Raw genomic sequence first — 57460 nt, 5'->3', positions numbered from 1 at the left:
GCCGGCCGATCCGGTCGCTCAGCATCCCGATGAACGGCAGACAGGCCGACATCACGAGCAGCACCGGCACGGTCGCCACGGCCGCGCCGAGGTTCGAGATCCCGACCTCGGTCTCGAGGTAGGTCGGCATGTAGCTCGTGAGGGCGTAGCCGGCGGTGTTCGTCGCCGCGACGATCGCGATGCCGATGAGCACCTCGCGCCAGTGGTGACGGAGGATGCCGCCGATCCCGTGGCGTGCGAGGGGGTCGTCGCGGTCCGGCTCGTTCTCGGTCTCGGCGGCGTTCTCGTAGGCGGGGGTCTCGGGGATCTTGAGGCGGAACCAGATGGCGACGATGCCGAGGGGGATCGCGACGAGGAACGGGATCCGCCACCCGAAGTCGGTCATCGCGGTCTCGCCCCACACCGACTCGGTGATGACGGTGGTGAGGGCGACGACCGAGGCGCCGGCGGCGAAGCCGACATAGGAGCCAAGGTCGAGCCACGACGACCAGAAGCCGCGTCGCTTGTCGGGGGAGAACTCCGCGACGTACGTGGTGGCGCCGGCGTACTCGCCGCCGGTGGAGAACCCCTGCACCATCTTGAGCAGGTACAGCGGCACGATCGCCCAGAGTCCGATCTGCGCGCTCGTGGGCAGGACGCCGATCAGGGCGGTCGCGACGGCCATCATCGCCATCGTGAAGAAGAGGACCTTCTGCCGACCGATGCGATCGCCGAGCGGGCCGAGGACGAGGCCGCCGATGGGGCGCACGAGGAACGAGATCGCGAACCCGAGGAGGGTGACGAGCAGGTTCCACGGCTCGGGCAGATCGTCCGCGAAGACGACGGAGATCGTGACGGCGAGGTAGCCGTATATGCCGAAGTCGAACCACTCCATGAAGTTGCCGACGACCGTGCCGCTGATCGCGGTGCGGACGCGCTTGGTGTCGACGACCACCACATCGTCCACGTCGAGGCGTGGCGGGGGCGCCGGGCGGGTGATCGGATCGGAGGACGGGGGTATCGGCTGACGGGATGACCTGGCCATCTCTCCACGGTACGCGCGTGGTCCGCGGCCCGCATCCGTGCGGCTGTCCCTTGACAAAACCCGTCCGTCGAGCGGGGGCCGCACCCCTCCGCGGCCGGTCTATCGTGGCGACATGAGCGAGCTCTCCGCCCCCACCGGCCGCGAATCCGCCCTCGTCGCCCAGCCCCGCGCCGACGGCACCGCGCCGCGTGCGCTGGTCCTCGGATCGACCGGATACCTCGGCGGACGCCTCGTCCCGCGACTCCTGTCGGCGGGGTACCGGGTGCGGGTGCTCGTCCGCACGCCCGCCCGGGTGAGGGCGTTCGTGTGGGGGAGCGAGGTCGAGGTCGTCGAGGGCGCCGCCGAGGACGCCGACGCCGTCGCCCGCGCCGTCGACGACGTCGACGTGCTCTACTACCTCGTCCACTCGATGGGCGGCGGCGGCGACTTCGAGACGAAGGACCTGCGGGCGGCGGAGACCGTGGCGGATGCGGCGGCCGAGGCATCCGTCGCTCGCATCGTCTACCTCGGGGGTCTGCACCCGGCCGGGGTGGAGCTGAGCCCGCACCTGCGCTCGCGCGTCGAGGTGGGCGAGGTGCTGCTGCACAGCGGCGTGCCCACCCTCGTCCTGCAGGCCGGTGTCGTCATCGGGTCGGGGTCCGCCTCGTTCGAGATGGTGCGTCACCTCACCGACGTGCTGCCGTACATGCCGGCGCCGAAGTGGGTGCGCAACCGCATCCAGCCGATCGCGGTGCGCGACGTGCTGCACTACCTGCTCGCGGCGGCGCGGGTCGACTCGGACGTCAACCGCGCCGTCGACATCGGCGGGCCGGACGTGCTCCGCTACGGCCAGATGATGAACGGGTACGCCGTCGAGGCGGGACTGCGCCAGCGCGCGATCGCCGCGCTGCCGGTGCTCACCCCCGGTCTCGCGTCGCACTGGGTGAACCTCGTGACCCCCGTTCCGCGCGCGATCGCCCGGCCGCTCATCGCGTCGCTGCAGAACGAGTGCATCATGGACGACCACGCCGTCGACGAGCTGCTGCCGCGGCCCGAGGGCGGCCTCACCCCCTACCGCGAGGCGGTGCGGCTGGCGCTGCGCAAGGTCGAGGCCGACGCCGTCGAGACGAGCTGGCAGGACGCCGAGGTCTCGTCGGTGCCGAGCGACCCGCTGCCGAGCGACCCCGAGTGGGCCGGCCGGCTCGTGTTCACCGACGAGCAGAGCGCGACGACGTCGGCGAGCCCCGACCAGCTCTGGCGCGTCATCGTCGGGATCGGCGGCGAGAACGGCTGGTACTCGTCGCCGTTCCTGTGGGCCGTCCGCGGCTGGATGGACCGACTCGTGGGCGGTGTGGGCCTGCAGCGCGGGCGCCGCAGCCGCGGCAAGGTCGCGGCGGGCGACGCGATCGACTTCTGGCGCGTCGAGGCCGTCGAGGAAGGGCGACTGCTGCGCCTGCGTGCGGAGATGAAGGTGCCGGGCCTCGCGTGGCTCGAACTGCGCGCGAGCCCCGAGGGGTCGGGCTCACGGTACGACCAGCGCGCCGTCTTCTTCCCGAAGGGGCTCGCCGGACGGCTCTACTGGTTCGCCGTGCTGCCCTTCCACGGCTTCATCTTCCAGGGCATGGCGAACCGCATCGCGGCCGCCGCCGAGCGCGAGGCGCCCGTCGCCTGAGGTCTCAGGCCGTGAGGCGGCCGTTCGCGACGCGGACGGTCCGGTCGACGAGGGATGCCGGGACCTCGGCGTGCGAGATGAGCACGACCGCGTGCGACCCGTCGACCGCGCCGAGCAGGTCGGTCAGCAGCGCATCGGCGGCGGACGGGTCGACGCCGGCGGTCGGTTCGTCGAGGACCAGCACGGGGAAGCCGCGCAGCAGGGCGCGCGCGAGCGAGATGCGCTGGGCCTGACCGCCCGAGACGAGCGCGCCGCGCTCGCCGACCCGCGCGTCGAGTCCGCCGCGCGCGCGGAGCCAGTCGCCGAGGCCCACGCGCTCGAGGACGCGCACGAGCTCGTCGTCGGTCGCGGTGTCGCGGGCGAAGAGCAGGTTCTGGCGGATGTCCTCGTCGAAGAGCATCGGATGCTGCTCGCACAGTCCCACGGTCTGTCGCAGGTCGTCGGGGGCGATCGCCTCGACGGGGCGCCCGCCGATCGTGTACTCGCCGGAGACGGCGAGGAAGCGCACGAGGGCGGCGGCGAGGGTCGACTTGCCCGCGCCGCTCGGACCGACGACGTGGATCCGCTCGCCGGGGCGGACGTCGAGGTCCACGTCGGTCAGCGCGGGGCGGTCGGCGCCCGGCCAGCGGACCGTGACGCCGCGCAGGCGGAGGCCGTCACCGAGCGGCGATGCCTGCCCCGTCGGCGCGCCTGCGGGTGGGATCTCGGCCGGCACCGCGGCGGGGACGACGCCCGCGACACGCGTCGCGGCCGCGCGGACCTGCCGCCACGCGGACGCCGCGAGCGGCACGGCCGTGTAGACCTCGAACACCGCCATCGGCACGAGCACGACCACGGCGAGGGACGGGCCCGAGAGCGCACCCTCGGACGCGGCCGGGGCGGCGGCGACGAGCGCCAGGACGGTCGCGGCGCCGGCGGCGAGCGACACGAGGGCCGCCGTCCCCGCCTGCGCCGCGGTGCGCTGGAGGAGGGCGCGCCGCAACGCCGCGTCCGCGGCGCGGACGTCGGCACGCGAGTCGTGCTCCGCGCCGTAGGCGACGAGGACGTCGAGGCGCGAGAGGTGGTCGAGGATCGCACCGCGGAGTCGTGCGCGCAGGGGGGCGATCGAGCGCTCGGCGCGGGCGCCCGCCGTCCAGCCCCACGCGGTCGCCGCGACCCCCGCGCCGACGAGGCACGCCGCGAGGGTGAGGGCGGCGGGCCACCACACGACGGCGACGAGCACGACGGCGCCGACGGCGACGGCGGCCGACGACACGAGCGGCAGGACGACGCGCAGCGGCAGGTTCTGCAGTTCGTCGACGTCGTCGACGAGAGCGGTCGCCGCATCGCCGCGGCCGGCCGTGGCGAGCCCCGCGGGCGCGTGGGGGAGAAGGCGGCGCACGAGGTCGGTCCGCGTGCGGGCCAGTTGGCGCAGCACCGCGTCGTGGCCCGCGAGGCGCTCCGTGTAGCGGAACACGGCGCGGGAGAGGGCGAACGCCCGGACCCCCACGACAGCGGTCGTGATGTAGAGGACGAGCGGCTGCTCGGCGGCGCGCACGATCAGCCAGGCGCTCACGGCGAGCAGGGCCACCGCCGAGGCCTCCGAGAGGAAGCCCGAGGCCAGGGCGGGCCAGAGGCGGCGGACAGGCGGCACGGCGCCGCGCAGCACGTCACGGGTCGTCGTCACACCGACACCCCCGCACCGGTCAGCCGCACGACGCGATCCGCGATCGCGCGGGCGCTCGTGCGGTGCGAGACGAGCAGGAGGAGGGCCCCGGCATCCGCGATCGATCGCAGCGACCGCCAGAGGTGCGCCTCCGCGGCGGCGTCGAGCGCGGCCGACGGTTCGTCGAGGGCGAGGACGGGTGCGTGCCCGCGCAGGTGGCGGGCGACCGCGCGGGCGACGGCGATCCGTTGGGCCTGCCCACCCGAGAGTCCGGCGCCCTGGACACCCAGGACCTGCTCCGGATCGACGTCGGTGAGCCCCACGAGCGCCAGTGCCTCGGCGACCGTCGCGGCGGGCAGGTCGGCATCCCCCAGCGAGACGTTCGACGCGACCGTCCCCGCCGCGAGCCCGGGCCGCTGCCCCGCCCACGCGAGCCACGCCGACGGCGGGAGGGTGCGGACGTCGCGGCCGTCGAGCTCGATCCGGCCCGTCGCGGGCGCGAAGCCCAGGAGGGCGTGCAGCAGGCTGGACTTGCCCGCGCCGCTCGGCCCCTCGATGAGGACGATCTCGCCCGACCGCGCCTCGAGGTCCACCGGCGGCAGGTCGCGCACCCGGACGTCCGTCAGCCGCAGCACGTGCGCGCCCCGGCCCACTGCCGCCGCCGCAGGTGCCGACGGTGTCGCCGCGGCGGCCTCGTCGAGGACGGCGAACACGTCGCGGGTCGCCGCGACGCCCTCGCTCGACGCGTGGAACTGCACCCCGACCTGGCGGATCGGCAGGAACGCCTCGGGCGCGAGCAGGAGGACGAAGAGCCCGACCGTCAGGCTGAGCGACCCGTCGAGCAGCCGGAACCCGATCGTCACGGCGACGATGGCGACCGAGATCGACGCGAGGAACTCGAGGGCGAACCCCGACAGGAACGACACCCGCAGCACGGTCATCGTCTCGCGCCGATAGTCGTCGGTGACCCGCTCGATCGAGTCCGCGGCGCGATGCTGCCGCCCGAAGACGGTGAGGGTGGACAGTCCCTGCACCGTCTCGGCGAAGCGGGTGGCGAGGTGGGTGAGCGTGTCCCACTGGCGGCGCTGGACGCTGCGGGTCGCGAGTCCGATCAGCACCATGAAGATCGGGATGAGCGGCAGGGTGAGCAGGATGGTGAGGCCCGAGACCGCGTCCGCGGTCCCCATCACCGCGAGCAGGATCGGCGTCGCGACCACGGTCTGCACGAGCTGGGGCAGATAGCGGCCGACGTAGGGTTCGAGCGCGTCGAGTCCGCGCCCGGCGACGAGGGCGAGCTGCGCCGTGCTGCGGGTCGCGGTCCACCCCGGCCCGAGCCGGGCGATCGCGTCGAGCACGGCCGCCCGCAGCTGCGACTCGACACGGGCCGACGCGCGGGCGGCCACCCGCTCGCGCGCGAACGAGAGCACCGAGCGGAGGAGGACGACGGCGGCCAGGGCGAGGAGGGTTCCCCCGATCTCGCGTCCCGCGATCGCGTCGACGACCGCTCGCGTCGTCAGGAAGGCGAAGCCGACGACCACCGCCGTCTGCGCCAGCGCGAGCAGTCCGATGAGCAGGAGGAAGGATCGGGATGCCGTCGCGTACCGCCACAGCCGGGGGTCCACCGGCGGCTGCCGCCGTTCGAGCTCGGGGGCCATGGGTCGATCCTCCTCCGCCGTCTCAGTGGGCGGGCGCGGCATCCGCCTTCTCGATCTGCGCACGCGAGATGCGCTTGCGGAAGACCCAGTACGTCCAGGCCTGGTAGGCCAGGATGCCCGGCAGGAAGATGACCGCCGCCCACGTCATGACCCCGAGCGTGTAGTCGGTGCTGGACGCGTTCTCGATCGTGAGGGAGAACGCCGGGTCGGTCGAGGACGGCATGACGAAGGGGAACAGCGCGAACCACAGGGTGAGGACGGCCGTGACGATCGTGACGGCGCCCAGCGCGAAGGCCCACCCGTCGCGCTCCCGCAGGTTGGCCACGGCGGAGCCGATCAGGGCGAGCGCGGCGGCGACGCCGCATCCGATCACCGCCGCCAGTGCGGGGGCGTCGCGGTCCATCGCGATCGCCGTGGTCCAGACGACCGTCCCGGCCGCGAAGAGGATCGTCGGGATCGCTACGCGACGGGCCACGGCGTGAGCGTCCTCCTTCACCCGGCCGTCGGCCTTCAGCCCCACGAAGTACAGACCGTGCAGGAAGAAAAGCAGCAGGGTGGTGACGCCGACCCACAGTCCGTAGGGGTTCAGGAGGGTGAGGAGCGACCCGGTGAACTCCTTGTCGGCGTCGATCGGCACCCCCTGGACGATGTTGCCGAACGCGACCCCCCAGAGCAGAGCCGGGACGACCGAGCCGATGACGATCATCCGGTCGAAGCCGCGCTTCCACGCGAGCCCCTCGCGCTGGTGGCGGTACTCGAACGAGACGCCGCGGAGGATGAGGGCGAGCAGGATCAGCAGCAGCGGCAGGTAGAACCCGCTGAACAGGGTCGCGTACCACTCCGGGAACGCGGCGAACAGGCAGGCGCCCGCGACGATGACCCATGTCTCGTTGAGGTCCCACACCGGCCCGATGGTGTTGATGACCTGGCGCCGCGACACCTCGTCGCGGCCGAGGAACGGCAGGCTCATCCCGACGCCGAAGTCGAAGCCGTCGAGCACGAAGTAGCCGACGAAGAACACACCGACGACGAAGAACCAGAGGTAGGCGAGATCCATGGCGTGCTCCTAGTAGACCGTCGAGGGGGTCTGGTCGACCGGCAGGTCGCGTGGGTCGGGGTCGTCGGGCCCGGGCAGGGGGTCGGGACCCTTCTGTGCGGCCTTCAGGATGAGGCGGAACTCGACGACGGCGAGCGAGGCGTAGATCGCGGTGAACGCGACGAGGGAGATGAGCACCGTCCAGCCGGGGACACTGGGCGAGACGCCGTCCTCGGTGAGCATGAGGCTGAACACGATCCAGGGCTGGCGGCCCATCTCGGTGAACACCCAGCCGACGAGGCTGCCGAGCAGGGGGAGCGGGGCGGACCAGATCGCGATGCGCCACATCCAGTCGGCGACGGGACGGGTCGCCTTCTTCCGCGTGACCCAGAGGCCGGCGACCGAGATGAGGGTGGCGAGACCGCCGAAGCCGATCATCCAGCGGAAAGACCAGTAGGTGACCCAGATCTCGGGACGGTAGTCGACGCCGGCGCCGAAGCGCTGCGTGTAGAGGTCCTGCAGATCGTTCAGTCCTTCGACGCAGCCGTCGAGCGTCTGGGTGGACAGGAAGGAGAGCAGGTAGGGAACGCGCAGCGACCAGATCTCCTCCGAGCCGTCGGGTGTGCCGATCGAGAAGATGGAGAAGGATGCGTCGGCGCCGCACGCGTTCTCGTACAGGGCTTCGGCGGCCGCCATCTTCATCGGCTGCGTCTGCACCATGACGAGCCCGAGCTGGTCGCCGCTGATGGCGGTGCCGGCGAAGGAGATGATCATGAACCACATGCCGTAGCGGAGGGCCGGACGCATCGTCTCGACGTGCTGCCCGCGGCGCAGGTGCCAGGCGGCGACGGCGATGATGACCGCCGCGGCGAACATGAACGCCGAGAAGATCGTGTGCGGGAAGGCAGCGAGGGCGACCGGGTTGGTCAGCAGCGCGAAGAAGTCCGTGAGCTCGGCGCGGCCGGTGTCGGGGTTCAGCGTGTAGCCGACCGGGTTCTGCATGAACGCGTTGGCCGTCAGGATGAAGTACGCCGACAGGATCGACCCGAACGCCGTCGCCCAGATGGTGAGCAGGTGGATGCGGCGGGGCAGCTTGTCCCAGCCGAAGATCCACAGGCCGATGAAGGTCGCCTCGAAGAAGAACGCCATGAGGCCCTCGAAGGCGAGCGGGGCGCCGAACACGTCGCCGACGAAGCGGGAGTATGCGGACCAGTTCATGCCGAACTGGAACTCCTGCACGATGCCGGTGACGACGCCCATCGCGAAGTTGATGAGGAAGATCTTGCCGAACAGGCGGGTCAGGTGCAGCCACCTCACGTCGCCGGTGCGGTGCCAGATCGTCTGGAAGATCGCCACCGTGAGCGCCATGCCGAGCGTCAACGGCACGAACAGATAGTGGTAGAGCGTCGTCAGTCCGAACTGCAGGCGAGCCAGGATGAGCGGGTCCAGAAAGTCCACGGGCTTGGTCCTTCCACAGGTATGCTCCGACGCTACGACAGCCGGCTGATCGCGGCATCCGATCGGGCCGTGCAAAATACCCGGATGCCGCCGCGCCGGACGCCCCCCATGGTGGGAGCGGTCTCCGCCGCCTACGGTGGGGCTCATGACTCGCGGTGATTCGTCCCGGGTTCCCGCGATGGTGCGGCGGACCACAGCCTTCACCGCGGCGTGGCTGGCGGCGGTCCTCGTCCTGACCGCGGGGCCCGCCTCAGCCGGCACGACGCCCTCGCCGACCGTCTCGCCGACGCCGGCCGTGTCACCGTCGCCGACCGTCTCGCCGACCCCGACGGCGACTCGCACGCCGACGCCGACGGCTACCCCGACTCCGACACCGACGGCGACATCGAAGCCCACGCCGACGCCGACGTCCACGCCCACGGCTACTCCGACTCCGACGCCCACCCCGACACCCACGCCGACCCCGACACCCGCTCCGACGCCGGACGCCGGGGCGCGCCTGGCGGCCCCGCCCGCCCCGCGGATGCCGTCGACGGGTCGCCTCAGCGCCGCAACCGCCGCCGACCAGACCATCGCCGTGAGCCGCGCCCTCTTCCCGAACGGAAGCGCCGAGGTCGTGATCGCCGCCGCCAAACGCCACGACGCGCAGATCGCGGCGGGGCTCGCGGGCGCCCGCCGGGCGCCGATGCTGTACGTCGCACCAGACTCGATCCCCGCTGCGGTCAAGACCGAACTCGCCCGGCTGAAGCCGACGCGCATCCTCGTCGTCGGCTCGACGGCGTCGGTGAACAGTACGGTCGCGCGGGTGCTCGGTCAGACGGCCCCCGTCGAGCGGATCTCCGGCGCCGACACCTACGCGCTCTCGCGCGCGGTCCTGCGCTTCCTGGGCCCCGTCGACCGCGTGTACGTCGCCGACGGGCGCACGATGGACACCGCTCCGATCGCCGCGGCGGCCGCCGCCGCGACGGGAGGCGGCTTCATGGCCGTCGACGGTCGCGGCACGGCCTCCGACGCCACGATGGCGGCGCTGAAGGACGTCGGTGCGAAGGAGGTGGTCATGATGAACATCGCCTCGATGATGGGGAAGGGGTTCGTCGACCGCATCCGCTCCGCCGGGATCAGCGTGCGTCGCATGGCGGGCGGCACCAGCGAGGCCGTGGCGATCTCCACGGCCGCCGACTACCCGAGCACGACCACCCGCGGTGTCGTGGTCTCCGGCGTCGCGATCCCCAACCACGAGACCGGCACGGCGGCCGCGGTCGCCGGCGCCCTCCGCCAGCCCTTCCTCTACTCACGCACCGAGTGCGTGTCGGATGCCACGGCCGCCCTCCTCGACACGCGAAAGGACACCGTCCTCGCCGTCGGTCCGACCAGCCGGTTGCAGGCGGCCGTGCTGACGGGCGACGGCTGCACCGTCGTCCGCACCGCGGCGGCGAACACGCTGCGCGACAAGATCACGGCCACCATGAAGCGGCATCCCTCCTCGTCGTACGCCGTCACCGTGCGGCAGATCGGCGGTCTCGAGGTGCTGACGGGCAAGACGGGCGCCACGCGACGCGAACCCGCCAGCATGATGAAGCTCTTCGTCGCCTGGGCGGCGCTCACGCGGGTGGAGAAGAAGCAGGCGTCGCTGTCGACGAAGCTGTCGTCGGGTCTCACCGTCAAGGAATGCCTGCGCGAGCTCATCTGGATGTCCGACAACTACTGCCACACCGACCTCGTGCACTGGATCGGCGTCTCGAACCTCAACAAGCAGATCGCCGCCGCCGGCTACTCGCAGACCTCCTACGGGCGCGTGCTGAAGGGACAGGACGTCCTCTACGCCGGCAACCGCACCACCTCGAACGATCTGAGCCTGCTCGTGGCACGCCTCGAGAAGGGGCAGATCCTCAACAAGACGCACACGACGCTGCTGCGGGATCTCATGCACACGCAGTTGTTCCGCTCCCGCATTCCCAACGGCATCCCGGCCTCCGCCTACCAGGCCTCCAAGCCGGGCTCGCTCTGGGTCAAGGGCGGTCTGCTTCAGGCCGACACCGCGATCATCCGCGGGCCGAAGGCGACCTTCGTGCTCACCGTGATCGGCGACGCCGGGTCGTCCAAGGCCGGCATCCGCGACATCGCGCGCACCGTCTACACGCACTTCAACGGCTCGTTCGGGGCGGCGGCGAAGCACTCCGACCTGCACGTGCGGACCACGAAGAACGCGACGTGGCGGAAGTCCGCAGGCGGCGCGGTCGGCGGGACGATCCCGAAGGGCACGCCGCTGCAGGTCTCGGATTCGAAGCGTCACTGGTACAAGCTCCACTACCGGGGCGGATACGCCTGGGTCTGGTACTCGTCCCTGCGCACCAACCTCGCCTACTGAGGCCGTTCGACGCTCAGGCGTCCGGCCGTCGCCGCAGCAGGTGGATGACGCATTCCTGCGGATCGCACGACGAGCGCATGCCGTCGACCGCCAAGGGTCCGCCCGCCTCGCTGAGGGCGCCCTGCATGAGCCCGAGGTGCACGTCGCAGAGCGTCTCGCGGTTGTCCGCCTGATCGGCCGCGTGCGCGCAGGGCGTCAGGTCGATCGTGAGGGCGTCCTCGTCGATCTCGGGGTCGAAGCCGCCGTCGAGGAGCTGCTCGACGAGCGCGTCGAGCTGATGCTGCTCCTCGCCCGTCAGCGACCCGGCCGTCTCGGGCATGACCCGGCGCATGAGGTCGCCGCGCTCGGCAGCGGCCTGCACCTTGCGGCGGTGCTCCGGACTCGAGACGCTCACGCCGTCGACGGCGCGGTAGAACACCCGCGGCCGGCCGCGCGTCGTGCGCTTCTCCACCTCGGTCGCGACGAATCCGCGCTCGATGAGCCGCTGCAGATGCTCCCGGACCGTGTTCGGATGCAGCTTCGTCGCCGCGACGAGCTCGCCGACGGTCTGCTGCGGGGTCGTCTGCAGCAGGTGGAGGATCTCCACGCGCGATGACGTGGAGATCGCGTTGTAGGCGGTCGGGCGCCGGGCCGTCATGACTTCATTATCGGGGGATGACGGATGCCGCGGGGCGGCCCTGGCCTATGATTCCGCCCGTAATCTGAGACCATGCGGCATCCCACCCCCGACCCCGTCGGACCGGGCCAGGAGAGCGTCTGGGACTACCCCCGGCCTCCCCGCGTCGAACCGGTCACCGGCACCGTCACGATCACCCTCGGCGGCGAACGCATCGTCTCGACGAGCCGCGCCTTGCGCGTGCTCGAGACGAGCCACCCGCCCGTCTACTATCTACCGATCGACGACTTCGTCCCCGGTGCGCTGACGCCCGGTCAGGGGTCGTCGTTCTGCGAGTTCAAGGGCGCTGCGCGCTACCTCGACGTCCACGGTGGCGGCGTGCCCCGCCCTGCGGCGGCGTGGAACTACCCGCATCCCGAACCGGGCTTTGAGGAGCTGGCGGACCGGGTGGCGGTGTACGCGCAGCAGATGGACGAGTGCACCGTCGCCGGTGAGGTCGTGACCCCGCAGCCGGGTCGCTTCTACGGCGGGTGGGTCACCTCTCAGGTCGTGGGACCGTTCAAGGGCGTGCCGGGCTCGATGGGCTGGTGACCGGCGCCGACCGTCAGAGGCCGAGCGCCGCCTGCACGTCGGGGGAGTCGCTCTCGCGCGGTTCGGTGCGCACCAGGTCGGCGACCGAGCCGAGGATCTCGTCGGGGCGGAACGGGTAGCGCTCTATCTCGGCGGTGTCGCTGATGCCGGTGAGCACGAGCACGGTGTGCAGGCCCGCTTCGATCCCGGCGACGACGTCCGTGTCCATGCGGTCGCCGATCATGCCGGTGTTCTCGGAGTGCGCGCCGATGCGGTTGAGTGCCGAGCGGAACATCATCGGGTTGGGCTTGCCGACGACGTAGGGCTCTTTGCCGGTGGCCTTCGTGATGAGCGCCGAGATGGCGCCCGTCGCCGGCAGGACGCCCTCGGTCGAGGGGCCGGTCGCGTCGGGGTTGGTGGCGATGAAACGGGAGCCGGCGCCGATGAAGCGGATCGCCTTGGTGATCGCCTCGAACGAGTAGTTGCGGGTCTCGCCGACGACGACGTAGTCGGGGCGGGTCTCGGTCATGATGAAGCCCGCCTCGTGGAGGGCCGTCGTGAGACCGGCCTCACCGATCACGAACGCGGTGCCGCCCGGCATCTGCGAGGCGAGGAAGTCCGCGGTCGCCAGGGCCGAGGTCCAGATCGACTCCTCCGGCACGACGAGTCCCGACGCGCGCAGCCGGGCGCTGAGGTCGCGCGGCGTGAAGATCGAGTTGTTCGTGAGCACGAGGAACGGGGTGCCCTCGTCGCGCCACTGCTCGAGCAGCTCCGCAGCGCCGGGGATCGGTGTGTTCTCGTGCACGAGCACGCCGTCCATGTCGGTCAGCCAGCACTCGATGTCCGCGCGGGTCCGCATGGGTCCACCCTATGCCCGCGTGCGCCGCTCGCCCGGCGCACCCGAGCGCTACGCCGTGGCGATCTCGTGCGTCGGCGTCCACCCCAGCGACGGGGCGACGTAGCGGGCGAAGGACTCGACGAGCCGCAGGTTGAATGCCACCCCGAGCTGGCTCGGGATCGTGAGCATGAGCGTGTCGGCCTCGCGGACCGCGGCGTCGTGCTGAAGCTGCTCGACGAGCTCGTCGGGGGTGCCGGCATACGTCTTCCCGAAGGTGGACCGCATGCCGTCGATGATCCCGATCTGGTCACCGTCGGAGCGGCCGCCGAAGTACATGGCGTCCTCCGCGGTCGTGATGGGGAAGATGCTGCGGCTCACCGAGACGCGCGGGGTCCCCGCGTGACCGGCCTCGCGCCACGCCGCGCGGAACGCGTCGATCTGCTCGGCCTGCAGGATGTCGAAGGGGCGACCGTCGGCCGAGGTCAACAGCGTCGACGACATGAGGTTGACCCCCATGCGTCCCGCCCATTCGGCCGAGTCGCGGTTGCCGGCGCCCCACCAGATGCGCGAGCGCAGCCCGGGGGAGTGCGGTTCGATGCGCTGCAGCCCGTGGCCGCCGCCGAACGGGCTGTGCGGGTCGCTCTCGGCGAGCCCTTCGCCCTCGACGGCGCGCAGGAACAGCTCGAAGTGCTCGCGGGCGATGTCGGCGCCGCGCGGGTCGGTCGACCCGGTGTAGCCGAAGGTCTCGTAGCCGCGGATGACGCTCTCGGGTGACCCGCGGCTCACGCCGAGCGCGAGCCGTCCGTCGCTGATGAGGTCGACCGCGGCCGCCTCCTCCGCGAGGTAGAGCGGGTTCTCGTAGCGCATGTCGATGACGCCCGTGCCGACCTCGATGCGCGAGGTGCGCGCCGCGATCGCGGCGAGCAGCGGCATGGGGGAGGCCTGCTGGCGGGCGAAGTGGTGCACGCGGAAGTAGGCGCCGTTCACCCCGAGCTCGTCCATGCCCTGTGCGAGGTCGATCGCCTGCAGCATCGAGTCGCCGGCGGTGAGTTCGCGACCCCCGCCGAGGGGACCGTAATGGCCGAAGGACAGCGTTCCGAAGCGTTGCATACCGGGCACAACGACGCGGCCGCGGTATCCATTCCGATGAATATGGATGCCGCGGCCGCGGGAGCGTGCGAGGGATCAGCTCGCGGGCGCCACGGCGCGCAGCGCGTCCGTCCAGGGCATCACGGGGCGCCCGATGAGGTCGGTCAGGTCGGACGAGGCGACGTCGAGGGCGCCGCGGGCGATGCCGCCGTCGAGGGCGACGACGAACCCGACGGTGCCCTCGTCGAGCCCGAACGACGCCAGCCGCGCCGCCAGCTCGTCGGGGGTCGCCGGCGCGTAGACGACCTCGCGCCCGAGCACCTCGCCCATGGCGGCGGCGATGTCGGCGTAGGTGGCGCGGGGTCCCGCGAGCTCGTACGTGCGGCCGAGGTGCCCGTCCTCGAGAAGGACGACCGCGGCGGCGTCGGCGTAGTCCGCTCGCGCGGCGGCGGCCACGGCGGCGTCGCCGACGGCGGCCGACAAGACGCCCGTCTGCGCCGCGCCGGCCAGGTCGCCGGCGTAGTTCTCCATGTACCAGTTGTTGCGCAGGATCACGGCGGGGATGCCGCTGGCCGCGATCGCCTCCTCGGTCGCCTTGTGGTCGGGGGCGAGGACGAGGTCGACGGTGTCGGCGTGCGAGACGCTCGTGTAGACGAGCTTCGCGACACCGGCGCGGGCGGCGGCGTCGATGACGGTCAGGTGGCCGGCGAGGCGCCCGCCCGGCTCCGAGCCCGAGATGAGCAGCACGCTGTCGACACCCTCGAGGGCGGCGTCGACCGACTCGGGCACGGTGTAGTCGAGCGGCACGACGCGCACGCCTCTGTCGGCGAGGTCGGCGGCCTTCGCGACGGTGCGGGCTCCGGCGACGATGCTTTCCGGGGCGGCGCCGCGGGCGAGCAGTGCGTCGACGACGAGGTGTCCGAGCTGGCCGCCGGCGGCGGTGACGAGGATGGTCATGGCGAATCCTTTCGATGATCGCGCGATGCGCGCGACAGCCGGGACAACCCCCACCGGCCCCCCATGCATTCCGATCGGAGGGTACCCACTTTCAGGTAAGCTGCTGACGTGTCGGTGAGTTTCGAGCGGATGCGGCAGGAGTCGCCGGGGATCTTCAGCGAGGCGTGCCCGTCGCGTGTCGTCCTCGACCACGTCATGAGCAAGTGGGGCGTCCTCGTCCTCCTCGCGCTCACCGACGGCACACGCCGGTGGGGCGAGCTGCGTCGCAGCGTCGACGGGATCAGCGAGAAGATGCTGGCTACGACGCTGCGCACCCTCGCCGCCGACGGGATCGTGGCGCGCACGTCCTACCCCGAGGTCCCGCCCCGCGTCGAGTACTCCCTGACCCCGCGCGGCGTCGAGCTGATGGAGCGGATGACGCCCCTCATGACGTGGATCCAGGCGAACGCCGACGAGCTCGTCGCGCGCTGAGCCCCGGCATCCGCGGCCGTGTCAGGATCGAGATCATGACTGTTCTCGGTACCAGCGATCTGACCGTGTTCCCCCTGTCGCTCGGCGGCAACGTCTTCGGCTGGACGGCCGACCGCGACACGTCCTTCGCCGTCCTCGACGCCTTCACCGGCGCCGGCGGCGACTTCATCGACACGGCGGACGTCTACAGCGCGTGGGTCCCCGGCAACTCGGGCGGCGAGAGCGAGCGCATCATCGGCGAGTGGATGGCCTCGCGGCGGCCCGAAGGCGTCGTCGTGGCGACCAAGGTCTCGAAGCACCCCGAGTTCCCCGGCCTGTCGGCGGACAACGTGCGCGCGGCCGCCGAGGCGTCGCTCGCCCGGCTGGGCGTCGACACCATCGACGTGTACTACGCGCACGCCGAAGACCCCGACACCCCGCTCGAGGAGACCGTCGCCGCTTTCGGCGCCCTGGTCGCCGACGGTCTCGTCCGCTACCCGGCCGTGTCGAACTTCTCCGTCGAGCGCACCCGCGAGTGGGTTCGCCTGGCGCGCGAGCAGGGGGTCGCCGAACCCATCGCGACCCAGCCCGCCTACAACCTCGTCGACCGCGCCGTCGAGCGCGACGTCGTCCCGACGGCGGCCGAGCTCGGCCTGACCGTCGTGCCGTACTACGCCCTCGCGAGCGGATTCCTCACCGGCAAGTACCGCTCCGCCGACACCTCGGGGCAGTCCTCGCCCCGTGCGGGATCGGCGGCGAAGTACGCGACGCCCGACGGGCTCGCCGTGCTCTCCGCGCTCGACGACGTCGCGGCCGCCCACGGCGTCTCGGTCGCCTCCGCCGCCCTCGGGTGGCTGCGCGCGAAGGGTGCCGTCCCGATCGCCTCGGCCTCGCGCGTCGACCAGGTCGAGGGCCTCATCGCCGGCGCGACGCTTGAGCTGGCCCCCGACGAGGTCGCCGCGCTCGACGAGGCCTCGGCACCGTTCGTCGGCTGACCGACCCGGGACGGATGCCGCCGGTCGCCTAGCCTGGACCGGTGGCATCCGTCCTGAACATCTCCGCCTACCTCTTCACGCCGATCGACGACCCCGCGTCGCTGCGCTCCGAGCTGCAGGAGCGGGTCGACGCGCGCTCGCTGCGCGGCACGATCCTGGTCGCCGAGGAGGGCATCAACCTCTTCCTCGCGGGACCGGCGGAGGACGTCCGCGGGTTCGTCGACGAGCTGCGGGCCGAGGAACGGTTCGCCGCGCTCACGACGAAGGAGAGCTGGTCGGCCGAGCAGCCGTTCCGCAAGATGCTCGTCAAGCACAAGCGCGAGATCATCCGGATGGACCGTCCCGCGATCCGACCGGCGGCCGGACGCGCCCCGGCGGTCGACCCCGTGACGCTCCGACGATGGCTCGAAACCGGCCGCGACGACGACGGCCGTGAGGTCGTCCTGCTCGACACGCGCAACGCCTTCGAGGTCGACCACGGGACGTTCGCCGGTGCGCTGGACTGGCGCCTGGAGAAGTTCACCGAGTTCCCGGATGCCGCGGCCGCGCACCGCGACGAGCTCGTCGACAAGACCGTCGTGAGCTTCTGCACCGGCGGTATCCGCTGCGAGAAGGCGGCCCTCGTCCTGCGGGAGGACGGCATCGACGCGCGTCAGCTCGACGGCGGCATCCTCGGGTATTTCGAGCACGTCGGCGGCGACGGGTTCGACGGCGACTGCTTCGTCTTCGACGAGCGGCGCACCGTCGACGCGCGCCTGCAGCCCACCGGCTGAGCAGCGTCCGAGGCGGGCGTTAGCCTCGACCCATGCACCGGCTCACGAGGGACGAGGCCCGCCGCATCGCGGTGCGCGCGCAGCTGCTCGACGCAGACCGGCCCGGCGACGTCGTCGAGGTCGCCGAGCAGATCGCCGCGATCAAGATCGACCCGACGGCCGTCATCGCGCCAAGTGAGCAGTCGATCTGCTGGTCGCGCATCGGCTGGGCCTACGAGCCGGGGCAGCTGTCGAAGGCGGTCGAGGGGGACCGGCTGCTGTTCGAGTATGACGGGCACTTCCGCCCGGCATCCCTCCTCCCGGCTCTCCGCGCCGTCATGCCGGGGCGCCGCCTCGGCGGTTCGACACGCCAGTACCTCGAGTCCAACGCCGCCTTCCGCGCCGAGATCCTGCGACGCCTCGAGCGGGAGGGGCCGCTGCCGGCCTCGGAGATCCCCGACACGAGCGTGGTCCAGGCGAAGAACGAGAGCGGCTGGTACGGCGCGAACCAGGTGCCGCGCATGCTCGAGCTTCTGTCGTACCTCGGCGACGTCGCCATCAGCGGGCGGATCGGCCGCCAGCGCGTGTGGGACCTGCCCGACCGTGTCTACGGTGCACGGGATGCCGAGATGGACCCGGCCGACGCCGAGGACGTTCTGGCGGCACGGCGGCTGCAGGCGTTCGGCATCGCGCGCGAGAAGTCGTCGTGGTCGGGTGTCGGCACGGCGGGTGAGCCGGCCGAGGTCGAGGGCAGCGCGTGGCGCTGGCGGGTCGACCCCGAGGCGCTCGCCGCCCGGGGCGATGATCCGGGCGGGCGGGCGGCGATCCTCAACCCGTACGACCGCATGCTGTTCGACCGCCCGCGCCTGACCGAGCTGTTCGAGTTCACCTACGTCCTGGAGCAGTTCAAACCGAAGCATCAGCGGGTCTACGGCTACTTCGCGCATCCGATCCTCGCCGGCGACCGCTTCGTGGGTCTGCTCGACGCGGCGCTCGACAAGAAGAAGGAGAACCTCGTGGTCTCCGCCGTGCACGAGCTCGTCCCCCTGGACGATGACGAGCGCGAGATGGCGCACGCCGAGGTCCGGGACCTCGGCGAGTGGCTCGGGGTCCCGGTCCGCGGATTCGACTGAGTCCGGCGGCGCTCAGCGCGCCAGGCGCAGCGTGACCAGCTGGAACGGCGACAGCTCGAGGCGGACCGCGTCGCCGGCGGCATCCCGCAGCGCCGTCGCCGCGATCGGGCGTTCGAGCAGGTCCGTCTGCACAACGCCGGTCGCCCGGAAGCCCGGGACGAGGTGCGCGGTCCGGCTCGAGCCGAGCGCCTCGTAGAGCCGCACGATGACGTCGCCCGACCCGTCGTCGGCGAGCTTGACGGCCTCGACGACGACGCCCGGGTCGTCGAGCTCGAGGAGCGGGTCGACCTCGCGCGCGCCCTGCAGGTGGACGGCCGGGAGGTTCAGTCGCAGCCCTTCCGCGACGGCCGCCGCGACGGTGGCGCCCGGGAGCACGGACAGGCGGAAGGTGTGTGCGCCCTGGTCGGCTTCGGGGTCCGGGAACAGGGGCGCCCGCACGAGGGTGACCCGTGCGACCGTCCGCGCGCCCCCGTCCGAGCCGGGCGCGCGCTGCACGTCGTGGCCGTACATCGCGTCGTTGGCGATCGCCACGCCGTCCTCGCCCTCGGCCACGCGGATCCAGCGGTGCGCGACGGTCTCGAACCGGGCGGCATCCCACGTCGTGTTCATGTGGACAGGCCGCGACACGTGGCCGAACTGGATCTCGGACTCCGCGCGCTCGGCCCGCACCCGCAGCGGGAAGGCGATCTTCAGCATCTTCTGCCGCTCGCGCCAGTCGAGCCGCAGCGCCACCTCGAGCGCGCCGGACGCGGGGTCGACGCGGTAGCGCTGCTCGGCCGACGACGATCCGAACCGGCGTCGGACCACGAGGTCGGCCCCGTCGACCGTGATTTCGTCGGCCGCCTCGAGGACGGTCCCGAGCGCGCCGTCCTCGACGTCGATGTTCCACGCGTCCCAGTCCCGCGGGGTGTCGCGGAACAGGTGCAGCGCGCCACCGGGGTGCGCGGGGTCGATGAGCTCGCGGCCCGTGGCGAGGTCGACGGCGCCCACGACGAGTCCTCGCGCGTCGATCGCCCAGTCGAACCGGGGATGCCGGAACCGCCAGCCGTCGCCGTCCGTTTCGGGCAAGACGACGGGAGCGGATGCCGCGGCCCCGACGGCGAGCGCCGGTGCGCCGCCGAGCGCCACCGGCGCGGCGTTGGCCGCGAGCGCCCGCTCGCCCTCGCCCACGAGCGAGCGCAGGGCGGTGTCGATGATCTCCCGCAGCTCGTCCGCGACGCGGGCGTACGTCGCCTCGGCCTCCTGGTGGACCCACGCGATCGAGGTGCCGGGCAGGATGTCGTGGAACTGGTGCAGCAGGACCGTCTGCCACAGAGCGCGCAGCCGCTCGGCGGGGTAGGTTGCGCCGGTGCGGACCGTGTCGAGCGTCGCCCAGAGCTCGGCCGCCCGCAGCAGGTGCTCGCTCTCGCGGTTGCCGCGCTTCGTGCGCGCCTGCGCGCTGTAGGTGCCCCGGTGGTACTCGAGGTAGAGCTCCCCGGACCACACCGGCGGCGCCGCGTACTCCGCCTCGGCGTCGGCGAAGAACTGCGCCGGCGAGCCCAGGCGCACCTTGGGGGACCCCTCGAGGTCGGCGGTGCGGCGCGCGGCGGCGATCATCTCGCGGGTGGGTCCGCCGCCGCCGTCGCCCCAGCCGAACGGCACGAGCGAGTGCGTCGCGTGCGCCTTCTCGGCGAACTGACGCTCGGCGCGGGCGAGCTCTGCCGCCGACAGGTCGGAGTTGTACGTGTCGACGGGAGGGAAGTGGGTGAACACGCGGGTGCCGTCGATGCCCTCCCACAGGAACGTGTGGTGCGGCATCCGGTTCGTCTCGTTCCACGAGATCTTCTGCGTGAGGAACCAGCGCGAGCCCGCCGCGGCGATGATCTGGGGGAGCGCGGCCGAGTACCCGAACGAGTCCGGCAGCCAGACCTCGAGCGGCTCGACGCCGAACTCCTCGAGGAAGAACCGCTTGCCCTCGACGAGCTGGCGGGCGAGGGCCTCCGATCCCGGCATGTTCGTGTCGGATTCAACCCACATGCCGCCCACGGGCGCGAACCGGCCCTCGGCGACGGCCCGCCGCATCCGCTCGAACAGCTCGGGGTAGTGCTGCTTCATCCACGCGTACTGCTGCGCCGACGACGCCGCGAAGACGAAGTCGTCCTCGGTACGCATGAGGTCGAGCACGTTCGAGAACGTCCGCGCGACCTTGCGCACGGTCTCGCGGACCGGCCACAGCCAAGCCGAGTCGATGTGGGCGTGCCCCACGGCGGTCAGCTGATGCGAGGTGGCGGATGCCGGGGCGTCGAGGGCGTCGCGCAGTTCGGCGCGCCCCGCGGCGACCGTACCGGCGACGTCGTCGGGGTCCACCGCGTCGACCGCGCGGCCGAGCGCCGCCAGGACGCGGGCGTGACGGGTGCGGTCGGGGTCGAGCTGCTCGACGAGTCCGCGCAGGGTCCAGATGTCCTGCTGCAGCTCCCACACCGTCTGATCGAGCAGCCCCAGCTCCAGGCGCCGCAGTCGGTAGATGGGCTCCGCGCCCGCGGTCCGCTTGTCGCCGAGCGGGGTCGCGGCGAAGGTGAACGTCCCGGCGACGCTGGGATTGCCCGCCGCCTCGATCCAGAGGTCGATCTCGTCGCCCTCGACGGGGACGGCGGTGTTGCGCGGCTCGATCGCCTTCACGATCGACCCATCGGGGCGGAACACGAGCGCCTCGGCCTGGAACCCCGGACCGGAGCCGTCGAAGCCGAGGTCGACGACGATCTCGGGACGGGTGCCCGGCACGTCTCGCCAGGAGTCGGGCACGCGGCCGGTGACGTGGAACCACACCGTGCCCCACGGCTTGCCCCACTCGGTGCCGACGGCGAACGGCGCGTACTCCTGCCGGATCGCCTCGGCGAAGGGCACGGGCTCGTCGGGGACCTCCCACGCCGCGATCGTCACGGGGGCGGTCTCGCGGTGCAGGGCGGGGGGCAGCCGGTCGCGCACGAGCCGGTCGATGCGCTGCAGGGCCAGGTGGTCGTTGCGGTGCATGCGGGTTCCTTCGAGATCGGTGCGGCGCGGGAGCCGGGACGGGTCAGCCCTTCACGGCGCCCGAGAGGGCGAACGAGCCCCCGAGGCCGCGGGTGACGAGGAGGTAGAGCCCGAGGACGGGGAGCGAGTAGAGCAGGGAGTAGGCGGCCAGGCGTCCGTAGGCGACGGTGCCGTACTGCCCGAAGAAGGCGTAGATCGATACCGCGGCGGGCTGCCAGTCGGGCGTCAGCAGGAGGACGAACGGCACGAAGAAGTTGCCCCAGGCCTGCAGGAAGACGAAGACGAAGACGACGCTCAGGGCGGGGCGCATGAGCGGCACGACGATCGTCCACAGCGCGCGCATCGCGCTCGCCCCGTCGACCCAGGCGGCCTCTTCGAGGCTCACCGGTACCGAGTCCATGAAGTTCTTCGTCATCCACAGCGCCATCGGAAGGGCGCTCGCGGCGAGGAACAGCGCCACCGCCCACGGCTGGTTGATCAGCCGGACCTGCACGAACAGGCTGTAGACGGGCACCATGATCGCGGTGATCGGCAGGCAGCTCGCGAAGAGCACGGAGTAGAGGAACGGTGCGTGGAACCGCGACCGGTACCGCGAGAGCGGGTAGGCGGCGAGGACGGATGCCACGACCGTCACCGCGGCCGCACCCGTCGAGAGCAGCAGGCTGTTCACGAGCGGGCGGAGCGTCAGCTCGGGGGTGAGGACGTCGGCGAAGTTGTCGAGGGTCGGGTCGGTCGGCCACGCCACGCGATAGGTCGCCGCCGAGTCGATCGAGGCGAGGACGACCCACGCGAGCGGCGCGGCGAACACGATCCCGATGATCACGAGCACGAGGTTCGCCCAGAACCGCGTCGCGCCGCGTCGCGGTGAGGCGACGCTGGGCGCACGGGGGGTGCGCCGGGTCGCGGTGGCGACGGTCGCGGTGGCGGTGGTCACGCGACACCCCCTCGGCGCCGCAGCGACACGACGTACGCGATCGAGAAGACGGCGCCCAGGGCGAGCATGACGATCGCGATCGCGTTGCCGTACCCGATGTCGCCGAACGAGAAGGCCTCGCTGTAGGCGAGCACGGGGAGGGTGCGCGACAGGTCGCCCGGGCCGCCCTTGGTCATGACCCAGATGAGGGTGAACACCGACAGGGTCTGCAGCGTCGTGAGCAGCAGGTTCGTGAAAATCGTCCCCGAGATCATCGGCAGCGTGATGTAGCGCAGCCGCTGCCATGTACCGGCGCCGTCGATCATCGCCGACTCGGTGACCTCGGGCGGCACGTCGTCGAGCGCGGCGCGGTAGATCATCATCGAGAACGCGGTGCCCCGCCAGGTGTTCGCGAGGATGACCGCCAGCAGCGGCAGGGCGTAGAGCCAGTTGGGTCCCTCGATCCCGACGAGCGACAGCGCGCCGTTGAGCGTCCCGTCCGCGGAGAGGAACGCGTAGCCCACGAAGGCGGCCACGATCTCGGGCAGGACCCACGCCGTCACCACCAGGACGCCCACCGTGCCCGCGACGACCCTGCTGCCGGCGCGGAACAGGACCGCGAGCAGCAGCCCGAGGACGTTCTGCCCGACGATGGCCGAGCCGATGACGAAGACGACGGTCAGCAGGACCGACAACGGCAGCACCGGATCGGTGAACAGCCGGGCGTAATTGTCGAGGCCGATGAACTCCGGCTTCGCAGCCCCCACTCCCGTCAGGGCGCGGTCGGTGAAGGAACCGACCGTCGCCCACACGATGGGGCCGGCCAGGAAGACGAGGAGGAGGCCGACGGCGGGGAGGAGCGGGAGCGCGCGCGTCGGGGAGAGGCGCATGTCGACCCGACCGTGGCCGCGGCGGCGGGGCGACGCGCGGCGGTCCTGCTGCGGCGCGAGCGTCGTGCTCACGGGGTCATCCGGTGATGACCCCGTCGTCGCCGACGATCTCGCGGACGGCGTCGTCGTAGGCGGCGGCTGCTTCGGCGGGCGACTGCTGTCCCGTGATGACCGCCTCCGTGGCCTGCTGCGCCGCGACCGAGATCTTGGGGTAGTCGCTGTTCGCGGGTCGGAAGTGCGTCACCGAGACGGCATCCGTCACCGCGCCGACGAACGGGTTGGCCTCGAGATACGTCGGGTCCTCGGCGACGTCGGAGCGCACCGCGATCTGCGCATTGTTGATCGCGTACCAGAGCGCGTTCTCCTTGTTGAGGACCGTCGTCATGAAGTCGAAGGCGAGGTCGGGAACGTCCGTCTGCGCCGATGCCGCGAGGGTCCACCCGCCCGACATGCTGACGCCGCCGGGCGCCTGTCCGTCCTGCGTCGGGAAGAGGGCGACCCCCATCGTGTCGGTGTACTCGGGCCACGGGTACTGACCGCCCTCGGCCCAGAACGACGGGGTGTACGAGCCCTCGACGGTCGCCCCGAGGGTGCCCTTCGGGAACCACTCGCCGAAGACGGCCTGCCACACGTTCGGGTCGAGGGCCTGATCGGCGCTCACGGCGTAGCCCTCGTCGTAGAGGGTCTGCAGGAACGTCAGCGAGTCGATGAAGCCCTGCGATCCGACGACCCACTTGCCCGCGTCGTCGTCGTACAGGCCGGTGCCCTCGCCGGTGCCGTAGAGCAGCTCGTAGAAACTCTGCATCACGGTGCCCTCGCCGGTCCCGGTGCCCGCGTACATGTTGAACGGCACGACGTCCGGCTGGCTCTCCTTGATCGCGGCGGCGGTGGCGAGGATGTCGTCCCAGCTCTCGGGCTGCCAGGGCGTGGCGATCCCGGCCTTCTCGAGGACGTCCTTGTTGTACCAGATGACCCGCGTGTCGGTGCCGAGCGGCAGGGCGTAGGTCCCGCCGTCCTCGCCCTTGCCGGCGTTCCGGCCGGCCTCGTCGAACATCTCCCAATCGGCCCAGTCTGCGAGCTTGTCGTCGAGCTTCAGGAGGTAGCCGGCCTCGGCGTCGCTGCGGACGGTGAAGGTGTCCTCGTAGAAGACGTCGGGGGCGGTGTCGGGCGAGGCGAGCGAGAGCTGCAACCGGGTCTTGTAGTCGTCGTCCGTGGCGGTGATCGGCTGCAGGTCGACGGTGATCCCCTCGTGGGATGCCTCGAACTCCTCCTTCGCCGTCTTCATCAGGGTGTCGAGCACCTCGAACGAGTCGGTCTTCGCGTAGACGACCGTGACGGTGTCACCGTTGCTTTCGCCTTCCTCAGCGGAGCACCCGCCGAGGAGGACGGCAGCGGTCGCTGCGGCGATGGATGTGACGACGGTGCGAGCTTTCACGGTGCCCCCTTGCTCCGGATCGTGGCGTCCACGCGCGACGACGGGACACGGTAAGTCAAACCGATGGACATAGCGGAGTCAAGACGCCTCGCGGCGTCGGACGCCGGACTCACGCAGACGGCACCAGAAGCGAGGTCGGCCGGGGCGTCAGGGCCTCGTCGAGGATGAGGCACGCGGCGCCGATCGCCCCGACATCCGACCCGAGTGCGGTGCCCGCGATCGAGAGGGGATGGACCCCGCGTGCGACGCGCATCTCGTCGAGGAGCGGGGGGATCGCCTCGGTGAAGGTCGGTCCGACGCGGTCCCAGAGCGGACCGCCCATGACGATGCGGTCGACGTCGAGCAGGTTGGAGACGACGGCGAGGGCGCGGGCGACGTGCACCGTGCACCGCTGCAGCAGGTCGCGGGCGCGCTCATCGCCGTCCTCGGCCATGCGGACGAGCCGGGTGAGCGCGGCATCCACCCGCGTCGGGTCGTCGGACTCGCGGTCCGCCTCGAGCACGCCGCGGCGCTCGGCCTCCTCGACGAGGGGGAGCGGCGCGCACGTGACCGCGATGCATCCGCGCAGTCCGCACGCGCACGACGGACCCTCGGGGTCGACGACGATGTGCCCGATCTCGCCGGCGTTGCCCGACCCGCCGCGGACGACCTCGTCGCCGACGACGAGTCCCACGCCGAGCCCGGTGCCGAGGTACAGGAACGCGAAGTTCGGGGCCCCACCGGGAGCGGCGACCCACTTCTCGGCGACGGCCGCCGCCGTCACGTCCTTGTCGAGCACGACTGCCAGCCCGGTGGCCTCGGCGATCGCGTCACGGAGGGGGACACGGTCCCAGCCGAGCAGGTTGGGCGGGTCGACGACGATGCCGCGGTCGGCGTCGATCGGTCCGGGCGCGGCGATCCCGAGGCCGACGATCCGGCTGCGGTCGATCCCCGATTGGGACAGCACGGCGTGGATGTCCTCGATGAGGACGGCCACCGTGTCGGCCGGGTCCTGTGCGCGCGGCGTGGCGCGGGCGTGGCGGGCGACGACCTCGCCGTCGATCGACAGGACGACCACCGTGATGAGTCCCGGATCCAGGTGGACGCCGACGGCGTAGCGGCTGCTTCCGACCAGTCGCAGGGTCGTACGCGGCTTGCCGCGCCCCGAGCTCGTGCGGCCGGCCTCCTCGACGATCCCCGCATCCAGCAGGCGCTGAACGATGTTGGACACGGTCTGTGCGGACAGCCCGGTGGCGTCGGCGAGCTCGACGCGGCTGTGTCCGCGGGACCGGCGGATCTGGTCCAGGACGACAGCCTCGTTGTAACCACCGACGCTGGGTTGATTGGCGCCGCGTCTGGCCATGGGTGAACCTGCTTTGCTCCGGGGGTGCGGTGGCTTGAGCGTAGCGCGCCGCGTCCACGGCGGCGATCCGACGCCGCGGCTACATTCGAGGCATGGCATCTCCCTCCGCGCTTCCTTCCCGCACGCTCGACGACGGCGCCGTCCTGCGCGCTGCGGCGCCCGGCGACGAGGCCGGCATCCTCGCCGCGATCCATGCGCTCGCCGTGTACGAGCGCGAGCCGGATGCCGTCCGCACGACGACGGACGATCTCACCGCCACCCTGTTCGGCGACGATCCGAAGGCCTTCGCCCACGTCATCGAGCGAGACGGGGGGATCCGCGCCATCGCCGTGTGGTTCCTTACCTACTCGACCTGGACCGGACGCCACGGCATCTGGCTCGAGGACCTCTTCGTCGATGAAGCGGACCGGGGCCGCGGGTACGGCACGGCGCTGCTGTCCTCCCTGGCCGCCGTCGCACTGGAGCGTGGCTATCCGCGACTGGAGTGGACGGTGCTCGACTGGAACGCGCCCGCCGTCGGCTTCTACCGGTCCATCGGCGCCGAAGCCATGGACGAGTGGACGACGCAGCGGATGACGGGCGACGCGCTCGCCGCCCTCGCGCGGCGCTGACCGCGGCGCGTTCGCCGACTCAGCTCAGCGGCGAGATGGTGACCGGCTCGCCGAGGCCCGACAGCTGCTGCGTCAGCGTCGCCGCCCGCCCGAGGAATCCGGTGGTCGACTCCGCCGCGACGGGACGGAAGTCCTCCGTCAGCCACAGCGTGTAGGCGTCGATCGGGATGCCGTACCAGTCGTAAGCCGCCGTGCTCTCCAGACGGTAGGCCTCGATGGACCCGTCGGGCGTCTCGACCGGCTCGGGTGCGGCCGAGACCGACCAGGCGTCGCCGCCGCCGATGAGGTCGCCGAGGAAGCCCGGGTCCGAGAAGACGCGGTACGCCTCCGCCGCGGTTCCGGCTGCCTGCTCGGTGGGATCGGCGGAGTCCGGATCGGCGACGACGGGCCCGTCGCCCTCGTCGATGAGCATGTCGCCGTCGACGAAGCTGATGGCCACCGGCCCGCCGCCGGTCTCGAGGTCGCCACGGAACTCGAACATCGGGTCGTAGTGGTACGAGATCTCTCCGGCGAGCTCGTCGCCGGAGATGGTGAGCGTGCCGGTGTCGTAGCGCACGAGGACCGCCTGCAGGCAGGGGCCGAGGTCCGACCCGGCGACCGTCCCGGAGGCGAGGTCGAGCGTCTCGCACTCGACGGGCGTCTCGACGACGGGCGCGCCGGCCGTCGCGTCGGGGGTGGGGGACGCGGAGGCGGGCGGTGCCGCAGATGCGGATGCCGAGGCGGTCGGCGACGTGCTCGGGGCGGGGGTCTCGGCGGCCGAGCACCCCGCGAGAGCGAGCACGGCGGTCGCGGCGAGCAGGGGCAGGGCGGGGGTGCGCACGATGCGGCTCCTTGCGGGGGACGGGTCGGCAGTCGCGGACGAGCCTATCGCCGCTTCTATCCGTTCCTCCGTCGCTCGTGCAAGCCCCTGGAGAGGACGAACGCATCGGGAGCACGATGGGCGGCACGATCACGACGAGAGGAAAACCGTGGCCAGCATCATCGAGACCGTCGATGTCAGTGTGCCGGTGTCCACCGCGTACAACCAGTGGACCCAGTTCGAGTCCTTCCCGCACTTCCTGAGCTACGTCGAATCGATCACGCAGATCGACGACACGACGAACCGCTGGAAGGTGAAGATCGGCGGCGTGGAGCGCGAGTTCACCGCGCACATCACCGAACAGCATCCCGACGAGCGTGTCGCGTGGAAGAGCGTCGACGAGGATCACGCCGGGGTCGTCACCTTCCACCGGCTGAGCGACACCGAGACGCGCGTCACGGTGCAGCTCGACTGGAAGCCCGAGGGCTTCGTCGAGACCGTCGGCGCCGCCATCGGCATCGACGACCACGCGGTCAAGAAGGATCTGCAGAAGTTCAAAGAGTTCATCGAATCCCGCGGCGCCGAGACCGGTGCCTGGCGAGGCGACGTGGGGTGAGCGGACGGCCCGTCCTTCCGCTCACGGCGGCCCGGTGGTGCATTCCACCGGGCCGCCGTGGCACGGTGGAGGCATGACCACCCTCTCCGTCGAAGGCCGCGCTCGCCGCCTTCGCGAACTCCACGCCGCCCCCGAGATCCTCCGTGTCGTCAACGTGTGGGACGTCGTCTCGGCCAAGGCCGTCCTCGCCCTCCCGGACACCCGCGCGATCGCGACGGCCGGGCACTCGATCGCGGCATCCTTCGGCTACGACGACGGCACGATCCCGCTGGAGACCACCCTCGACATGGTGGGCCGCATCGTCGCCGTCGCCGGCGACATCCCCGTCACCGCCGACCTCGACGACGGCTACGCCGACACCGGCGACACCACACGCCGGGCCATCGGGGCGGGCATCGTCGGCGCCAACATGGAGGACCGGCTGCGCCCGTTCGACGAGTCGGTCGCGCGCGTCGCGGCCGTCGTCGCCGCCGCCGAGGCGGAGGGCGTGCCCTTCGCCCTGAACGCCCGCACCGATGCGTTCGTCCGCGGCGGCGGCCGCCCCGTCGAGGAGTCGATCGCCGACGCGATCGCGCGCGGACGCGCCTACCTCGACGCCGGCGCCGATGTCGTCTTCGTGCCGGGGGTCCTCGACGCCGAAACCACCTCCCGCCTCGTGGAGGGCATCGGCCGGATCAGCGTCATCGGGCTGCCCGGTGCCCTCACCGCCGGCGAGTACGAGAAGCTCGGCGTCGCCCGCATCTCGTACGGCCCCCTCACCCAGCGCGTCGCGCTCACCGCGTTCCAGGACGTCGCGGCCGATCTCTGCCGCGACGGGGTGATCCCCGAGGGCACCCGCGCCCTGAACTGACGACGGATGCCGCGCCCCGCGCGCGGGCCGGACGAACCCCGCGTGGTAGGCTCTCCCGTTGGAAGCGTGTCCGAGCGGCCGAAGGAGCATGGCTGGAATCCATGTAGGCGGGGTAACTCGTCTCGCAGGTTCAAATCCTGTCGCTTCCGCCACAACGAAGCCCCGCACCCGAGTGGTGCGGGGCTTCGGCGTTCCCGCCGGGGCGGCTCAGCGGCGCACCGGTGTCTCCTCGGCGAACGTCGACCCCGGGCGGATGACCAGCGATCGCGGCAGGAGGCGCGCGATCCGACGCCGCGGCGCCGCGACGGCCGAGTACAGCCCGGCGCGGACGGCGGCGGCATCCGTCGCCATCGCCGCGCCCTCGTCGCCGAACGATCCCGGCGGGGCGTAGCTGGCGCGTTCGACCGCGTCGACGAGTCGCTCGACGGCGTCGGCGGGGGCGCCGTGGTGACGACGCAGGCGGGAGCCGAACGCGCGGGGCGACTCGGAGTCGGGCACCGGGATGCCGAGATCGATCGCGGCGTCCTGCACGAGACGCCATGCCGCCACGGCGCTGCCGGCGCGGGCCTGTGCGGTGCGACGGCGGGTGACGGCGGCGCTCGTGAGCGCGGGTACGGCGAGCACGACGAGGATCGCCGCGACGATGCCGACGACGGGCAGCGCTCGCGTGACCGAGGCGGTCGAGGTGGGCGTGGTGCCGGCGGTGGGGTCGTCCTCGGGCCGCGGTGCCGCCGACGCACTCGAGGTCGGCTGCGGCGTCGAGCTCGCCGTCGGTTCGGGTTCGGGCTCGTTCGAGCCGTCGTCGTCGGAGGCGAACCGCTGCGCGGTGCCGAGACTCTTCGTCGGCTCGAACCCGACCCAGCCGATGCCCTCGAAGAAGACCTCCGGCCAGGCGTGCAGCTGCGCGGTCGTCGCCTGGTAGACGCGTTCGTCGTCGACGACGTCGCCCGTGGCGAGGCCCGGGAGGAACCCCACGACGACCCGCGAGGGCATGTCGAGCGACCGGGCCATGAGGGCGAACGCCGAGGCGAAGTGCACGCAGTAGCCCGATCGCACCTGCAGGAACCGCGAGACGGCCTCGACACCCGGTCCGTCGAACCCGTCCTCGACAGGCGCCTCGAGCGAGTAGTCGAACTCCGGTCCGCGGAACCAGGACTGCAGCGCCAGCAGCCGGTCGTAGTCGGTGCCGGCGTCGGCGGTCACCTCGGCGGCGAGGGCGCCGATGTCGTCGGGCGTCTCGGCCGGGAGCCCCCGCGCGTCGTCGGGGCCGCCGCGCGCCTGGGCCGCGCGGGCCTGCTCGATCGTGGGCGCGGGGCTGCGGGTCACGACGTCGAAACGCTGACCGCGCGCCGCCGAGGAGGGGGACACGACCGTGCCGTTCTCCGCCGCGATGCGCCAGGTGCCGCTGAGTCCTTCGAACGACACGGCGTCGGCCGGCACGGGCAGCTGCGCCGACGAGAGATCGAGCACCTCGACGGTCCGCGAGGACTCGACGATCTCGATTCCCTCCGCCGCGGAATCCTCGGGTGCCCACTCCTCGACGGGCACGGTGCGGGCGCGGTCGGGACGCCACGACCCGCCCTCGAGCTCGGTGAGGGTGGCGACCCGCAGGTACGAGGGTCCGCCGCTCGCACTCCACTGGCGCACGACGGGGACCTCGGCCGGGCGCCGCAGATCGTCGCCGAGGTTGAGGCTCGCGTCGATCCTCGTGCCGCCGCCGAACCCGCCCGCGGGGGCGACGGCCGTCGGCAGGACCGGCGCGACGATGACGGCGATGACGACAGCGGATGCCGCGATCACGGCGGCCACGCCGCCGACACCGCCCCGGGGCGCGGCGGGCTGCAGCGCGCGGTGCCGCGCGCGCGTCTCGGTGCGCATGAGCCACAGGAGCGCGAGGGCGAGGAGCGCGAACGCCCACAGGTCGACCGCGCGGGGGACGGCGATCGTCGGGATGAGCCAGACGGCGATCAGTGCGATACCGCCGAGGAGCGGCATCCGCGCCGTCAGGACGACGTGGTCGAGCGCGATGGTCAGCACTCCGACGGCGCCGACGATGAGGAACGTCAGCGACGCCGAGGCCTCGAGGGGCGCGACGCCGACGGCGATGTCGGAGCTCGCGATCTCGAGCAGCCGCGGCACCCGCGCGAACGCCTCACCGGACGGGATGACGAGCAGCCACGCGACGTCGGAGAAGAACACCGCCGTCATGATCGCCGTCCACAGCGCCAGGAGGGCGAGGGTGACCACGCCGGCCACGAGCCGGAGGCGCCGCAGGAGGTAACCGGCGCCGAGGAGGAGGGCCGAGAGCACGAAGGCGAGCGCCGCCCACGCACCGCCGGCGATCACCGAGAAGAGCGGGATGAGCGCCGCGACGATCGCCAGGAGCGAGGCGATCGTCGACGGACCGTCGTGGCGGGGCCGTTCCACCTCGATCCGGTCAGTCGACATGACCGCGGCCTTCGGGGAACCCCGCCATGCCCGACCACAGGGTGTCGATCTCGTCCTCCGGTTCGAGCCGGTGGACGCGCCAGCCGCCGTCGCGGGCGATCCGCATCGCCTCGGCCGACCCGCCGAGCGCGAACAGCACCGGGAGGCTGCTGTGGGTGACGATCGGAAGGAGGGCCGCGGCATCCTCCGCGTCGATCTCGCCGGTCGCGACGACCACAGGGCCGAGGGTCGTCCCGGCGAACAGCGTCGAGAGGGTGCGGAGGTTCCCGTCCCGTCGCGCGGTGAGCGTGGCGAAACCCGTCGTGAGCGCCTCGAGCGCCGTCGTGTCGCCGCCCTCGAGCGGCTCGGCGATCTCCGAGCCGTCCACGTCGACGATCGTCACGCTGTACCCCTCCTGCACGAAGCGGTGCCCGGCCGAGACCACGATCGAGACGGCCGCCTCGAAGCCCGCGTCCTCGCCGGGGGAGCGCAGGGCGTCGCCGCTCCACCGCGTCACGCTCCGGTCGAAGACGATCACGGCCTCCGGGTTCGACTCGCGCTCCTCCTGACGCACCATGAGCTCACCGCGGTGCGCGCTGGCGCGCCAGTGGATGCGGCGCATCGAGTCGCCGGGCGCGTACACGCGCGGGATGAGGTTGTCGGCGCCCTGCCCGAGCTTGTCGGTGACGGACTGCATCGTGCCCCCGGCGGCTCCCGGGAGTTCCTCGAAGGCCTCGAGCGGAACGACGGCGGGCGCGATGGTCAGAGGGACGGTGCCGCCGAGCTGCTGACGCCGCCGGCTCAGTCCGAACGCATCGGTCGTCTCGACGACGAGGGGGCCGATGGGGCGCACGCCCCGGCGCCGGGCCTGCACCCGGTACGAGATGTCGACGCTGTGCCCGCCCGAGACGAGACCCGACCGCAGCGCGGGGTAGACGCCGCTCGGTTCCCCGTCGACACCGCGGGGCAGTCGGTCCTGCCACATGCCCACCCCCGTCGGGAGGACGGTGCGCGCCTCGACGTGGGTGCGGACGTCGACGTCGCCCCCGACGTTCGCCACGGCGGGCGCGAACGAGCGGCGCACGCCGTCGTCGCGGTGTCCCAGCCAGAGCGACGCGAACGAGACGCCCACCGCCGCCAGCAGCAGCACGCCGAAGAAGACGAGCGCCGGCACGGAGAAGATCTGGGCGCACACGAACGAAGCGAGTCCGACCAGGACCGCTCCTGTGCCCCGAGGGGTCAGAGGCCATCGCGTCATGTCGTCGGACCGCTCAGCGCGCGGCGACGGGGACGCGCACCGAACGCACCACCGAGTCGAGCACCGACGTCACGAGGTCGGCGCCGCCCCGGCCGCGCGCCATCGCACCGCCGCGGGCGGCGATGAGGCGGTGGGCGAAGACGGGTTCGAGCAGCGTCACGAGGTCGTCGGGGATCACGTACTCACGGCCCTCGAGCGCCGCCCACACCTTCGCGGCGCGGACGAGCTGCAGCGTCGCGCGCGGGCTCGCCCCCAGCCGCAGGTCGCTGTGCTCGCGCGTCGCCCGCGAGAGCGCGACGGCGTACTCCTCGACGGCGGGGGAGACGTGCACCGAGCGCGCCCAGGCGATGAGGGCGGCGACGCGTTCGGCCGAGATCACGGGGCGTATCGCCTCGAGCGGGTTGCCGCTGTCGCGCTGGCGGAGCATGAGCGCCTCGTTCGCGGCATCCGGGTATCCCATCGAGATGCGCATCATGAAGCGGTCGCGCTGCGCCTCGGGAAGGGCGTAGGTGCCCTCCATCTCGAGCGGGTTCTGCGTCGCGACGACGAGGAACGGGTCGGGGAGGACGCGGCTCGTACCGTCGACCGTGACCTGGCGCTCCTCCATGGCCTCGAGGAGGGCCGACTGGGTCTTGGGCGACGAGCGGTTGATCTCGTCCGCGATGACGACGTGGGCGAAGATCGCCCCCGGCTTGAACTCGAACCTGCCCTCGGACTGGTCGTAGACGCTCACCCCGGTGACGTCGCTCGGCAGCAGGTCGGGCGTGAACTGGATGCGGCGCACGGTCGCCCGGATCGAGGCGCCCAGCGCGCGGGCGAGCATCGTCTTGCCGACGCCCGGGACGTCCTCGATGAGGAGGTGCCCCTCGGCGAGCAGGCACACGAGCGCGGCGCGGACGGCGTCCGGCTTGCCGTCGATGACCTGCGACACCGAGGAGATGAGGGCATCGGTGGTCTCGGCGAACACCGCGGCATCCACTCCGGTCGCTGCCCGTGACGTGGAAGCGCCCCCCGGCGCCGTCATCGTCGTCTGGTCGTCGGTCATCCGTCCCCCTCACGCGGTCGGCGCATCAGCGCGCCCGACCCGATGCTAACCCGCCCGTCACGGGCGGGCGCCCGACGTCGGGTAGACTTGCAGCAGCTCTCCGCGAGACGGCATCCAGGCCAACTCCCCCAGGACGGAAACGTAGCAAGGGTAACCAGGCTCTGCCGGGTTCGCGGAGAGTCTTTCTTTTGCCCGGCGCCTCCCAGCCCGCCCATCGGCCGCGACCCTAGGCTGGGAGCGTGGCTCAGAGCATCTACATCACCTCCGCGGAAGGTCACTCGGGCAAGTCGACGATCGCCCTCGGCGTGCTCGACACCCTCAGCCGCCGGTCGCCTCGCGTCGGGGTGTTCCGCGCGATCGCGCGCTCGACCGAGGAGCGCGACTACGTGCTCGAGATGCTCCTCGATCACGACGGCGTCGACCTCGGCTACGACGAGTGCATCGGGGCCACCTACGACGAGGTCCGCGCCGACCCCGAGGCGGCCCTCGGCCGCATCGTCGAGCGGTACAAGGCGGTCGAGGCCCAGTGCGACGCGGTCGTCATCGTCGGCAGCGACTACACCGACGTCGGCAGTCCCGCCGAGCTCGGCTACAACGCCCGCATCGCGGCCAACCTGGGGGCGCCCGTCCTCGTGGTGCTGTCGGGGCAGGCCGCCGACGGCGAGCGGCAGACGGATGCCGGTGGGCTGACACCCGCCCAGGTCGGCAACCTCGCGACCCTCGCGCTGTCCGAGATCACCCACGAGCGCGCCGGCATCTTCGCCGTCGTGGTCAACCGCGCCGACCCCGCGCACCTCGACGACATCGTCGCGGCCGTCCGCGCCGTCCCCGCCGCAGCGGGCGACATCGGGGTCTGGGCGATCCCCGAGGACGCCTACCTCGTGGCCCCGTCGGTCGGCGACGTCGCCCGTTCGCTCGGCGCGACGCTCGTGAAGGGAGACGAGGCGCTGCTCGACCGCGAGGTGCTCCACGTCGTCGTCGCGGGAATGTCGCTCAACAACGTCCTGCCGCGGCTCGAGGAGGCCGCGATCCTCGCCGTGGCGGCCGATCGCACCGAGGTGCTGCTCGCGGCGCTCCTGGCCAACGCGTCGGGGACGTTCCCCTCGCTGTCGGGCATCGTCCTCTACGGCCCGTTCGAGCTCCCCGAGCACGTCGAGCGCCTCATCGACGGCCTCGACTCGAACCTCCCGATCCTTGCGACCGATCAGGGCACGTACGAGACCGTGCGCGGCATCATGAGCGCCCGCGGCCGGCTGGCCGCGCACTCGCAGCGCCGGTACGACACGGCCCTGGCGCTGTTCGAGCAGCACGTCGACACCGACGACCTCCTCCGACGCATCGGCCTCGCGAGCTCGCAGGTGGTCACGCCCCTCATGTTCCAGTACGGGCTGATCGAACGCGCCCGGCGCGAGCGTCGCCGCATCGTGCTGCCCGAGGGCGGCGACGACCGCATCCTGCGCGCGGCCGCCACCGCGCTCGCGCGCGGGATCGCCGACATCACGATCCTCGGCGAGCCCATCGAGGTGCACGCGCGTGCCCTCGAGCTGGGTCTCGACATCCGCGCCGCCGAGGTGCTCAGCCCCTTCGACGCCGTCCACGTCGACAAGTTCGCCCGCGAGTACGAGCGCCTCCGCGCGCACAAGGGCGTCACGTTCCGACAGGCCGCCGACACGGTCACCGACGTCTCCTACTTCGGCACGCTCATGGTGCACCTCGGGCTCGCCGACGGCATGGTGTCGGGCGCGGCGCACACGACGGCGCACACCATCCGTCCGGCGTTCGAGATCATCAAGACCAAACCCGGCGTCGACGTCGTCTCGAGCGTGTTCCTCATGGCGCTCGCCGACCGCGTGCTCGTCTACGGCGACTGCGCGGTCATCCCCGACCCGACGGCGGCCCAGCTCGCCGACATCGCCGTCTCGTCCGCGGCCACGGCGGAGCAGTTCGGCATCTCGCCGCGCGTCGCCATGCTCTCGTACTCGACCGGCGAGTCCGGGTCGGGTGCCGACGTCGAGAAGGTGCGCGAGGCGACCGCGCTCGTGCGCGAGCGTGCTCCGGAGCTCCTCGTCGAGGGTCCGATCCAGTACGACGCCGCGACCGACGCGGCCGTCGCGGCGACGAAGATGCCCGGGTCGGATGTCGCCGGTCGGGCGACCGTCTTCGTCTTCCCCGATCTCAACACGGGCAACAACACCTACAAGGCCGTGCAGCGCTCGGCCGGCGCGGTGGCGATGGGTCCGGTCCTGCAGGGCCTGAACAAACCCATCAACGACCTCTCCCGCGGTGCCCTCGTCGAGGACATCGTCAACACGATCGCGATCACCGCGATCCAGGCGCAGAACGCGGATGCCGCGTCCCCGGAGGCCCGCGCATGACCCCCGTCCTCGTCATCAACAGCGGCTCGTCCTCGTTCAAGTACCAGCTCGTCGACGTCGCCACCGAGCGTCCCCTCGCCTCCGGTCTGGTCGAGCGGATCGGCGAGGAGTCGGGCATCGCGACCCACACCGTCTTCCTCGGCGGGGAGGGCGCCGCGGTCACGGCGACGAAGGCCACCTCGCGCATCGAGCGCGCGATCCCCGACCACACCGCCGGGTTCGCCGTCATGCTCGAGGCCTTCGCGGCCCAGGGTCCCTCCCTCGAGAACGCGCGCCCGGTCGCCGTCGGTCACCGCGTCGTGCAGGGCGGCGCGCGCTTCTTCGAGCCGACCCTCATCACGCCCCTCGTCGAGATCAACATCGACGAACTGTCGGCCCTCGCACCGCTGCACAACCCGGGGGCGCTGCAGGGCATCCGCGCGGCGCGCGCCGCCTTCGCCGACGTCCCCCACGTCGCGGTGTTCGACACGGCCTTCCACCAGACCATGCCGGCCGCGGCATACACCTACGCGATCGACCGCGAGACGGCGCAGAAGCACCGCATCCGCAAGTACGGCTTCCACGGCACGAGTCACAAGTTCGTGAGCGAAGCGGCTGCGGCCTTCCTCGGGCGGCCGCTCGCTGAGCTGTCGCAGATCGTGCTGCACCTGGGCAACGGGGCGTCGGCGACGGCCATCCGCGGCGGCGAGTCGGTCGACACCTCGATGGGGCTCACGCCACTCGAGGGGCTCGTGATGGGCACGCGCTCCGGCGACATCGACCCGTCGGTGCTCGGGGTGCTCGCCCGGCGCGAGGACATGGGCCCCGGTGAGCTCGACGCCTTCCTCAACAAGCGCAGCGGCCTCCTGGGGCTCGCCGGCGCGTCCGACATGCGCGACATCGACACCCGCCGACGGGAGGGGGATGCCGACGCGCAGCTCGCCTTCGACGTCTACATCCACCGGCTCCGCGCCTACCTCGGCGCCTACCTCGCGCAGCTCGGCGGCGTCGACGTCATCTCGTTCACGGCGGGCGTGGGCGAGAACTCCGCCGTCGTGCGCGCCGCGGCCCTCGAGACCCTCGGCTTCGCCGGTGTCCACCTGGATGCCGAGCGCAACACGTCGGGCGAGAGCGGCATCCGCGTCATCTCGACCGACGACTCTCCCGTGACGGTCCTCGTCGTCCCTACCGATGAGGAGCTCGAGATCGCGCGCCAGGCCCACGCCGTCGCGACGGCCTGACGTGCGCGGCCGTTACGCTGGTCCGGTGACGATGGCTGAGCTTCCCGACCTCACCCGTTTCGACGGAGTCCTCTTCGACCTCGACGGTGTGCTGACCCCCACGGCCGAGGTCCACATGCACGCCTGGCAGAGCATGTTCACGGAGCTGTTCGCCTCGTGGGGCGTCGAGCCCGCCTACCGCGAGAGCGACTACTTCGAGCACCTCGACGGCAAGAAGCGGTACGACGGCGTCGCGAGCCTGCTGCGCTCGCGCGACGTCGAGGTGCCGTGGGGCGACCCGTCCGACGACCCCTCGGTCGACACGATCTGCGGGATCGGCAACCGCAAGAACGTCGTCTTCGAGCGCGTGCTGCGCGCCGACGGCATCGCGCCGTACCCGGGCTCGCTCGCCCTCGTCGAGAAGCTGCAGGCCGCCGGCGTCCCCATCGCCGTGGTCTCGAGCTCGAAGAACGCCCGCGAGGTCCTGACGGTCGCCGGCATCATCGACCGCTTCCCGGTCATCATGGACGGCGTCGTGGCCGAGTCCGAGCACCTCGCCTCCAAGCCCGCGCCCGACGTCTTCGCGCGCGCCGCCGAGATGCTCGGGGTGGACCCCGCGCGCAGCGCCGCCGTCGAGGACGCGCATTCGGGCGTGCGATCGGCCGCCTCCGCCGGGTACGGTCTCGTGGTGGGTGTGGACCGCGGCGCCGGAGCCCAGGCGCTGCGTGACGCCGGGGCGCACGTCGTCGTGGACGACCTCGCCGTCTTCGCCTGACCCGCGGCATCCCCTGTCGTCCTGACACCCGAAGAAGGACCCCCGCATGATCGATCGTCATCGTTTTCCCGTGGACCCGTGGCGTCTCGTCGAGACCTCGTTCTCGCTCGACGACGTCGGCGTCACCGAGACGCTGTTCGCCGAGGGCAACGGCTATCTGGGCCTGCGGGGCAACCACCCCGAGGGGCGCAACGCGCACGAGCACGGCACGTTCCTGAACGGCTTCCACGAGGTGTTCCCGATCCGCCACGCCGAGCGCGCCTTCGGCTTCGCCGAGGTCGGGCAGACGATCATCAACGCGCCCGACAGCAAGGTCATGCGCGTCTACGTCGACGACGAGCCGCTCTCCCTCGACATCGCGGACATGCGCGAATACGAGCGCGCCCTCGACATGCGCCGGGGAGTGCTGACCCGCCACATCCGGTGGATGACCCCGAGCGGCAAGGACGTCGTCATCGACTACGAGCGCATGGTCTCCTTCGAGGAGCGCCACGTCGCCGTCATGCGCATCTCGGTCACGGTGCTGAACGCGGATGCCCCGGTCACGGTCAGCTGCCAGATGATCAACCGGCAGGACGGCCAGGACGTGTACGGCGGTCCGGGGCTCGGCAAGCAAGCAAAGGCCGGTTTCGACCCCCGCAAGGCCGACGGTTTCGCGAACCGGGTGCTGCAGCCCGAGGATTACTGGCAGGACGGCACCCGCGCCGCGCTGTCGTACAAGGTCACCGAGTCCGGCATGACGGTCGCCGTCGTCGCCGACCACCTCGTCGAGACCGAGAACGAATACTCGTCGCGCTCGCTCGTCGAGCCCGACGTCGCCAAGAACGTCTTCCGGGTGCAGGCGACGCAGGGTGTGCCGGTGACGATCACGAAGGCCGTCGCGTACCACACCTCCCGCGGCGTCCCCGCGCGCGAGCTCGTCGAGCGCGCCCGCCGCACGCTCGACCGGATCGAGCACGAGGGCATCGAGCGGCTGTTCGAGCGGCAGGAGGCCTGGGTGCAGGCGTTCTGGGAGCGGTCGGACGTGCTCATCGAGGGGCACGACGACCTGCAGCAGGCGACCCGGTGGTGCCTGTACCAGCTCGCCCAGGCGGCCGCGCGCGCCGACTCGCTCGGCGTGCCCGCGAAGGGTGTGACCGGCTCGGGCTACAGCGGCCACTACTTCTGGGACACCGAGGTCTACGTCCTGCCGTTCCTCGCGTACACGACGCCGCTCTGGGCGCGGAACGCGCTGCGGATGCGGTACCTCATGCTCCCCGCGGCACGGAAGCGCGCGGGGCAGTTGAACGAGGCGGGCGCCCTGTTCCCGTGGCGCACGATCAACGGCGAGGAGGCCTCGGCCTACTACGCCGCCGGCACCGCGCAGTACCACATCAACGCCGACGTCGCCTTCGCGCTCGGCAAGTACGTCCGCGCGACGGGGGACACCGACTTCCTGCACCGCGAGGGCGTCGACATCCTCGTCGAGACGGCGCGGCTGTGGGCGACCCTCGGGTTCTGGCGGTTCACCGAGACGGGCGAGCCCGAGAGCTTCCACATCCACGGGGTGACCGGTCCCGACGAGTACACGACGGTCGTCAACGACAACCTGTTCACGAACGTCATGGCGCGGTACAACCTGCGCTACGCCGCGCGCGTCGTGCGCGAGATGGCCGTCGACCAGCCCGAGGCCTACCGCGCGATGGTCGACCGTCTCGATCTCGACGAGGCCGAGCCGGTCGCGTGGCAGAGCGCCGGCGAGGCGATGCACATCCCGTACAGCGAGGCCCTCGGCATCCACCCCCAGGACGCCGTCTTCCTCGAGCGCGAGGTGTGGGACCTCGAGAACACCCCCGCCGAGCAGCGCCCGCTCCTGCTGCACTTCCACCCGCTGGTGATCTACCGGTACCAGGTCCTCAAGCAGGCCGACGTCGTGCTCGCCCTGTTCCTGCAGGGCAACCAGTTCACCCCGGCCGAGAAGCTCGCCGACTTCGAGTACTACGACGCGCTGACGACGGGCGACTCCACGCTCTCGGCGGTCGTGCAGGCGATCCTCGCCGCCGAGGTCGGGTACCAGGACCTCGCGCTGGAGTACTTCCGCGAGTCGGCGTTCGTCGACCTCGGCGACCTGCACAGCAACGCGTCCGACGGCGTCCACGTCGCCTCCGCCGGCGGCGTCTGGACGGCGCTCGTCGCCGGGTTCGGCGGCATGCGCGATCACCGCGGGGCGCTCAGCTTCGACCCGCGCCTGCCCGCCGACTGGCCGTCGCTGTCGTACACGCTCCACTGGCACGGCACGCGCCTGCGGATCACGGTCCGCCGCGACGAGATGACGGTCACCGCTGACGACGGCGACGCCGTGTCGTTCACGGTCCGCGGCGCCGGGTACACGGTCGCCGGCGGCGAGACGGTGACCGTGCACCTCGACGGCCAGGGCCCGGTGATCCCGGGACGCCCCACCCTCCGCCAGATCGGCGAGCAACTGCGCGAGGACGGCACGCTGCTGTCGGCATCCGTCCCCGACGCGACGGCCGCGACCTCGGTCCCGGTGCACACCGGCACGATCCCGATCGTGACGGCGGACGAGGACCAGGCGGATGCCGCGGCGCAGCAGGCGTTCGAGCCCGACATCCGGACGCAGCAGTTTCCGGCGATCGACGCGGGTGATGTGACCGCGACCGTCTGAGTTCAGACCGTCGCGGTGGCGCGCTCGCGAACGATCGCGCGGACGGCGTCGCGACCGGCGCGGTTCGCGCCGATCGTCGACTGCGACGGGCCGTAGCCGATGAGGAACAGCCGCGGCTCGTCGATCGCGCGGGTGTCGCGCACCCTCACGCCGCCGGCGGGGGTGCGCAGGCCCAGCGGCGCGAGGTGGGCGATGTCGGCGCGGAAGCCGGTCGCCCACAGGATGACGTCCGCGCGCTCGAGGGTGCCGTCCGGCATCCGCACCCCATCCGGCTCGATCGCGCGGAACATCGGATGCCACACCAGGGCGCCCCGGTCCTTCGCCGCCTGCGCCCACGGCGACCAGTGCGCGCCGGTGACCGAGACGACGCTCCCCGGCGGCAGCCCCTGCCGCACGCGCTCCTCGACTCCGGCGATCGCCTGGATGCGCGCTGCGGTGTCGAACGCGACGGCATCCCACTGCGGTTCGGTGCGTGAGACCCAGAAGGTGTCCGAGACGGCGGAGATCTCGTCGAGCAGCTGGATCGCCGAGACCCCGGCGCCCACGATGACGACGCGTCGACCGCGGAGCTCCTCGGCCGAGCGGTAGTCGTGCACGTGCAGCTGCCGGCCGGTGAACGTCGCCTGCCCGGGGTAGGTCGGCCAGAAGGGCTTCCGCCACGTGCCCGTGGCGTTGATGACGTACCGCGCCGCCCAGGCGTGGGCGCCGTCGCTGGTGTCCGCCTCGACGATCAGCCGGCCGCGCGGGTCGTCGTCGGCCCGTCGGACGGCGCGCACCTGCACGGGGCGACGGACCGCGAGCTCGAACCGCGCCTCGTAGGCAGTGAAGTACTCCGGCAGGACCTCCCGGCTGGCCGCCCGCGGATCCGCCGGCGGCACGGCGTAGCCGGGGAGCTCGTGGATGCCGTTGACCGTGCCCATCCGCAGCGACGGCCACCGGTGCTGCCACGCGCCCCCGGCATGCGTCTCGGCGTCCACGACGACGAACGTGGGCGCCTCCGCCTGGGCGTCCCGGAGTGGGACGAAACCGCGGTGACGCAGATGGTAGGCGGCGCTGAGCCCGGCCTGCCCCGCGCCGATCACGGCGACGTCGACGGGCTCGGGGGACATGACGGCTGCAACGTGAGACCGACCCCGGCTGTTCCCGGTGCCCGGAGCCTCGGCGCCGGATCGGATGTCGGCGCCACGCCGTAGTCTGTTGTGGTGACCACCGCTCTGTACCGCCGCTATCGCCCGGAGTCCTTCGGCGAGATGATCGGGCAGAGCCAGGTGACCGAGCCGCTCATGACGGCGCTGCGCAGCGACCGGGTCGGCCACGCCTACCTCTTCTCCGGTCCCCGCGGCTGCGGCAAGACCACCTCGGCCCGCATCCTCGCGCGCTGCCTCAACTGCGCGCAGGGCCCGACCGACATCCCGTGCGGCGAGTGCGACTCCTGCAAGGAGCTCAGCCGCGGCGGCGGCGGTTCGCTCGACGTCGTCGAGATCGACGCCGCCTCGCACAACGGTGTCGACGATGCGCGCGACCTGCGCGAACGCGCCGTCTTCGCCCCCGCGCGCGACCGCTTCAAGATCTTCATCCTCGACGAGGCGCACATGGTCACGGCGCAGGGCTTCAACGCGCTCCTGAAGCTCGTCGAGGAGCCCCCCGCGCACGTGAAGTTCATCTTCGCGACGACCGAGCCCGAGAAGGTCATCGGCACGATCCGCTCGCGCACCCACCACTACCCGTTCCGCCTCGTCGCCCCCGCCGCCATGCTCGAGTACGTCGAGCAGCTCTGCGCCAGCGAGGGCGTGACGGTCGAGCCCGGTGTCCTGCCCCTCGTCGTCCGCGCCGGCGGTGGATCGCCGCGCGACACCCTCTCGCTCCTCGACCAGCTCATCGCCGGCTCCGAGGACGGCGCCGTGGGCTACGAGCGCGCGGTCGCCCTGCTCGGCTACACGCACGCCGAACTGCTCGACGAGGTCGTCGACGCGTTCTCGTCGCACGATGCCGCCGCGGCCTTCGGCGCCGTCGACCGCGTCGTTCAGACCGGTCAGGACCCGCGACGTTTCGTCGACGACCTGCTCGAGCGCCTGCGCGACCTCATCATCGTGGCGGCGACCGGCGAGGGCGCCCGCGCCGTGCTGCGCGGTGTGCCGGCCGACGAGCTCGAGCGCATGGGGCGCCAGGCGGCTGCGTTCGGCACCGACCGGCTCTCGCGGATCGCCGACCTCGTCGTCACCGCGCTCGACGACATGACCGGCACGACCTCGCCCCGCCTGCAGCTCGAGCTTCTCGTGGCCCGTGTCCTCGCGGCGACGGATGCCGGTGCGCCCGCCGCGGCCGCGCCCTCGGCGCCCGCGCCGGTCGCCTCCGCGCCGGTCTCCTCCGCGCCGGTCGCTGCGACGCCGGTACCTGCGGCGCCGGCGCCCGCCGTGGTGGAACCCCGCGCGACGCCCCCGGTATCCGCTCCCGCCGCTCCCGGCGCAGGGGCCGCCGCGGCGCCCGCCCCGTCGGCGCCCGAGCCGGCCCCGGCGGCCCTGCCCGAGCCGCCCGTCCCGACCGGGCCGGTGACGTTCGCGCAGATCCGCGACTCGTGGCCCGAGATCCTCCGCCGGCTCGAAGACCTCAGCCGCACGTCGTGGATGATCGCGAGCGCGTCCCGGCCGGTGGCATATGCGGAGGGCGACATCCTCACGCTGTCGTTCCAGAGCCACGCCGACGTGCAGTCGTTCAAGAAGCTGAGCGCGGGCAAGGGGCCGAGCGAGGATCTGCGCACCGCGATCCTGTCGGTGCTCGGCGTGCGGGTGAAGTACCTCACGCGGCACGACACCGACCCGACCCCGCCGCCGCCCGGCGGCGTCGGACCCGACGTCCCGCCCGCCCCGACGGCCCCGCCGGCCGCGACGCCCTCGTCCGGCCCCGGCGGCGCCGCTGCACCCGCGGCATCCCGTCCGCCGTCCGCCGCCCCGCGGACCGCACCCGCGGCCGCCGCGCCCGTCACCGAGTGGGCGGTCGCTCCCATCCCCTCCGACGACGGTGCGCCCGCCGCGCAGTTCGCGGTCGACGAGGAGCCCGAGGATGCGGCCCCCGCGCCGGTCCGCACGCTCACCGCGCCGCGGGAGGGCGATGTTCTGCCCGCCGAGGCACCCGACGACGACGAGGACGACGTGCCGCCGCCGGTGGATGTCGACGCGCCCGTCCCGGTCCACACCCCGCCGCCCACGCGGCTCGCCGCCGAGCCGCCGCGCGCGCCGCGTCCGGGCGGCATCGAGCGGGTCGGCGAGGCGGCGGTCCGCCAACTGCTCGGCGCCCGGTTCATCCGCGAGGAGCCGTACACGCCGCCGACGAGGTTCAACTGACCCATGTACGACGGCATCGTCCAAGACCTGATCGACGAGTTCGGGCGCCTTCCTGGCATCGGCCCGAAGTCGGCGCAGCGCATCGCGTTCCACATCCTGCAGACGCCGTCCTTCGACGTCTCCCGGCTCGCGCAGCTGCTGTCCGAGCTGCGTGAGCGGGTGCGGTTCTGCGAGATCTGCGGCAACGTGTCGGAGCAGACGCAGTGCTCCATCTGCCGCGACCCCCGTCGCGACCGCACCTTCATCTGCGTCGTCGAGGACGCGAAGGACGTCTCGGCGATCGAGCGCACCCGCGAGTTCCGGGGGCTGTACCACGTGCTCGGCGGCTCGATCAGCCCCATGGCGGGTATCGGTCCCGACGACCTCCGCATCGCGCAGCTCATGCAGCGCCTCGCCGACGGCACCGTCACCGAGGTGATCCTCGCGACCAACCCGAACCTCGAGGGCGAGGCGACCGCGACCTACCTGAGCCGCCTGCTCCACACCCTCGAGATCCGGGTGACCAGGCTCGCGTCGGGACTCCCGGTCGGCGGAGACCTCGAGTACGCCGACGAGGTCACCCTCGGGCGTGCCTTCGAAGGCCGCCGCGCGGTCTAGTCAGTCGGTCGGGGCGAACAGCTCCGGCTCCTGGGCGAGCGTGCGCTCGATGGCCGCGAGGATGTCCTCGTCCTCGAGGCGGTACTCGCCGTTCACACGCTCCTCGGCCTCGCCCCACGCCTCTTCGTCGCCGATCCCCGCCGTCTCGTCGTACTCGGACGCTGCTCGGTCCACGGACTCGGCGGTCGCTTCGAGTCCGAGGGTGCGGTAGCCGTCGGCGATCGCGTTCAGGGGGAACTCGTCATCGGTCGAGTGCACCTCGATCGCGTACCAGAATCCGCCGTTCTGGACCATGCCGTGGAAGGTGAGGACTCGTCGGGCGGCGAGGTCGCCCGCCAGCGTCGCGGCGACGTCGAAATCGACGGCCCGGTTCCAGATCGCGTCACTCGCAGAGCTCATGCGGAGAGCCTAGGGGAGAGCTCAGGACCGCTCGCGCGCGCGGGCGCGGATGACGGTGCCGAGCGTCGCGCGCAGCGGCTGACCGACGTAGATGCCGAGCGACGCGCCGACGGCCAGCGCGATCCCGACGGTCGCCGCCGAGGCGAGGGTCGTGAAGCCCATGAGCAGCGGCACGGTGCTCTGCCCGGACTCGACGACGCCGAGGAGGCCGCGGAACACGGCCGCGCCGGGCACCATCGGCAGGATCGCCGCCGTCGTGATCGCCACCGACGGCACATGCAGCTTGTAGGCGGCGAGGATGCCGATGAGGCTTCCCACGAACGCGCCCACGCCGCTGGCGGCCGCGGTTTCGAAGCCGAGGGCGGATGCCGCGGTGTAGCCCGCCCAGGCGACGACGCTCAGGGCCACGCTGACCGCGACGACCCGGAGCCCGGCGCCGTTGTAGATCGTGACCGACACGGCGATGAGCGCGGCGCCCGCGAACTGCAGGGGGATCGGTCCGAACGGCAGCGGGTCGTTCGGGGCGTCCATCCCCGCCCCGACGACGCGCGCCGTCTCGAGTCCCGCGAGGATGCCCAGGACGACACCCAGGGTCTGGGTCGTGAGTTCGAGGATGCGGCCGGTCGCCGTGAGCGCGAAGCCGTCGATCGCGTCCTGCGCGGCGCCCACGACGGTGAGCCCCGCGAGCATGAGCACGATGCCCGAGGCGACGATGACCGACGGTCGGATGTCCAGCGCCGCCATCCATCCCGTCGCCTCGAGGCGCGGGGCGACGGCGGCGATGAGGGTCAGGACGAAGGCGCCGGCGACCTGGCTGAAGAAGAACGGGACGTGCGCGCGGCCGAGGAGGAACTGCGTAATCGCCGCCCCCGCCGCCGCGACGAAGGAGAGCAGGATGACCAGCCAGTTCGCGCCGAACATGAGGGCGACGCCGACGGCGAGCAGCGCCTGCGCCCCGACGATGACCGGCGGGTGATAGGCGAAGGGGGTGCGGCGCACGATCCGGAACTCGGCGCGCGCGGACTCCAGCGGCATCCCGTCCCGGATCGCCGCGACGAGGGCCTGCAGCCGCTGCAAACGGGCGTGGTCGGGGGCCTGGCTCCGCACGACGCGCATGAGCGTGATCGGACGGTCGGCGCCGCTGCGGTGATGCGCGACGGTGATCGAGTTGTAGCTGACGTCGACGTGCACGGGGTCGAGGCCGTACACCCCGGCGACCCGGACGATCGTGAGCGTCACCTCGCTCGCGGGGGCGCCCGAGGCGAGCATGGACTCGCCGATGCGGATGGCCAGATCGAGCACCCCGACCGCGAACGCGTCGTCGATGACGGGCAGCATCTCGGTGTGCGGAGCCGAGCTCTCGGGAGTGCGGACGAGGGCCTGCAGCGACGTGAAGAGCTGGCGTCGTCCCATGGGATCCAGCCTAAATGAGCCCTCCCGGCGGTCCGCCCGCGTCACATGGCTGTCGCGGTACGGGCCGCTCCGTAGGATGGACGGCGGGCGTGAGTCTCCGCCCGCCGGCTGCGCCCGGCATCCACCCGGGAGTATCCGACCATGGCCCTGATCGTCCAGAAGTACGGCGGTTCGTCCGTCGCCGACGCCGAGAGCATCCGTCGCGTCGCGAAGCGCATCGTCGACGCCCGCCGCGCCGGTCACGACGTCGTCGTCGCCGTGAGCGCGATGGGCGACACGACCGACGAGCTGCTCGACCTCGCCTCGCAGGTCTCACCGCTGCCCGCTCCGCGCGAGCTCGACATGCTGCTCTCCAGCGGTGAGCGCATCTCGATGGCCCTGCTCGCGATGGCGATCAACTCCATGGGCTTCGAGGCGCGCTCGTTCACGGGCAGCCAGGCCGGCATGATCACCGACAGCTCGCACGGCGCCGCCCGCATCGTCGACGTCACCCCCGTCCGGGTCCGTGAGGCGCTCGACGAGGGCGCGATCGTCATCGTCGCCGGCTTCCAGGGGTTCAGCCGCGACACCCGCGACATCACGACCCTCGGCCGCGGCGGGTCCGACACCACCGCCGTCGCGCTGGCCGCCGCTCTGAACGCCGACGTCTGCGAGATCTACAGCGACGTCGACGGCATCTTCACCGCCGACCCGCGCGTCGTCCCGAAGGCCCGCAAGCTCGCGACGGTCCAGTCCGAGGAGATGCTCGAGCTCGCCGCCAACGGCGCGAAGGTGCTCTACATCCGCGCCGTCGAGTTCGCCCGCCGTCACGGCGTCATGATCCACGCCCGCTCGACCTTCAGCTCGGGTGTCGGCACGTACGTTCTCGGTCCGGGGATGACCGCCCCCGACCACGAAGAGGGAGAAGAGATGGAAGAGCCCATCGTCACCGGTGTCGCCACCGACCTCAGCCAGGCCAAGATCACCGTCGTCGGCGTGCCCGACGTCCCCGGCAAGGCCGCCGAGATCTTCAAGATCGTCGCGAAGTCCGGCGCGAACGTCGACATGATCGTCCAGAACGTGTCGGCCGCCGCCACCGGGCGCACCGACATCTCGTTCACCCTGCCCAAGGCAGAGGCGTCCACGGCTCTGCGCGCCCTGTCGGTCGAGCAGGGCTCGGTCGGCTTCGACAAGCTCGTCCACGACGACCAGATCGGCAAGCTGTCGGTCGTCGGCGCCGGCATGCGCACCCACTCGGGCGTCTCGGCGACCCTGTTCGAGGCGCTGTCGACGACGGGCGTCAACATCGAGATGATCTCGACCTCCGAGATCCGCATCTCGGTCGTCGTCCGCGGTGACGACCTCGCCGAGGCGGCGCGTGTCGTGCACACCGCGTACGGTCTCGACGGCGACACCGAGGCCGTCGTCCACGCCGGCACCGGTCGCTGACGACGGCCCCGCCGGGTTCATCCCTGCGCGGCGAGCCAATCGTCGAAGGTGGGCCCGGCGAGTGTCGCCCCCGCGGCCGGCAGGTTCAGCCCGGCGCGCATGCCGCGCATCTGCGCCCCCGGGATGCCGACGGGGATGACGGGGGTCCGCGAGCCGTCCCGATGCACCCACGCCCGGATCATGCGCTCGAGGCGTTCCTCGCGGGGCCCCGCGAGGTCCGCCGCACGTCCCTGCGGTCCCGAGACGGCGAGGGCGACCAGTCGCGCCGCGACCTCAGCGGCCGCGACCGGCTGCACGCGGGCGCGCGGAGCGACCTGCAGCGGCCCCAGTCGTGCCTGCGACGCCACCTGCCCGGCGAACTCGTGGAACTGCGTCGCCCGCAGGATCGTCCAGGGCACCGTGCCGTGTTCGAACAGCTCCCCCTGCACGACCTTGCCGGCGTAGTAGCCGTTCGGGTTGCGGTCGATCCCGACGATCGACAGCAGCACCGCGTGCGCCACACCAGCCGCCCGGGCCGCCGCGAGGAGCGTCCCGGAGGCGGCGTGGAAGAACTCCGTCGACGTCGCCGCCCGGGTGGTCCCGACGCTGGCCGCGTCGATCAGGGCCTCGACGCCCACCAGTGCGCGATCGGTCGCCGCACGGTCGCGCAGATCGACCCCCGCCGCCCGCGAGAGGACGACGGGCTCGTGCCCCGCTGCGCGCACCCGCTCCACCACGAGTCGTCCGACGGTGCCCGTTCCGCCTGCCACTGCGATCTTCATCTCTCCCCTTCCGAAGGTGTGTCACTGTGGTGACGACGCAGCCTCCGTGAATGTGAGGCCGGGGACGGAGATCGCGATGACGGATGCCGCGACGCGACCGGATGCCGCGGCCGGCGAGGTCGACGCGCACCGCCGCATCCTCGTCTCCGCGGCCCATCGCATGCTCGGGACGCTCGCCGAGGCCGAGGACGCCGTGCAGGAGGCGTACGTCCGCTGGGTGCGCCTCAGCGACACCGAGCGGGCGGAGATCGCGAATCCGGCGGGCTGGCTCATGCGGGTGACGGGTCGAATCTGTCTCGACGTGCTCGGCTCGGCGCGGGCGCGCCATGAGATCTACGTGGGGGAGTGGCTCCCCGAGCCGGTCCCCGCCGAGTCCGCCGGCGGCGACCCCGCCGATGCCGTCGCCGGGGCGGAGAGCGTCTCGACGGCGCTCCTGCTCGTCCTCGAGACCCTCACCCCGGCCGAGCGCGTGGCGTTCGTGCTGCACGAGGTGTTCACGGTGCCGTTCGGGGAGATCGCCGAGGTGCTGGGGCGTTCGCCCGCCGCGTGCCGACAGCTGGCGGCATCCGCTCGTCGTCACGTCGGCCGCCGCCCGGGGGCCACCGTCCCGCGCAGCCGGCACGACGAGGTCGTGGCCGCGTTCGCCGCCGCGAGTGCGACGGGCCGGCTCGACGCCCTCGTCCGCGTGCTCGCGCCCGACGTCGTCCTCGTCTCGGACGGCGGCGGGGTCGTCTCCGCGGCCAGGCGGCCGGTGCGCGGTGCCGACCACGTCGCGCGGTTCCTGCTCGGGCTGGCTCAGAAGCAGTCCGCGGCGGTGTACGAGCCGGCGGTCACCGGCGACGGCCTCGGTTTCGTCATACGCCTGGGCGGCGCCGTCGCCGCGGTCGTGACGTTCGCGACTGACGGCCAGCGGATCACGGACGTCTGGATGATGCGCCACCCGGGCAAGCTGCGCGCCTGGGTGTGACGCCCGGGCGACACATGCGGATCACGGCACCCGCGGCGCCGGTAGAATCGCCGGAACCCGCTCTCCTGCGCCTTGTCGCGACGCCTCGTCGCGCGGCGCCGCACCCCCGAGGAACCGCACCATGACCGTCTTCTCCGATTCGGGATTCTCCGTCGCCGTCGTCGGCGCCACCGGCCAGGTCGGGACGGTGATGCGCGACATCCTCGTCGAGCGCGCGTTCCCGATCCGTGAGCTCCGCCTGTTCGCGACGGCCCGCTCGGCCGGCTCGACGATCGAGGTCGACGGCCGCGAGATCGTCGTCGAGGACGTCGCGACGGCCGACCCCGCCGGCATCCAGATCGCGCTGTTCTCGGCCGGCGCGACGGGCTCGCGCGCCCACGCGCCGCGGTTCGCCGAGGCGGGCGCCGTCGTCATCGACAACTCGAGCGCCTGGCGGATGGACCCCGAGGTCCCGCTCGTCGTCAGCGAGGTCAACCCGCACGCGATCGAGGATCTGCCCAAGGGCATCATCGCCAACCCGAACTGCACGACCATGGCCGCCATGCCCGTGCTCAAGCCCCTGCACGTCGAAGCCGGGCTCGTCCGCCTGACCGTCAGCACCTACCAGGCGGTGTCGGGCTCGGGTCTAGCGGGGGCCGAGGAGCTGCTCGGCCAGGTGGAGTCGGTGGTCGGCCAGGGCGGCGCGATCGGTCTCGTCCACGACGGCGCCGCCGTCGAGTTCCCGGCGCCGCAGAAGTACGTCGCCCCCATCGCGTTCAACGTCATCCCCTTCGCCGGCAACCTCGTCGACGACGGCGAGGACGAGACCGACGAGGAGAAGAAGCTCCGCAACGAGAGCCGCAAGATCCTCGAGCTTCCCGACCTCCGCGTCGCCGGGACCTGCGTCCGCGTTCCCGTCTTCACGGGCCACTCGCTGTCGGTCCACGCCGAGTTCGCGCGCGACATCACTCCCGCCCGTGCGCGAGAGGTCCTCGCCGACGCCGCGGGGGTCGCCCTCGCCGACGTGCCGACCCCCCTCGCCGCCGCCGGCGCCGACCCGAGCCTCGTCGGCCGCATCCGTGCCGACCAGTCCGCGCCCGAGGGTAAGGGCCTCGTCCTGTTCATCAGCAACGACAACCTCCGCAAGGGGGCCGCTCTGAATGCGGTCCAGATCGCCGAGCTCGTCGCCGCGAACCTGAGCGCCCGCGTCTGAGGGTGGATGCCGGGTGCCCCCGTCCCCGCGCGGCGGCACCCGGCATCCGCGTTTCACCTGGGGAAAGAACCGTGTTTCCTGCACCGCCGGCGGCGCCCCGACGGCAATCGCCGGTGGTCGGGCGACGTAGACTGGATGACCGTGACTGACAATCCCGGAGCAGACGATCACGCCGCAGAGAACGCCGCCGCGAGCAGCCCCGCCGCTGCGAGTCCTACGGAGGTGTACGACGCCCTGCTGATCGGCGGCGGCATCATGAGCGCCACGCTCGGCACCCTGCTGCAGCAGCTCGAGCCGGACTGGAAGATCGGCGTGTTCGAGCGTCTCTCCGAGGTCGCGCAGGAGTCTTCCAACGCGTGGAACAACGCGGGTACGGGGCACGCGGCCCTCTGCGAGCTGAACTACACGCCCGAAGGACCCGACGGCACGATCGACCCGGCGAAGGCGATCGGGATCAACGAGCAGTTCCAGCAGTCCCGGCAGCTGTGGAGCGCCCTCGTCGAGCGCGGCGTGATCGACGAGCCGTCGACGTTCATCAACGCGACGCCGCACATGACCTTCGTCCGCGGCGAGAAGGATGTCGCGTTCCTCAAGAAGCGCTACGAAGTGCTCAAGGAACAGCCGCTGTTCGCCGGCATCGAGTACTCCGAGGACTCGCGCGTCATCAACCAGTGGTCTCCACTGCTCATGCAGCAGCGCCGCAAGGGCGAGCCCTTCGCGGCCACGCGTGTCCCCGCGGGCACCGACGTCGACTTCGGTTCCCTCACCCGTCAGCTGTTCGAGCACCTCGCCGCGCAGGGCGTCGACGTCGAGACCAACCGCGAAGTGCGCGACCTGAAGCGTCAGAAGGACGGCACGTGGGAGGTCACCTACCGCCGCACCGTCGGGCGCACTCCCGGCAAGGTGCGGGCGCGGTTCGTCTTCGTGGGCGCCGGCGGCTGGGCCATCAAGCTCCTGCAGCGCTCCGGCATCCCCGAGATCTCGGGCTACGGGGTCTTCCCGATCGGCGGCCAGTGGCTGAAGACCTCGAAACCCGAGCTCGTCGCGCAGCATAAGGCGAAGGTGTACTCGCAGGCATCGGTGGGTGCCCCGCCCATGTCGGTGCCGCACCTCGACACCCGCGTCGTCGACGGCGAGGCGTCGCTGCTGTTCGGCCCGTTCGCGACCTTCAGCCCGAAGTTCCTCAAGAACGGTCGGATGACCGACATCATCGCCCAGGTGCGCCCCGGCAACATCCTCCCGATGCTCAAGGTCGCGATCGACAACCCCGGTCTCATCAAGTACCTCGTCAGCGAGCTCCTCAAGGGTCACGCGAAGAAGGTCGACTCGCTCCGCGACTTCATGCCCAGCGCTCGCGATGAGGACTGGCAGCTCCTGCAGGCCGGTCAGCGCGCGCAGGTCATGAAGAAGGACCCGAAGAAGGGCGGCGTGCTGCAGTTCGGCACCGAGGTCGTCAGCTCCGCCGACGGCTCCATCGCAGGACTGCTGGGCGCTTCGCCGGGCGCCTCCACGGCCGCGTCGATCATGCTGGGTCTGCTGAAGACCTGCTTCGCCGACCGCCTGCCGGCGTGGGAGCCGACCCTCAAGGAGCTCATCCCCACGTACGGTCGGACGCTCAACGACGCACCGGAGACGGCGCGCGAGATCCTGCAGACGACCGCGGCTGCCCTCAAGATCAACGCCTGAGACGCATCCGTGGCGAAGCTCTACTTCCGCTACGGCGCGATGAACTCGGGCAAGTCGACGGCGCTGCTGCAGGCCGCCTTCAACTACGAGGAGCGCGGGCAGCACGTGCTGCTGGCCAAGCCCGAGATCGACACCAAGGGCGCTGACCAGATCTCCAGCCGGCTGGGCGTCGAGCGCAAGGTCGACTTCCTCATCGGGCCGGACAACGACGCCCGCGCGCTGTTCGCGGAGCATCGCCGGCGGGTGCAGGTCGACGCCGAGGCGGCACTCGTGCCCGACACCCGGACGGACGTCGCCTGCCTGCTCATCGACGAGGCGCAGTTCCTCGCGCCGGATCAGATCGACGACCTGCTGCGGATCGCGGTGAACGACGGCATCCCCGTCCTCGCCTACGGCATCCGCACCGACTTCCAGACGCGGGCATTCCCGGGCTCGGCGCGACTCATGGAGCTCGCCCACAGTCTCGAAGAGCTGAAGACCATCTGCCGCTGCGGCAGCAAGGCGCTGTTCAACGCGCGGCTGGTGGGCGGCCGGTTCGTCTTCGACGGCGACCAGGTCGCGATCGACGAACTGTCCGCCGACCGCGTCACGTACGAGTCGATGTGCGCCCGGTGCTACCTGCGCGAGTCGGGCGGCAGGCTGCGCTGAGGCGGCTCAGCGGGCCGGCAGGGTCGGGATCAGCTCGTCCAGGTAGGCGGCGGTGTCCTCCCAGCCCTCGACGGCGTGGCAGGTCACGCCCATCGCGAGGACGGGGTAGTCGTTGCCGTGCTCGTCGAGGCGGTCGCCCACGAACAGCATGTCGTCGAGCGGGATGCCGGTCTGCTCGGCGAGTTTGCGCATGCCGTAGGCCTTGTCGATCCCGCGGTGCGTGATGTCGACCGAGGTGGACCCGCCGGAGCGGACCTCCAGGTCCGGGATGCGGGCGGCCACCGCGTCGCGCAGCGTGTTCTTCTTCTCCCCGGTCGGGTCCCACGCCGTCTTGGCGTCGAGGGGAGCGGACTGACCGAGCGCCGAGAAGGTGATCTGCGACCCGCGGTCCTCGAGGATCGGTCCCCACGTCTGCTCGGCCCACAGGCCCAGGCGCTTCGCCTCCTCCTCGACGGCCGCGAGTGCGCGCTGCTTCTCGTCGTCGGTGAGGGAGAGGGCGTAGACCGTCTCGATGCCGTCCGCGGTGAGGCGGTAGTACTGCGTGCCGCACGTGGGCATCAGGTGGATGTGCGCCAGCAGGCCGGCATCCGCTTCGGGCAGGCGCTCGACGACCTGCGAGCGGAACTGCTGCAGCTGGCCACCCGAGATGATCGCGACCTCGACGCGCTCCGCGAGGCGCAGCAGCTGCTCGCCGATCCGCGGATCGATGGCGCTCTTGGAGGGTGCGAGCGTGTCGTCGAGGTCGAAGGCCACGAGGCGGGGAGAGGTCATGGGACTCCGTTCGGTGGGAGGTGCGATGGCCCCTCCGAGGAGGGATGCGAAAGGCCCCGCCGGAATCCGGCGGAGCCTCTCTGCGGTCGGGGTGACAGGATTTGAACCTGCGGCCTCGTCGTCCCGAACGACGCGCGCTACCAAGCTGCGCCACACCCCGTGGCAACCCTCCAAGCTTACCCTGCCGACCGCCCCTCGGGCGAATCGTCGGCGCGTCGGGCGCGGAGGACGAGGACGGATGCCTCGGGTCGGCACGCGAAGCGCACGGGTGCGTAGATCGAGTGGCCGAGGCCGGCGCTGACGTTCAGCGGCACCGTGCGTCCGTCGTGCGTCCACGAGCTGAGCCCGCGCGCCTTCTCGAGCGGGATGTCGCAGTTCGACACGAGCGCCTTCTTCGAGAAGGGGATGCGGACCTGGCCGCCGTGCGTGTGCCCGCCGATGAGGAGGTCGGCACCGGCATCCGTGAACGCGTCCAGCACCCGTCGGTAGGGAGCGTGCGTGACCCCCAGGCGGACGTCTGCGCCGCCGCCGAGGGCGCGGAGCGCGTCGGAGGAGGCATCGAGGTCGTCGAAGTCGCGGTGCGCGTCGTCGACCCCGAAGCCGTCGATGCGGACACCGCCGACGCGGATGCTCGCGGCAGTGTTGTCGATGAGCGTCTCGCCGAGACCCGTCAGGTAGTCGTCGAGGGCGTCGGTGTCGAGCGACGGGGTGAAGGACTCGTGGTTCTGCGGTCCCGACGGGCCGAAGAGGTATTTGAGCGGGTTGCGGGCGCTGGGGGCGACTTTGTCGTTCGACCCGTGCACGAAGAAGCCGGGCACGCCTCGGAGGGGTGCGAACGCCGCCCGGATGCCGCGCAGACCGTCGACGTGCCCCAGGTTGTCGCCCGTGTTCACGACGAGGTCGGGTTGGACGCGGTCCGCGATGTCGGCGATCCAGCGCTGCTTTCGGTGCTGCCACGGCGCCATGTGGGCGTCGGACAGGTGGAGGACGGTGACCGAGGGGCTCCCCGGCGGCAGGACGGCCAGCTCATGACGCCGGAGCGTGAAGAGGTACCGCTCGATCCCGACGCCCCAGACGCCGGCGGCGACGCCGACCGCCCCCACCGCGCCGAGCGCGGTGAGGGCGGTGTGACCAGCCGGCCTCACGGACCGTTGCCGTTGCCGGGACCGTTGCCGCGGCCGTTGCCGCCGCCCCCGTTGCCGCCGCCGTCACCGTCACCGTTGCCGTCGCAGTCGGAGGACTGGTACTCGATGGTGATCGTGGCGTCGCGGCTCACGGTCTCGCCGGCGGCGGGATCCGTGCCGGTGACGACACCCTCTGCGGGCGCGCCGTCGTTGTCCTCGCACGTCTGCGCGACGTTGCGGAAGCCGGCGTCGGACAGTGCCCGCGCCGCCTGCTCCGGGGTGCCGCTCACACCCGGGACCACGACGCCTTCGCCGTCACTCGGGTTGATGGTGACCGTCGTGCCCGAGACGACGCGGCCCGCGCCGGGCGTCTGGGACACGATTGTGCCCTCGGCCTCGGGCGAGGAGACGGGCTTGCCGACGACGACGCTGAAGCCGGCGTCCTCGATCCGCTCGGTCGCGGCGTCGACGTCCAGGCCGATCACGCTCGGAAGCCGCGCGTAGCTGCGCTTGGTGAGTTCCGTCGACGGCTCGGGGAACTCCGACCCGCCGAACTCCTCGTTCGCGGCGCGCTGCATGGCGGGCCAGATCGAGTTGCGGATGCGGGAGAGGCGGTAGCCGCTCTCGTAGTGGTTCTCGAGGCGCTCCTGGCCCTTGACGTTGCCGACCCAGACCGCGGTGGTGACCTCGGTGCTCGAGCCGATCATCCACGTGTGGAGGAACTGGTGGATGCCGGTCTTGCCGAAGATCGGAACACCGTCGAACGTGCGCGCACCGCTACCGGTTCCGCTCCCGGTCATCACGCTCTGCAGGACGTAGGCCGCAGTTGCCGCGACGTCCTCGCTGAGCTTGCGCTCGCACTTCGTGTCGGGGATCGGCTGCTCCTCGCCGTCCGCGTCGACGACGCGGTCGATGGCCTTCGCGGCGCAGAGCGTGCCGTTCGAGGCGATCGCGGCGTACGCGTTCGCCATGTCGATGGGCGCGACATCCTGCGAGCCGAGGACGTCGTAGGGGTTGTTGTTCTGGTCGAGCGGCTGGCCGTTGCCGAGCGTCACGCCCAGGTCGCCGGCCACCTTGTTCGTCGTGCAGACCGGGATCTTCTCCGCCATGGTCAGGAAGCCGGAGTTCAGCGAGTCCTTCGTGAAGCGGGCGACGGTGCCGGTGTAGCCCCGGTTGCCCTCGAAGTTGCCGATGCGGGGCTGGCCGTCGGGTCCGGTGCCCTCACCGGTGTAGACGGTCTGTGTCGCACCGTCGCACGTCTGCACCGTCTTGGTGCCGACGCGTCCGTTGAGCATCTCGTTGACCGAGTGACCCTGCTGCATCCAGTTGATGAGGCTGAACACCTTGTACGTCGATCCGGCCGAGTGACCGCCGCCGCCGTTGCGCGCGGGGACGTTGTAGTTGACCTGGGTGGTCGTCTTGTCATCGGCCTGATCCGCCCACGGGCGGTTCTGCACCATCGACAGCACACGACCCGTCCCCACCTCGACCTGGACGCCGGAGGCCCCGAGGTCCATGTAGTCGACGTGGGAGGGGACGACGGAGATCGCCTCGTTGGCGGCGTCCTGAAGGGACACGTCGAGCGTCGTGTAGACGCTCAGGCCGCCGCGGCGGAGAGCCGCGATGCGGTCGTTCGGTTCCTCGCCGAATGCGGGGTCGCTGCGGATGATCGACGTCACGTAGGCGCAGAAGAACTCGGCGCCCTTCGCCTCCGAGCAGCCCTGCGGGCGCGAGGTGATCTTCGGCTCGAGGGGGGCGGCCACGGCTTCGTCGTGCTCCGCTTGCGTGATCTTCTTGTCCTCGAGCAGGCGGTTCAGGACGTAGACCTGACGCGCCTTGCTGAGCTTGTAACCGTCACCGGCGCCGTTGACAGGAGTGCCGTCGCTGGTCGTCGTCGAGCCGTCGGGCCGGTCGATGCGCAGCGTGTTGGGTGCCTGCACCATGCCGGCGATGACTGCGGCCTGCCCGATCGTGAGCTTCTCGGGCGTGGTGTCGAAGTAGTGGCGGGCGGCGGCGCCGATGCCGTACACCGAGCCGCCGAAGTGCGCGATGTTCAGGTAGCCGAGGAGGATGTCGTCCTTCGAGTACTCCTTCTCCAGCTGGATGGCGTAGCGCATCTCCTGGATCTTGCGCTGGTAGCCCTCCGTGCCCCGGTTCGCGGTCGACTCCTTGAAGCAGGCCTGAACCTCCTCCGTGCTGACGGCCTTGGCCTCGCAGGTCTGCTGCAGGACGTTCTTGACGTACTGCTGGGTGATCGAGGATCCACCGCGGTTCGAGCCGGAGCTCGCGTTGCGGGCGAGGGCGCTCAGCGTGCCGAGAAGGTCGATGCCGCCGTGCGTGTAGAAGTTCTTGTCCTCACTCGAGAGGATCGCGTCGTACATCACCGGGTTCACCTGGTCGAAGGTGACCGGGATGCGGTTCTGATCGTAGAACTCGGTGAGCTTGACGTCCTTGCCCTCGTCGTCCTTCGCGTAGATCGTCGTCGGCAGCATGAGCTTCTCGATCTTGAGGTAGCTCGGCATGTTCTCGAACATCTTGATCGCGCTCGTCGCGGCGTAGCCGGAGACGGCGATCGCGGGAGTGATGGTCGCCGTGACGAGGAGAGCGGCCACAGTGCTCAGACCGATGAGGCCCAACAGGCCTCCGAGCACACCGGTGGCCGTGCGTTTCGAGTGGGGCATAGGCTG

46 protein-coding genes, 2 tRNA genes and 1 other RNA gene (1 of these 49 cut by a window edge) are annotated in these 57460 nt (G+C 71.8%); 23 read left to right on the top strand and 26 right to left on the bottom strand.

The window, feature by feature from the left end:
• Positions 1-1024, bottom strand: the 5' portion of a protein-coding gene (locus AB0P29_RS04070) for an MFS transporter (RefSeq protein WP_363378694.1). 485 nt of this gene lie to the left of the window's left edge; only the first 1024 of its 1509 coding nucleotides appear in the window; it begins with the start codon at positions 1022-1024; its stop codon lies beyond the left edge, outside the window.
• 112 nt (positions 1025-1136) lie between these two features.
• On the opposite strand from AB0P29_RS04070, the gene AB0P29_RS04065 reads away from it, so the two are divergent.
• Positions 1137-2675 (top strand): SDR family oxidoreductase, encoded by a 1539-nt coding sequence (locus AB0P29_RS04065; protein ID WP_363378692.1) that lies wholly within the window; start codon positions 1137-1139, stop codon positions 2673-2675.
• A 4-nt stretch (positions 2676-2679) separates the two neighbouring features.
• Here the strand turns inward: AB0P29_RS04065 and cydC are convergent, their stop codons facing one another.
• Genes cydC through AB0P29_RS04045 form a run of 4 tightly spaced genes read right to left on the bottom strand, consistent with a single transcriptional unit; the run spans position 2680 to position 8469 of the window.
• Complete coding sequence (gene cydC / locus AB0P29_RS04060; RefSeq protein ID WP_363378690.1) at positions 2680-4341, bottom strand: thiol reductant ABC exporter subunit CydC; 1662 nt, start codon at positions 4339-4341, stop codon at positions 2680-2682.
• Positions 4338-5975, bottom strand: coding sequence for a thiol reductant ABC exporter subunit CydD (cydD, locus tag AB0P29_RS04055; RefSeq protein ID WP_363378688.1), 1638 nt, complete (start codon positions 5973-5975; stop codon positions 4338-4340). Before cydD ends, cydC begins: the two co-directional genes overlap by 4 nt.
• A gap of 22 nt (positions 5976-5997) precedes the next feature.
• Entirely contained in the window at positions 5998-7032 is a 1035-nt protein-coding gene (cydB, locus tag AB0P29_RS04050; protein ID WP_363378686.1) for a cytochrome d ubiquinol oxidase subunit II, read from the bottom strand.
• A gap of 9 nt (positions 7033-7041) precedes the next feature.
• Entirely contained in the window at positions 7042-8469 is a 1428-nt protein-coding gene (locus AB0P29_RS04045) for a cytochrome ubiquinol oxidase subunit I (RefSeq protein WP_217531018.1), read from the bottom strand.
• Positions 8470-8614: 145 nt separating this feature from the next.
• Between AB0P29_RS04045 and AB0P29_RS04040 the strand changes: the two genes are divergently transcribed.
• Positions 8615-10837, top strand: a complete 2223-nt coding sequence (locus AB0P29_RS04040; RefSeq protein WP_363378683.1) for a serine hydrolase — start codon at positions 8615-8617, stop codon at positions 10835-10837.
• A gap of 13 nt (positions 10838-10850) precedes the next feature.
• Here AB0P29_RS04040 and AB0P29_RS04035 read toward each other — a convergent pair whose 3' ends face one another.
• Entirely contained in the window at positions 10851-11474 is a 624-nt protein-coding gene (locus AB0P29_RS04035; protein ID WP_363378681.1) for an ArsR family transcriptional regulator, read from the bottom strand.
• A gap of 72 nt (positions 11475-11546) precedes the next feature.
• Here AB0P29_RS04035 and AB0P29_RS04030 point away from each other — a divergent pair, with 72 nt between their 5' ends.
• Positions 11547-12044: a DUF427 domain-containing protein gene (locus AB0P29_RS04030; protein ID WP_253035242.1), complete on the top strand. Its 498-nt coding sequence runs from the start codon at positions 11547-11549 to the stop codon at positions 12042-12044.
• Between the two features lie 13 nt (positions 12045-12057).
• On the opposite strand, the gene AB0P29_RS04025 is transcribed toward AB0P29_RS04030, so the two are convergent.
• The 3 genes from AB0P29_RS04025 to AB0P29_RS04015 all read right to left on the bottom strand — a co-directional run bounded on the left by AB0P29_RS04025 (position 12058) and on the right by AB0P29_RS04015 (position 14907).
• Positions 12058-12882 (bottom strand): HAD-IIA family hydrolase, encoded by an 825-nt coding sequence (locus AB0P29_RS04025; protein WP_217530835.1) that lies wholly within the window; start codon positions 12880-12882, stop codon positions 12058-12060.
• A gap of 48 nt (positions 12883-12930) precedes the next feature.
• A complete protein-coding gene (locus AB0P29_RS04020) occupies positions 12931-13971 on the bottom strand; it encodes an LLM class flavin-dependent oxidoreductase (RefSeq protein WP_064003016.1) in 1041 nt (346 codons plus the stop codon).
• A gap of 75 nt (positions 13972-14046) precedes the next feature.
• Entirely contained in the window at positions 14047-14907 is an 861-nt protein-coding gene (locus tag AB0P29_RS04015; RefSeq protein WP_363378678.1) for an NmrA family NAD(P)-binding protein, read from the bottom strand.
• A gap of 108 nt (positions 14908-15015) precedes the next feature.
• Between AB0P29_RS04015 and AB0P29_RS04010 the strand changes: the two genes are divergently transcribed.
• From AB0P29_RS04010 to AB0P29_RS03995, 4 genes are read left to right on the top strand one after another with little or no spacing between them, the layout of a single operon-like run.
• The gene (locus AB0P29_RS04010) at positions 15016-15378 is read left to right on the top strand and encodes a helix-turn-helix domain-containing protein (protein ID WP_363378676.1); all 363 of its coding nucleotides are present in this window, start codon (positions 15016-15018) and stop codon (positions 15376-15378) included.
• Between the two features lie 35 nt (positions 15379-15413).
• Complete coding sequence (locus AB0P29_RS04005) at positions 15414-16352, top strand: aldo/keto reductase (protein ID WP_363378674.1); 939 nt, start codon at positions 15414-15416, stop codon at positions 16350-16352.
• Between the two features lie 41 nt (positions 16353-16393).
• Positions 16394-17125, top strand: a complete 732-nt coding sequence (locus AB0P29_RS04000) for a sulfurtransferase (protein ID WP_363378672.1) — start codon at positions 16394-16396, stop codon at positions 17123-17125.
• Between the two features lie 32 nt (positions 17126-17157).
• Positions 17158-18237 carry a crosslink repair DNA glycosylase YcaQ family protein gene (locus tag AB0P29_RS03995; RefSeq protein ID WP_363378670.1) on the top strand — a complete coding sequence of 360 codons (1080 nt, stop codon included), beginning with the start codon at positions 17158-17160 and terminating at the stop codon, positions 18235-18237.
• Between the two features lie 12 nt (positions 18238-18249).
• Here AB0P29_RS03995 and AB0P29_RS03990 read toward each other — a convergent pair whose 3' ends face one another.
• The 5 genes from AB0P29_RS03990 to AB0P29_RS03970 form a co-directional block, all read right to left on the bottom strand.
• Complete coding sequence (locus AB0P29_RS03990; RefSeq protein WP_363378668.1) at positions 18250-21246, bottom strand: glycoside hydrolase family 38 C-terminal domain-containing protein; 2997 nt, start codon at positions 21244-21246, stop codon at positions 18250-18252.
• 43 nt (positions 21247-21289) lie between these two features.
• Positions 21290-22180, bottom strand: a complete 891-nt coding sequence (locus AB0P29_RS03985; protein WP_311285461.1) for a carbohydrate ABC transporter permease — start codon at positions 22178-22180, stop codon at positions 21290-21292.
• The gene (locus AB0P29_RS03980) at positions 22177-23121 is read right to left on the bottom strand and encodes a sugar ABC transporter permease (RefSeq protein WP_359919472.1); all 945 of its coding nucleotides are present in this window, start codon (positions 23119-23121) and stop codon (positions 22177-22179) included. Before AB0P29_RS03980 ends, AB0P29_RS03985 begins: the two co-directional genes overlap by 4 nt.
• A gap of 4 nt (positions 23122-23125) precedes the next feature.
• Positions 23126-24484, bottom strand: coding sequence for an extracellular solute-binding protein (locus tag AB0P29_RS03975; protein WP_363378665.1), 1359 nt, complete (start codon positions 24482-24484; stop codon positions 23126-23128).
• A 109-nt stretch (positions 24485-24593) separates the two neighbouring features.
• Complete coding sequence (locus AB0P29_RS03970; RefSeq protein WP_363378663.1) at positions 24594-25826, bottom strand: ROK family transcriptional regulator; 1233 nt, start codon at positions 25824-25826, stop codon at positions 24594-24596.
• A gap of 92 nt (positions 25827-25918) precedes the next feature.
• On the opposite strand from AB0P29_RS03970, the gene AB0P29_RS03965 reads away from it, so the two are divergent.
• Positions 25919-26437, top strand: a complete 519-nt coding sequence (locus tag AB0P29_RS03965) for a GNAT family N-acetyltransferase (RefSeq protein ID WP_363378661.1) — start codon at positions 25919-25921, stop codon at positions 26435-26437.
• A 19-nt stretch (positions 26438-26456) separates the two neighbouring features.
• Here AB0P29_RS03965 and AB0P29_RS03960 read toward each other — a convergent pair whose 3' ends face one another.
• On the bottom strand, positions 26457-27257 hold the full coding sequence (locus tag AB0P29_RS03960; RefSeq protein ID WP_363378659.1) for a hypothetical protein: 801 nt from the start codon (positions 27255-27257) through the stop codon (positions 26457-26459).
• Between the two features lie 148 nt (positions 27258-27405).
• Here AB0P29_RS03960 and AB0P29_RS03955 point away from each other — a divergent pair, with 148 nt between their 5' ends.
• The 3 genes from AB0P29_RS03955 (at position 27406) to AB0P29_RS03945 (ending at position 28854) form a co-directional block, all read left to right on the top strand.
• Positions 27406-27852, top strand: coding sequence for an SRPBCC family protein (locus tag AB0P29_RS03955; RefSeq protein ID WP_064003028.1), 447 nt, complete (start codon positions 27406-27408; stop codon positions 27850-27852).
• A 73-nt stretch (positions 27853-27925) separates the two neighbouring features.
• On the top strand, positions 27926-28702 hold the full coding sequence (locus AB0P29_RS03950; protein ID WP_363378657.1) for an isocitrate lyase/phosphoenolpyruvate mutase family protein: 777 nt from the start codon (positions 27926-27928) through the stop codon (positions 28700-28702).
• Positions 28703-28762: 60 nt separating this feature from the next.
• Positions 28763-28854 (top strand) — tRNA-Ser (locus tag AB0P29_RS03945).
• A gap of 55 nt (positions 28855-28909) precedes the next feature.
• Here AB0P29_RS03945 and AB0P29_RS03940 read toward each other — a convergent pair.
• The 3 genes from AB0P29_RS03940 to AB0P29_RS03930 all read right to left on the bottom strand — a co-directional run bounded on the left by AB0P29_RS03940 (position 28910) and on the right by AB0P29_RS03930 (position 33432).
• The gene (locus AB0P29_RS03940; RefSeq protein ID WP_363378655.1) at positions 28910-31150 is read right to left on the bottom strand and encodes a transglutaminaseTgpA domain-containing protein; all 2241 of its coding nucleotides are present in this window, start codon (positions 31148-31150) and stop codon (positions 28910-28912) included.
• On the bottom strand, positions 31140-32324 hold the full coding sequence (locus tag AB0P29_RS03935; RefSeq protein WP_363378653.1) for a DUF58 domain-containing protein: 1185 nt from the start codon (positions 32322-32324) through the stop codon (positions 31140-31142). The genes AB0P29_RS03940 and AB0P29_RS03935 overlap by 11 nt, the downstream gene beginning before the upstream one ends.
• Before the next feature lie 76 nt (positions 32325-32400).
• Positions 32401-33432, bottom strand: coding sequence for a MoxR family ATPase (locus AB0P29_RS03930; protein WP_363378651.1), 1032 nt, complete (start codon positions 33430-33432; stop codon positions 32401-32403).
• A gap of 91 nt (positions 33433-33523) precedes the next feature.
• Between AB0P29_RS03930 and ffs the strand changes: the two genes are divergently transcribed.
• The 5 genes from ffs (at position 33524) to AB0P29_RS03905 (ending at position 40446) form a co-directional block, all read left to right on the top strand.
• Positions 33524-33620, top strand: an RNA gene (ffs, locus tag AB0P29_RS03925) — signal recognition particle sRNA small type.
• Positions 33621-33671: 51 nt separating this feature from the next.
• Positions 33672-35807: a phosphate acetyltransferase gene (pta, locus tag AB0P29_RS03920; RefSeq protein WP_064003032.1), complete on the top strand. Its 2136-nt coding sequence runs from the start codon at positions 33672-33674 to the stop codon at positions 35805-35807.
• Positions 35804-37027, top strand: coding sequence for an acetate kinase (locus AB0P29_RS03915; protein ID WP_363378649.1), 1224 nt, complete (start codon positions 35804-35806; stop codon positions 37025-37027). Before pta ends, AB0P29_RS03915 begins: the two co-directional genes overlap by 4 nt.
• Before the next feature lie 31 nt (positions 37028-37058).
• Positions 37059-37781 (top strand): HAD-IA family hydrolase, encoded by a 723-nt coding sequence (locus AB0P29_RS03910; RefSeq protein WP_253035247.1) that lies wholly within the window; start codon positions 37059-37061, stop codon positions 37779-37781.
• A gap of 46 nt (positions 37782-37827) precedes the next feature.
• The gene (locus tag AB0P29_RS03905; RefSeq protein WP_363378647.1) at positions 37828-40446 is read left to right on the top strand and encodes a glycosyl hydrolase family 65 protein; all 2619 of its coding nucleotides are present in this window, start codon (positions 37828-37830) and stop codon (positions 40444-40446) included.
• Positions 40447-40448: 2 nt separating this feature from the next.
• Here the strand turns inward: AB0P29_RS03905 and AB0P29_RS03900 are convergent, their stop codons facing one another.
• On the bottom strand, positions 40449-41555 hold the full coding sequence (locus AB0P29_RS03900; protein ID WP_363378645.1) for an FAD-dependent oxidoreductase: 1107 nt from the start codon (positions 41553-41555) through the stop codon (positions 40449-40451).
• Positions 41556-41648: 93 nt separating this feature from the next.
• On the opposite strand from AB0P29_RS03900, the gene AB0P29_RS03895 reads away from it, so the two are divergent.
• Positions 41649-43787, top strand: coding sequence for a DNA polymerase III subunit gamma and tau (locus tag AB0P29_RS03895; protein ID WP_363378643.1), 2139 nt, complete (start codon positions 41649-41651; stop codon positions 43785-43787).
• 3 nt (positions 43788-43790) lie between these two features.
• Positions 43791-44384 (top strand): recombination mediator RecR, encoded by a 594-nt coding sequence (gene recR, locus AB0P29_RS03890; RefSeq protein ID WP_064003041.1) that lies wholly within the window; start codon positions 43791-43793, stop codon positions 44382-44384.
• On the opposite strand, the gene AB0P29_RS03885 is transcribed toward recR, so the two are convergent.
• Positions 44385-44783 carry a hypothetical protein gene (locus AB0P29_RS03885; RefSeq protein WP_363378641.1) on the bottom strand — a complete coding sequence of 133 codons (399 nt, stop codon included), beginning with the start codon at positions 44781-44783 and terminating at the stop codon, positions 44385-44387.
• 21 nt (positions 44784-44804) lie between these two features.
• On the bottom strand, positions 44805-46196 hold the full coding sequence (locus tag AB0P29_RS03880; RefSeq protein WP_363378639.1) for a threonine/serine exporter family protein: 1392 nt from the start codon (positions 46194-46196) through the stop codon (positions 44805-44807).
• A gap of 141 nt (positions 46197-46337) precedes the next feature.
• On the opposite strand from AB0P29_RS03880, the gene AB0P29_RS03875 reads away from it, so the two are divergent.
• Positions 46338-47624: an aspartate kinase gene (locus AB0P29_RS03875; RefSeq protein WP_064003044.1), complete on the top strand. Its 1287-nt coding sequence runs from the start codon at positions 46338-46340 to the stop codon at positions 47622-47624.
• A 17-nt stretch (positions 47625-47641) separates the two neighbouring features.
• Here AB0P29_RS03875 and AB0P29_RS03870 read toward each other — a convergent pair whose 3' ends face one another.
• On the bottom strand, positions 47642-48385 hold the full coding sequence (locus AB0P29_RS03870; protein WP_363378637.1) for an NAD(P)H-binding protein: 744 nt from the start codon (positions 48383-48385) through the stop codon (positions 47642-47644).
• A 52-nt stretch (positions 48386-48437) separates the two neighbouring features.
• Between AB0P29_RS03870 and sigJ the strand changes: the two genes are divergently transcribed.
• The 4 genes from sigJ to AB0P29_RS03850 all read left to right on the top strand — a co-directional run bounded on the left by sigJ (position 48438) and on the right by AB0P29_RS03850 (position 52878).
• A complete protein-coding gene (gene sigJ / locus AB0P29_RS03865; protein ID WP_363378635.1) occupies positions 48438-49352 on the top strand; it encodes an RNA polymerase sigma factor SigJ in 915 nt (304 codons plus the stop codon).
• Between the two features lie 121 nt (positions 49353-49473).
• Positions 49474-50544, top strand: coding sequence for an aspartate-semialdehyde dehydrogenase (locus tag AB0P29_RS03860; RefSeq protein WP_363378633.1), 1071 nt, complete (start codon positions 49474-49476; stop codon positions 50542-50544).
• 135 nt (positions 50545-50679) lie between these two features.
• On the top strand, positions 50680-52230 hold the full coding sequence (locus tag AB0P29_RS03855; RefSeq protein ID WP_363378631.1) for a malate:quinone oxidoreductase: 1551 nt from the start codon (positions 50680-50682) through the stop codon (positions 52228-52230).
• A gap of 9 nt (positions 52231-52239) precedes the next feature.
• Positions 52240-52878: a thymidine kinase gene (locus AB0P29_RS03850; RefSeq protein WP_363378629.1), complete on the top strand. Its 639-nt coding sequence runs from the start codon at positions 52240-52242 to the stop codon at positions 52876-52878.
• A gap of 6 nt (positions 52879-52884) precedes the next feature.
• On the opposite strand, the gene AB0P29_RS03845 is transcribed toward AB0P29_RS03850, so the two are convergent.
• From AB0P29_RS03845 to AB0P29_RS03830, 4 genes are all read right to left on the bottom strand, one after another.
• On the bottom strand, positions 52885-53649 hold the full coding sequence (locus tag AB0P29_RS03845; RefSeq protein ID WP_363378627.1) for an HAD-IIB family hydrolase: 765 nt from the start codon (positions 53647-53649) through the stop codon (positions 52885-52887).
• A gap of 86 nt (positions 53650-53735) precedes the next feature.
• A tRNA-Pro gene (locus AB0P29_RS03840) sits at positions 53736-53809 on the bottom strand.
• Positions 53810-53825: 16 nt separating this feature from the next.
• Positions 53826-54794: a metallophosphoesterase gene (locus AB0P29_RS03835; protein ID WP_363378625.1), complete on the bottom strand. Its 969-nt coding sequence runs from the start codon at positions 54792-54794 to the stop codon at positions 53826-53828.
• Positions 54791-57454 carry a transglycosylase domain-containing protein gene (locus AB0P29_RS03830; protein ID WP_363378623.1) on the bottom strand — a complete coding sequence of 888 codons (2664 nt, stop codon included), beginning with the start codon at positions 57452-57454 and terminating at the stop codon, positions 54791-54793. Before AB0P29_RS03830 ends, AB0P29_RS03835 begins: the two co-directional genes overlap by 4 nt.
• Between the last annotated feature and the right edge of the window lie 6 nt (positions 57455-57460).

It is taken from the genome of Microbacterium sp. NPDC080220 (genome assembly GCF_040686395.1).
Classification (GTDB): Bacteria; Actinomycetota; Actinomycetes; order Actinomycetales; family Microbacteriaceae; genus Microbacterium; species Microbacterium gawkjiense.
Note: the sequence above shows the minus strand (reverse complement) of the source record. Positions and strands in the feature narration are given on the sequence as shown.

What these genes read in the sequence shown, in the direction of transcription:
- AB0P29_RS03990 (WP_363378668.1), bottom strand. Translation starts at nt 21,246, where the DNA reads ATGCACCGCAACGACCACCTGGCCCTGCAGCGCATCGACCGGCTCGTG.
- AB0P29_RS03995 (WP_363378670.1), top strand. Translation starts at nt 17,158, where the DNA reads ATGCACCGGCTCACGAGGGACGAGGCCCGCCGCATCGCGGTGCGCGCG.
- AB0P29_RS03940 (WP_363378655.1), bottom strand. Translation starts at nt 31,150, where the DNA reads ATGTCGACTGACCGGATCGAGGTGGAACGGCCCCGCCACGACGGTCCG.
- AB0P29_RS04020 (WP_064003016.1), bottom strand. Translation starts at nt 13,971, where the DNA reads ATGCAACGCTTCGGAACGCTGTCCTTCGGCCATTACGGTCCCCTCGGC.
- AB0P29_RS03905 (WP_363378647.1), top strand. Translation starts at nt 37,828, where the DNA reads ATGATCGATCGTCATCGTTTTCCCGTGGACCCGTGGCGTCTCGTCGAG.
- cydD (WP_363378688.1), bottom strand. Translation starts at nt 5,975, where the DNA reads ATGGCCCCCGAGCTCGAACGGCGGCAGCCGCCGGTGGACCCCCGGCTG.
- AB0P29_RS03860 (WP_363378633.1), top strand. Translation starts at nt 49,474, where the DNA reads ATGACCGTCTTCTCCGATTCGGGATTCTCCGTCGCCGTCGTCGGCGCC.
- AB0P29_RS03930 (WP_363378651.1), bottom strand. Translation starts at nt 33,432, where the DNA reads ATGACCGACGACCAGACGACGATGACGGCGCCGGGGGGCGCTTCCACG.
- AB0P29_RS03870 (WP_363378637.1), bottom strand. Translation starts at nt 48,385, where the DNA reads ATGAAGATCGCAGTGGCAGGCGGAACGGGCACCGTCGGACGACTCGTG.
- AB0P29_RS03885 (WP_363378641.1), bottom strand. Translation starts at nt 44,783, where the DNA reads ATGAGCTCTGCGAGTGACGCGATCTGGAACCGGGCCGTCGATTTCGAC.
- AB0P29_RS03900 (WP_363378645.1), bottom strand. Translation starts at nt 41,555, where the DNA reads ATGTCCCCCGAGCCCGTCGACGTCGCCGTGATCGGCGCGGGGCAGGCC.
- AB0P29_RS04005 (WP_363378674.1), top strand. Translation starts at nt 15,414, where the DNA reads ATGACTGTTCTCGGTACCAGCGATCTGACCGTGTTCCCCCTGTCGCTC.
- AB0P29_RS03970 (WP_363378663.1), bottom strand. Translation starts at nt 25,826, where the DNA reads ATGGCCAGACGCGGCGCCAATCAACCCAGCGTCGGTGGTTACAACGAG.
- AB0P29_RS03845 (WP_363378627.1), bottom strand. Translation starts at nt 53,649, where the DNA reads ATGACCTCTCCCCGCCTCGTGGCCTTCGACCTCGACGACACGCTCGCA.
- AB0P29_RS03855 (WP_363378631.1), top strand. Translation starts at nt 50,680, where the DNA reads ATGACCGTGACTGACAATCCCGGAGCAGACGATCACGCCGCAGAGAAC.
- AB0P29_RS04040 (WP_363378683.1), top strand. Translation starts at nt 8,615, where the DNA reads ATGACTCGCGGTGATTCGTCCCGGGTTCCCGCGATGGTGCGGCGGACC.
- AB0P29_RS03965 (WP_363378661.1), top strand. Translation starts at nt 25,919, where the DNA reads ATGGCATCTCCCTCCGCGCTTCCTTCCCGCACGCTCGACGACGGCGCC.
- AB0P29_RS03950 (WP_363378657.1), top strand. Translation starts at nt 27,926, where the DNA reads ATGACCACCCTCTCCGTCGAAGGCCGCGCTCGCCGCCTTCGCGAACTC.
- AB0P29_RS04065 (WP_363378692.1), top strand. Translation starts at nt 1,137, where the DNA reads ATGAGCGAGCTCTCCGCCCCCACCGGCCGCGAATCCGCCCTCGTCGCC.
- AB0P29_RS03830 (WP_363378623.1), bottom strand. Translation starts at nt 57,454, where the DNA reads ATGCCCCACTCGAAACGCACGGCCACCGGTGTGCTCGGAGGCCTGTTG.
- AB0P29_RS04025 (WP_217530835.1), bottom strand. Translation starts at nt 12,882, where the DNA reads ATGCGGACCCGCGCGGACATCGAGTGCTGGCTGACCGACATGGACGGC.
- AB0P29_RS04030 (WP_253035242.1), top strand. Translation starts at nt 11,547, where the DNA reads ATGCGGCATCCCACCCCCGACCCCGTCGGACCGGGCCAGGAGAGCGTC.
- AB0P29_RS03910 (WP_253035247.1), top strand. Translation starts at nt 37,059, where the DNA reads ATGGCTGAGCTTCCCGACCTCACCCGTTTCGACGGAGTCCTCTTCGAC.
- recR (WP_064003041.1), top strand. Translation starts at nt 43,791, where the DNA reads ATGTACGACGGCATCGTCCAAGACCTGATCGACGAGTTCGGGCGCCTT.
- AB0P29_RS04015 (WP_363378678.1), bottom strand. Translation starts at nt 14,907, where the DNA reads ATGACCATCCTCGTCACCGCCGCCGGCGGCCAGCTCGGACACCTCGTC.
- cydB (WP_363378686.1), bottom strand. Translation starts at nt 7,032, where the DNA reads ATGGATCTCGCCTACCTCTGGTTCTTCGTCGTCGGTGTGTTCTTCGTC.
- AB0P29_RS04035 (WP_363378681.1), bottom strand. Translation starts at nt 11,474, where the DNA reads ATGACGGCCCGGCGCCCGACCGCCTACAACGCGATCTCCACGTCATCG.
- AB0P29_RS03915 (WP_363378649.1), top strand. Translation starts at nt 35,804, where the DNA reads ATGACCCCCGTCCTCGTCATCAACAGCGGCTCGTCCTCGTTCAAGTAC.
- AB0P29_RS03880 (WP_363378639.1), bottom strand. Translation starts at nt 46,196, where the DNA reads ATGGGACGACGCCAGCTCTTCACGTCGCTGCAGGCCCTCGTCCGCACT.
- AB0P29_RS03875 (WP_064003044.1), top strand. Translation starts at nt 46,338, where the DNA reads ATGGCCCTGATCGTCCAGAAGTACGGCGGTTCGTCCGTCGCCGACGCC.